General features: G+C 64.5%; 54 protein-coding genes and 1 pseudogene (1 of these 55 running past the window's edge). 24 read left to right on the top strand and 31 right to left on the bottom strand.

Annotated elements, in window-relative coordinates; translation table 11 throughout:
- Nucleotides 1–135: 135 nt before the first annotated feature.
- Complete coding sequence (locus tag GTP90_RS06015) at nucleotides 136–1,521, bottom strand: TIGR03013 family XrtA/PEP-CTERM system glycosyltransferase (RefSeq protein ID WP_161082645.1); 1,386 nt, start codon at nucleotides 1,519–1,521, stop codon at nucleotides 136–138.
- 184 nt (nucleotides 1,522–1,705) lie between these two features.
- Between GTP90_RS06015 and nadB the strand changes: the two genes are divergently transcribed.
- Nucleotides 1,706–3,322, top strand: coding sequence for an L-aspartate oxidase (gene nadB, locus GTP90_RS06020; protein WP_161082646.1), 1,617 nt, complete (start codon nucleotides 1,706–1,708; stop codon nucleotides 3,320–3,322).
- Nucleotides 3,319–3,855: a GNAT family N-acetyltransferase gene (locus GTP90_RS06025; protein WP_161082647.1), complete on the top strand. Its 537-nt coding sequence runs from the start codon at nucleotides 3,319–3,321 to the stop codon at nucleotides 3,853–3,855. Before nadB ends, GTP90_RS06025 begins: the two co-directional genes overlap by 4 nt.
- A gap of 24 nt (nucleotides 3,856–3,879) precedes the next feature.
- Here GTP90_RS06025 and GTP90_RS36815 read toward each other — a convergent pair whose 3' ends face one another.
- The 4 genes from GTP90_RS36815 to GTP90_RS06045 form a co-directional block, all read right to left on the bottom strand.
- Nucleotides 3,880–4,659, bottom strand: coding sequence for a PEP-CTERM sorting domain-containing protein (locus tag GTP90_RS36815; protein WP_254451750.1), 780 nt, complete (start codon nucleotides 4,657–4,659; stop codon nucleotides 3,880–3,882).
- Nucleotides 4,660–4,773: 114 nt separating this feature from the next.
- Nucleotides 4,774–5,640, bottom strand: a complete 867-nt coding sequence (nadC, locus tag GTP90_RS06035) for a carboxylating nicotinate-nucleotide diphosphorylase (protein WP_161082648.1) — start codon at nucleotides 5,638–5,640, stop codon at nucleotides 4,774–4,776.
- The gene (gene nadA / locus GTP90_RS06040) at nucleotides 5,637–6,776 is read right to left on the bottom strand and encodes a quinolinate synthase NadA (protein WP_161082649.1); all 1,140 of its coding nucleotides are present in this window, start codon (nucleotides 6,774–6,776) and stop codon (nucleotides 5,637–5,639) included. Before nadA ends, nadC begins: the two co-directional genes overlap by 4 nt.
- A 95-nt stretch (nucleotides 6,777–6,871) precedes the next feature.
- A complete protein-coding gene (locus tag GTP90_RS06045; RefSeq protein ID WP_161082650.1) occupies nucleotides 6,872–8,473 on the bottom strand; it encodes an ABC-F family ATPase in 1,602 nt (533 codons plus the stop codon).
- Nucleotides 8,474–8,655: 182 nt separating this feature from the next.
- Here GTP90_RS06045 and GTP90_RS06050 point away from each other — a divergent pair, with 182 nt between their 5' ends.
- Nucleotides 8,656–9,222, top strand: coding sequence for a PEPxxWA-CTERM sorting domain-containing protein (locus tag GTP90_RS06050; RefSeq protein WP_161082751.1), 567 nt, complete (start codon nucleotides 8,656–8,658; stop codon nucleotides 9,220–9,222).
- On the opposite strand, the gene ldcA is transcribed toward GTP90_RS06050, so the two are convergent.
- From ldcA to queE, 5 genes are all read right to left on the bottom strand, one after another.
- Entirely contained in the window at nucleotides 9,201–10,127 is a 927-nt protein-coding gene (gene ldcA, locus GTP90_RS06055) for a muramoyltetrapeptide carboxypeptidase (RefSeq protein WP_161082651.1), read from the bottom strand. The genes GTP90_RS06050 and ldcA overlap by 22 nt on opposite strands.
- A gap of 10 nt (nucleotides 10,128–10,137) precedes the next feature.
- A complete protein-coding gene (locus GTP90_RS06060; RefSeq protein ID WP_161082652.1) occupies nucleotides 10,138–11,082 on the bottom strand; it encodes an alpha/beta fold hydrolase in 945 nt (314 codons plus the stop codon).
- Nucleotides 11,083–11,157: 75 nt separating this feature from the next.
- The gene (tadA, locus tag GTP90_RS06065) at nucleotides 11,158–11,640 is read right to left on the bottom strand and encodes a tRNA adenosine(34) deaminase TadA (RefSeq protein ID WP_117015084.1); all 483 of its coding nucleotides are present in this window, start codon (nucleotides 11,638–11,640) and stop codon (nucleotides 11,158–11,160) included.
- The gene (queD, locus tag GTP90_RS06070; RefSeq protein WP_117015083.1) at nucleotides 11,633–12,079 is read right to left on the bottom strand and encodes a 6-carboxytetrahydropterin synthase QueD; all 447 of its coding nucleotides are present in this window, start codon (nucleotides 12,077–12,079) and stop codon (nucleotides 11,633–11,635) included. The genes tadA and queD overlap by 8 nt, the downstream gene beginning before the upstream one ends.
- A gap of 2 nt (nucleotides 12,080–12,081) precedes the next feature.
- Complete coding sequence (gene queE, locus GTP90_RS06075) at nucleotides 12,082–12,717, bottom strand: 7-carboxy-7-deazaguanine synthase (RefSeq protein WP_161082653.1); 636 nt, start codon at nucleotides 12,715–12,717, stop codon at nucleotides 12,082–12,084.
- Between the two features lie 143 nt (nucleotides 12,718–12,860).
- Here queE and GTP90_RS06080 point away from each other — a divergent pair, with 143 nt between their 5' ends.
- Complete coding sequence (locus tag GTP90_RS06080; protein WP_161082654.1) at nucleotides 12,861–13,694, top strand: sensor histidine kinase; 834 nt, start codon at nucleotides 12,861–12,863, stop codon at nucleotides 13,692–13,694.
- Nucleotides 13,695–13,706: 12 nt separating this feature from the next.
- Complete coding sequence (locus tag GTP90_RS06085; protein ID WP_254451751.1) at nucleotides 13,707–14,693, top strand: sensor domain-containing diguanylate cyclase; 987 nt, start codon at nucleotides 13,707–13,709, stop codon at nucleotides 14,691–14,693.
- Between the two features lie 15 nt (nucleotides 14,694–14,708).
- On the opposite strand, the gene GTP90_RS06090 is transcribed toward GTP90_RS06085, so the two are convergent.
- From GTP90_RS06090 to GTP90_RS06100, 3 genes are read right to left on the bottom strand one after another with little or no spacing between them, the layout of a single operon-like run.
- Entirely contained in the window at nucleotides 14,709–14,957 is a 249-nt protein-coding gene (locus tag GTP90_RS06090; protein ID WP_161082655.1) for a hypothetical protein, read from the bottom strand.
- Nucleotides 14,958–14,959: 2 nt separating this feature from the next.
- Nucleotides 14,960–15,742: a DNA/RNA non-specific endonuclease gene (locus GTP90_RS06095; protein ID WP_161082656.1), complete on the bottom strand. Its 783-nt coding sequence runs from the start codon at nucleotides 15,740–15,742 to the stop codon at nucleotides 14,960–14,962.
- Between the two features lie 33 nt (nucleotides 15,743–15,775).
- Entirely contained in the window at nucleotides 15,776–16,738 is a 963-nt protein-coding gene (locus GTP90_RS06100; RefSeq protein ID WP_161082657.1) for a helix-turn-helix transcriptional regulator, read from the bottom strand.
- An 85-nt stretch (nucleotides 16,739–16,823) separates the two neighbouring features.
- Here GTP90_RS06100 and GTP90_RS06105 point away from each other — a divergent pair, with 85 nt between their 5' ends.
- On the top strand, nucleotides 16,824–17,459 hold the full coding sequence (locus GTP90_RS06105) for a LysE family translocator (protein WP_161082658.1): 636 nt from the start codon (nucleotides 16,824–16,826) through the stop codon (nucleotides 17,457–17,459).
- 148 nt (nucleotides 17,460–17,607) lie between these two features.
- Here the strand turns inward: GTP90_RS06105 and GTP90_RS06110 are convergent, their stop codons facing one another.
- Nucleotides 17,608–17,835 carry a hypothetical protein gene (locus GTP90_RS06110; RefSeq protein WP_161082659.1) on the bottom strand — a complete coding sequence of 76 codons (228 nt, stop codon included), beginning with the start codon at nucleotides 17,833–17,835 and terminating at the stop codon, nucleotides 17,608–17,610.
- Between the two features lie 381 nt (nucleotides 17,836–18,216).
- On the opposite strand from GTP90_RS06110, the pseudogene GTP90_RS06115 reads away from it, so the two are divergent.
- Nucleotides 18,217–19,272: pseudogene (locus GTP90_RS06115) on the top strand (methyl-accepting chemotaxis protein); the annotation flags it as partial.
- On the opposite strand, the gene GTP90_RS06120 reads toward GTP90_RS06115, so the two are convergent.
- On the bottom strand, nucleotides 19,269–19,919 hold the full coding sequence (locus GTP90_RS06120; protein WP_161082660.1) for an HAD family hydrolase: 651 nt from the start codon (nucleotides 19,917–19,919) through the stop codon (nucleotides 19,269–19,271). The pseudogene GTP90_RS06115 and the gene GTP90_RS06120 overlap by 4 nt on opposite strands.
- 124 nt (nucleotides 19,920–20,043) lie before the next feature.
- Between GTP90_RS06120 and GTP90_RS06125 the strand changes: the two genes are divergently transcribed.
- Nucleotides 20,044–22,776, top strand: coding sequence for a PAS domain S-box protein (locus GTP90_RS06125; protein ID WP_254451752.1), 2,733 nt, complete (start codon nucleotides 20,044–20,046; stop codon nucleotides 22,774–22,776).
- Here GTP90_RS06125 and GTP90_RS06130 read toward each other — a convergent pair.
- Entirely contained in the window at nucleotides 22,773–23,414 is a 642-nt protein-coding gene (locus GTP90_RS06130) for an FABP family protein (protein WP_161082661.1), read from the bottom strand. The two genes, GTP90_RS06125 and GTP90_RS06130, sit on opposite strands and share 4 nt — an antisense overlap.
- A 28-nt stretch (nucleotides 23,415–23,442) precedes the next feature.
- Nucleotides 23,443–23,862 carry an ATP-binding protein gene (locus GTP90_RS06135; RefSeq protein WP_161082662.1) on the bottom strand — a complete coding sequence of 140 codons (420 nt, stop codon included), beginning with the start codon at nucleotides 23,860–23,862 and terminating at the stop codon, nucleotides 23,443–23,445.
- A gap of 40 nt (nucleotides 23,863–23,902) precedes the next feature.
- Here GTP90_RS06135 and GTP90_RS06140 point away from each other — a divergent pair, with 40 nt between their 5' ends.
- Nucleotides 23,903–24,355 carry a FecR family protein gene (locus tag GTP90_RS06140; RefSeq protein WP_161082663.1) on the top strand — a complete coding sequence of 151 codons (453 nt, stop codon included), beginning with the start codon at nucleotides 23,903–23,905 and terminating at the stop codon, nucleotides 24,353–24,355.
- Nucleotides 24,356–24,358: 3 nt separating this feature from the next.
- Nucleotides 24,359–24,946 carry an OmpA family protein gene (locus GTP90_RS06145; protein ID WP_161082664.1) on the top strand — a complete coding sequence of 196 codons (588 nt, stop codon included), beginning with the start codon at nucleotides 24,359–24,361 and terminating at the stop codon, nucleotides 24,944–24,946.
- A gap of 11 nt (nucleotides 24,947–24,957) precedes the next feature.
- Here GTP90_RS06145 and GTP90_RS06150 read toward each other — a convergent pair whose 3' ends face one another.
- Genes GTP90_RS06150 through GTP90_RS06160 form a run of 3 tightly spaced genes read right to left on the bottom strand, consistent with a single transcriptional unit; the run spans nucleotide 24,958 to nucleotide 28,420 of the window.
- The gene (locus tag GTP90_RS06150; protein ID WP_254451753.1) at nucleotides 24,958–27,048 is read right to left on the bottom strand and encodes a CHASE2 domain-containing protein; all 2,091 of its coding nucleotides are present in this window, start codon (nucleotides 27,046–27,048) and stop codon (nucleotides 24,958–24,960) included.
- Between the two features lie 20 nt (nucleotides 27,049–27,068).
- Complete coding sequence (locus GTP90_RS06155) at nucleotides 27,069–28,037, bottom strand: MBL fold metallo-hydrolase (RefSeq protein WP_161082666.1); 969 nt, start codon at nucleotides 28,035–28,037, stop codon at nucleotides 27,069–27,071.
- Nucleotides 28,034–28,420 carry an STAS domain-containing protein gene (locus GTP90_RS06160; protein ID WP_254451754.1) on the bottom strand — a complete coding sequence of 129 codons (387 nt, stop codon included), beginning with the start codon at nucleotides 28,418–28,420 and terminating at the stop codon, nucleotides 28,034–28,036. The genes GTP90_RS06155 and GTP90_RS06160 overlap by 4 nt, the downstream gene beginning before the upstream one ends.
- 109 nt (nucleotides 28,421–28,529) lie before the next feature.
- Between GTP90_RS06160 and GTP90_RS06165 the strand changes: the two genes are divergently transcribed.
- Nucleotides 28,530–29,828: an NCS2 family permease gene (locus tag GTP90_RS06165; RefSeq protein WP_161082667.1), complete on the top strand. Its 1,299-nt coding sequence runs from the start codon at nucleotides 28,530–28,532 to the stop codon at nucleotides 29,826–29,828.
- Here GTP90_RS06165 and GTP90_RS06170 read toward each other — a convergent pair.
- Nucleotides 29,818–30,102 carry an ACT domain-containing protein gene (locus tag GTP90_RS06170; protein WP_161082668.1) on the bottom strand — a complete coding sequence of 95 codons (285 nt, stop codon included), beginning with the start codon at nucleotides 30,100–30,102 and terminating at the stop codon, nucleotides 29,818–29,820. The genes GTP90_RS06165 and GTP90_RS06170 overlap by 11 nt on opposite strands.
- 126 nt (nucleotides 30,103–30,228) lie before the next feature.
- Here GTP90_RS06170 and GTP90_RS06175 point away from each other — a divergent pair, with 126 nt between their 5' ends.
- The 3 genes from GTP90_RS06175 to GTP90_RS06185 all read left to right on the top strand — a co-directional run bounded on the left by GTP90_RS06175 (nucleotide 30,229) and on the right by GTP90_RS06185 (nucleotide 32,738).
- Nucleotides 30,229–30,687 (top strand): Lrp/AsnC family transcriptional regulator, encoded by a 459-nt coding sequence (locus GTP90_RS06175; protein WP_117015064.1) that lies wholly within the window; start codon nucleotides 30,229–30,231, stop codon nucleotides 30,685–30,687.
- Between the two features lie 84 nt (nucleotides 30,688–30,771).
- Nucleotides 30,772–31,584, top strand: coding sequence for a beta/gamma crystallin-related protein (locus GTP90_RS37380; protein ID WP_161082669.1), 813 nt, complete (start codon nucleotides 30,772–30,774; stop codon nucleotides 31,582–31,584).
- A 98-nt stretch (nucleotides 31,585–31,682) separates the two neighbouring features.
- A complete protein-coding gene (locus GTP90_RS06185; protein WP_161082670.1) occupies nucleotides 31,683–32,738 on the top strand; it encodes a GGDEF domain-containing protein in 1,056 nt (351 codons plus the stop codon).
- Nucleotides 32,739–32,845: 107 nt separating this feature from the next.
- Here GTP90_RS06185 and GTP90_RS06190 read toward each other — a convergent pair whose 3' ends face one another.
- The 4 genes from GTP90_RS06190 to GTP90_RS06205 form a co-directional block, all read right to left on the bottom strand.
- Complete coding sequence (locus tag GTP90_RS06190) at nucleotides 32,846–33,706, bottom strand: outer envelope protein (protein ID WP_161082671.1); 861 nt, start codon at nucleotides 33,704–33,706, stop codon at nucleotides 32,846–32,848.
- 88 nt (nucleotides 33,707–33,794) lie between these two features.
- Nucleotides 33,795–35,096, bottom strand: a complete 1,302-nt coding sequence (locus GTP90_RS06195; RefSeq protein ID WP_161082672.1) for an NCS2 family permease — start codon at nucleotides 35,094–35,096, stop codon at nucleotides 33,795–33,797.
- A gap of 212 nt (nucleotides 35,097–35,308) precedes the next feature.
- On the bottom strand, nucleotides 35,309–36,934 hold the full coding sequence (locus GTP90_RS06200) for an HAL/PAL/TAL family ammonia-lyase (RefSeq protein WP_161082673.1): 1,626 nt from the start codon (nucleotides 36,932–36,934) through the stop codon (nucleotides 35,309–35,311).
- 12 nt (nucleotides 36,935–36,946) lie between these two features.
- Nucleotides 36,947–38,185, bottom strand: coding sequence for a urate hydroxylase PuuD (locus GTP90_RS06205; RefSeq protein WP_161082674.1), 1,239 nt, complete (start codon nucleotides 38,183–38,185; stop codon nucleotides 36,947–36,949).
- A gap of 223 nt (nucleotides 38,186–38,408) precedes the next feature.
- Between GTP90_RS06205 and GTP90_RS06210 the strand changes: the two genes are divergently transcribed.
- From GTP90_RS06210 to GTP90_RS06240, 7 genes are all read left to right on the top strand, one after another.
- Complete coding sequence (locus tag GTP90_RS06210) at nucleotides 38,409–39,347, top strand: LysR family transcriptional regulator (protein WP_161082675.1); 939 nt, start codon at nucleotides 38,409–38,411, stop codon at nucleotides 39,345–39,347.
- A 144-nt stretch (nucleotides 39,348–39,491) separates the two neighbouring features.
- Entirely contained in the window at nucleotides 39,492–41,246 is a 1,755-nt protein-coding gene (locus tag GTP90_RS06215; protein ID WP_161082676.1) for an allantoate amidohydrolase, read from the top strand.
- A 13-nt stretch (nucleotides 41,247–41,259) separates the two neighbouring features.
- Nucleotides 41,260–42,750 carry a xanthine dehydrogenase small subunit gene (xdhA, locus tag GTP90_RS06220; RefSeq protein ID WP_161082677.1) on the top strand — a complete coding sequence of 497 codons (1,491 nt, stop codon included), beginning with the start codon at nucleotides 41,260–41,262 and terminating at the stop codon, nucleotides 42,748–42,750.
- On the top strand, nucleotides 42,747–45,104 hold the full coding sequence (xdhB, locus tag GTP90_RS06225; protein WP_161082678.1) for a xanthine dehydrogenase molybdopterin binding subunit: 2,358 nt from the start codon (nucleotides 42,747–42,749) through the stop codon (nucleotides 45,102–45,104). The genes xdhA and xdhB overlap by 4 nt, the downstream gene beginning before the upstream one ends.
- A gap of 2 nt (nucleotides 45,105–45,106) precedes the next feature.
- Nucleotides 45,107–46,207: a xanthine dehydrogenase accessory protein XdhC gene (gene xdhC, locus GTP90_RS06230; protein WP_161082679.1), complete on the top strand. Its 1,101-nt coding sequence runs from the start codon at nucleotides 45,107–45,109 to the stop codon at nucleotides 46,205–46,207.
- 241 nt (nucleotides 46,208–46,448) lie between these two features.
- Entirely contained in the window at nucleotides 46,449–47,771 is a 1,323-nt protein-coding gene (gene guaD / locus GTP90_RS06235; RefSeq protein ID WP_161082680.1) for a guanine deaminase, read from the top strand.
- A gap of 74 nt (nucleotides 47,772–47,845) precedes the next feature.
- Nucleotides 47,846–48,586: a substrate-binding periplasmic protein gene (locus GTP90_RS06240; RefSeq protein ID WP_254451755.1), complete on the top strand. Its 741-nt coding sequence runs from the start codon at nucleotides 47,846–47,848 to the stop codon at nucleotides 48,584–48,586.
- Here GTP90_RS06240 and GTP90_RS06245 read toward each other — a convergent pair.
- Entirely contained in the window at nucleotides 48,583–49,533 is a 951-nt protein-coding gene (locus GTP90_RS06245; RefSeq protein ID WP_161082681.1) for an SDR family NAD(P)-dependent oxidoreductase, read from the bottom strand. The two genes, GTP90_RS06240 and GTP90_RS06245, sit on opposite strands and share 4 nt — an antisense overlap.
- Before the next feature lie 95 nt (nucleotides 49,534–49,628).
- Here GTP90_RS06245 and GTP90_RS06250 point away from each other — a divergent pair, with 95 nt between their 5' ends.
- From GTP90_RS06250 to GTP90_RS37385, 3 genes are all read left to right on the top strand, one after another.
- Nucleotides 49,629–50,528: a LysR family transcriptional regulator gene (locus GTP90_RS06250; protein WP_161082682.1), complete on the top strand. Its 900-nt coding sequence runs from the start codon at nucleotides 49,629–49,631 to the stop codon at nucleotides 50,526–50,528.
- A 60-nt stretch (nucleotides 50,529–50,588) separates the two neighbouring features.
- Nucleotides 50,589–50,798 carry a type II toxin-antitoxin system HicB family antitoxin gene (locus tag GTP90_RS06255; protein WP_161082683.1) on the top strand — a complete coding sequence of 70 codons (210 nt, stop codon included), beginning with the start codon at nucleotides 50,589–50,591 and terminating at the stop codon, nucleotides 50,796–50,798.
- Nucleotides 50,799–50,896: 98 nt separating this feature from the next.
- Nucleotides 50,897–51,010 (top strand): hypothetical protein, encoded by a 114-nt coding sequence (locus tag GTP90_RS37385; protein ID WP_308937297.1) that lies wholly within the window; start codon nucleotides 50,897–50,899, stop codon nucleotides 51,008–51,010.
- Here GTP90_RS37385 and GTP90_RS06265 read toward each other — a convergent pair.
- The 5 genes in view from GTP90_RS06265 to hyi are tightly spaced (at most 26 nt apart) and all read right to left on the bottom strand, a layout consistent with a single transcriptional unit that may run on beyond the window.
- Nucleotides 50,964–51,869, bottom strand: coding sequence for an urea transporter (locus tag GTP90_RS06265; protein WP_161082685.1), 906 nt, complete (start codon nucleotides 51,867–51,869; stop codon nucleotides 50,964–50,966). The genes GTP90_RS37385 and GTP90_RS06265 overlap by 47 nt on opposite strands.
- Nucleotides 51,866–53,305 carry a pyruvate kinase gene (pyk, locus tag GTP90_RS06270; protein ID WP_161082686.1) on the bottom strand — a complete coding sequence of 480 codons (1,440 nt, stop codon included), beginning with the start codon at nucleotides 53,303–53,305 and terminating at the stop codon, nucleotides 51,866–51,868. The genes GTP90_RS06265 and pyk overlap by 4 nt, the downstream gene beginning before the upstream one ends.
- Before the next feature lie 14 nt (nucleotides 53,306–53,319).
- The gene (locus GTP90_RS06275) at nucleotides 53,320–54,588 is read right to left on the bottom strand and encodes a glycerate kinase type-2 family protein (protein ID WP_161082687.1); all 1,269 of its coding nucleotides are present in this window, start codon (nucleotides 54,586–54,588) and stop codon (nucleotides 53,320–53,322) included.
- The gene (glxR, locus tag GTP90_RS06280) at nucleotides 54,588–55,475 is read right to left on the bottom strand and encodes a 2-hydroxy-3-oxopropionate reductase (RefSeq protein ID WP_254451756.1); all 888 of its coding nucleotides are present in this window, start codon (nucleotides 55,473–55,475) and stop codon (nucleotides 54,588–54,590) included. The genes GTP90_RS06275 and glxR overlap by 1 nt, the downstream gene beginning before the upstream one ends.
- Nucleotides 55,476–55,501: 26 nt before the next feature.
- Nucleotides 55,502–55,901: the 3' portion of a hydroxypyruvate isomerase gene (gene hyi, locus GTP90_RS06285; RefSeq protein WP_161082688.1), read on the bottom strand. It continues 380 nt past the right edge of the window; the window shows 400 of its 780 coding nt (coding positions 381–780); the start codon falls outside the window, past its right edge; its stop codon occupies nucleotides 55,502–55,504.

Consider the following 55,901-nt stretch of genomic DNA (forward strand, 5'->3'; position numbering starts at 1 on the left):
TCGCAAGGCATGCCGCGCCAAACGCCCCCGCATGCCCGCGCGCGCGCCAGCCGCCGCGCAGCAGCAGCGCCGCCAATGCCGCGAACGCCAGCGCTGCCAGCCCGTAGCTGTAACCGGCCACCAGCGTCCACGACATCAGCGCCCGCCTTTTCCAAACAACACCACTTGCACCGTGTCGATCAGGATCAGCAAATCGAGGAACAGGCTGTTGTTCTTCACGTAGTACAGATCGTATTGCAGCTTGCGCTGCGCATCGTCCACCGAGGCGCCGTAGCTGTAGCGCACCTGCGCCAGTCCGGTGATGCCGGGCTTGATGCTGTGCCGCACGTTGTAGTAGGCGATCTGGCCGCACAGCTGGTCGACAAAATACGCGCGCTCCGGGCGCGGACCGACAAAACTCATCTCGCCCTTGAACACATTGAGCATCTGCGGCAACTCGTCGATGCGCAGCTTGCGTATCCAGTGGCCGACGGCGGTCACGCGCGGGTCGTCCAGCGCCGCCCATTTCGGCTTGCCGTCCTGCTCGGCGTCCAGCCGCATGCTGCGGAACTTCAATACCTTGAAGCGGCGGTTGTCGCGCCCGACCCGCTCCTGCTGGTAGAACACCGGGCCGCCGTCCTCGATGCGGATCGCCAGCGCCGTCAGCAGCATCACCGGCAGCGCCGCCACGCAGATCGCGCCGCTGGCCACCAGGTCGAAGGCCCGCTTGACGGCCGCCCGCAGCAGGCTCTGGTCGAATCCACCGCCGAAGATCAAATAACTGGGCTGCAGCGAATCGACGCGGATCTGGCAGGCCTCCCGCTCGAAAAAGGTGGCGGCGTCGGTGACCTGCACGCCGCCCAGCGCGCATTCAAGCAACTGCCGCACCGGAAACGCGCCGTTGCGCCGGTCGCCGACCGACACGACAATCTCATCGATCGCATAGCGCCGCGCCAGCGACAGCAGGGACAAGTCCGCCGGCAGCAGCATCGTGGCCGGCACGCAGGATACCTCGCCGGACACCGGCACAAAACCCACCACCTTGAACGCATGAAAACCGACACTGCTGGCGCCAAGCTCCAGGCACTCGCGCGCCGTGGCGCCGTCGCCGATGACGATCAGCCGCTGCTCCATCATGCTCGACTGGGCCGACGTGAACACCACCAGCCGCGCCAGCAGCACCGCCGCCCCGCCCAGCACGAACACCACGCTGCCCACCCGCCCGAACGGCAGGCCGGGGAGCATGCTCGACAACAAATTCATCAGGCAAAAGCCCAGCACGAACGACGGCAGGATGCGCAGCAAGGTGTTCTTGATGTCCTCGCGCGACTGATTATGCTGGTACATGCCGAGCGTGCCCATGCTCAGCACCATCACCAGCGCGAACGCCAGCGCCGGCAGGTACAGCTGGTCGGCGCCGCCATGCCGGCCCTTGAGCCACAAGGGCGCGCTGGCCACGGCCGCCGTCAACAGCACAAGCAGCTCCAGCAGCAACAGCATGAAGCCCATCTTCGACACATAATGGTGGAATATCCTGATCACGATCCGCTCCCCGGCACCAAACGGCGGTGTAGTTCCGATCATCGCCAACACCCGGCAGCTGCGTCTTGAGCGGCCACAATCGGCTGCTCGGTTCAGGCCCGAAATCGCGGAAAATCAGACGGATATGACGCGTTCATGACAAATGGTCTATAGTCATGGTTCCTTACCGCATTCAAACGTAATCATGAAATTTGATGTTGCAATTGTCGGCAGCGGACTGGCCGGCCTGTCGGTCGCCCTCCACCTGGCCGAAACGCGCACAGTCGCGATCATTTCCAAGCGAGCCCTGAAGGACGGCGCCAGCAACTGGGCCCAGGGCGGCATCGCCGCCGTGCTCGATTCGGGCGACAGCCACACCCAGCACATCGACGACACGCTGGTCGCCGGCGGCGGCCTGTGCGACGAGGGCGCCACGCGCTACATCGTCGAGCACGGCCGCGAGGCGATCGAATGGCTGATCGAACAAGGCGTGCCCTTCACCCGCGACGACACAGCCGAACTGGGCTTCCACCTGACCCGCGAAGGCGGCCACAGCCAGCGCCGCATCATCCACGCGGCCGACGCCACCGGCCACGCCGTGCAGGTGACGCTGGAGGAAAAAGTCCGCGCCCACCCGAACATCAGCCTGTTCGAGCACCACTGCGCGATCGACCTGATCACCTCCGACAAGCTGCATCCTGTCAAAAAAGGCAACGCCCAGCCCAAGTGCTACGGCCTCTACGTGCAGGACGAGAAGACCGGCCAGGTGCTGACCTTCGCCGCCGAGCACACCGTGATGGCCACCGGCGGCGCCGGCAAGGTCTACCTGTACACCACCAATCCCGACACCGCCAGCGGCGACGGCATCGCCATGGCCTGGCGCGCCGGCTGCCGCGTGTCGAACATGGAATTCATCCAGTTCCACCCGACCTGCCTGTACCACCCGTACGCCAAGTCCTTCCTGATCACCGAGGCGATCCGCGGCGAAGGCGGCCTGCTCAAGCTGCCTCCGGAAGCAGGCGCCGCCGCCGGCACCCGCTTCATGCTGGCCCACGACGAGCGCGCCGAACTGGCGCCGCGCGACGTGGTGGCGCGCGCCATCGACTTCGAGATCAAGAAACGCGGCCTCGACTACGTGCACCTGGACATCAGCCACAAGCCGGCCGAGTTCCTGATCGAACACTTCCCCACCATCTACGCGCGCTGCCTGGAACTGGGCATCGACATCACCAAGCAGCCCATCCCGATCGTGCCGGCCGCGCACTACACCTGCGGCGGCGTGGTCACCGACCTGCAAGGCCGCACCGACCTGCCCGGCCTGTACGCCGTGGGCGAGACCGCTTGCACCGGCCTGCACGGCGCCAACCGCCTGGCCAGCAACTCGCTGCTTGAATGCGTGGTGATCGGCCGCGCCTGCGCCACCGACATCGCCGCCAAGGCCCCCGGCGAAGTGCCCTACCTGCCGGACTGGGACGAAAGCCGTGTCACCGACGCAGACGAGGAAGTGGTCATTGCCCACAACTGGGACGAGCTGCGCCGCTTCATGTGGAACTACGTCGGCATCGTGCGCACCACCAAGCGGCTGGAGCGCGCCCAGCACCGCATCGCGCTGCTGAAGGAAGAGATCGACGAGTACTACCAGAACTTCCGCATCACGCACGACCTGCTGGAGCTGCGCAACCTGGTCGACGTGGCCAACCTGATCGTCAACAGCGCCTTGCAGCGCCACGAAAGCCGCGGCCTGCACTTCAGCCGCGACTATCCGGAGACGCTGCCGAAAGCCCTGCCAAGCATCCTGACGCCGTCCCGCCGCAAACAATGATCACCGTGCGCGCAGCCCAGCCAGCCGACATCCCCGCGATGGAGGCGCTGATCGCGCGCTCGGGGATCGAGTTGAGCGATGGCTTCTACACCAAGGAGCAAGCCGAGGCCGTCACGCGCCACGTGTTCGGCGTGGACAGCCAACTGGTCGCAGACCAGACCTATTTTCTGATTGAAAAGCATGGGGAGTTGGTGGCCTGCGGCGGCTGGAGCAAGCGCAGCACGCTGTTCGGCGCCGACCGCGCCAAGCAAGGCGCCGATCCGCTGCTCGATCCGGCCGCGGAAGCGGCGCGGATCCGCGCCTTTTTCGTCGATCCGTCGGCGGCCCGGCAGGGCCTGGGCCGCTTGCTGCTGACCCACTGCAGCGACGCCGCGTCAGCCGGCGGTTTCCATACGCTGGAACTGGCCGCCACCATGCCAGGCGTGCCCCTGTACCTGGCATGCGGCTTTACGCTGGTCGAACGATTCGAAATTACACTGCCCGGCGACATCAAGGTGCCGCTGGCAAAGATGCGCAAGAGCATAGCCCCCTAGCACCGCCCAGCAGCACCAGGCAGCTTAAGCCGATTTCTTACGGCGAACCATGTAGCCCAGCAGGCCCAGCCCGGCCAGCATCATGCCATAGGTGGTAGGTTCAGGCACAGGTGGGGAGACCGAACCGAAGCCGTCCAGGTAGGCGTAGCCGGTGTGTGCGGTCGGCTGGCAGTCGGCCGCCAGCAGCGACAGCGTGAAGCTGTGGCCAGACAAGGATTGGTCGATGCTCAATTGTTCCACCTGCCAGTTAGGCGTGTAGAACAGGTCGCCATGGCTGGCGAAACGGCTGTCCACGCCGCCACCGGTGTAACCCGCGTTGTAGCTGCGATTGATCAGCAATTTGCCGGTGGTGTCGTCAGTCAAAGTCAACATCATCAGCGCCGATTCGTCTTCAACGTGGCCGCCATTCTCCAACACTGCTTTCCAGGCGAAATAGATGTTCGCCTCGGTGTAGTTGCTGACCTTCTGGCTGATGACCGTCGCCAGGCCGCCGGAGATCGTATCTTCCGCGCGATAGGCATATTTGCCGCTGTACACGGTCGTCCCGATCAGCGAGCCCAGGTTGGGATCGACGTAGCTGCCATCGATCACGGCGCCACGGGAGCCGCTGTCCTGGTTCAGGCTGCCGCCTGGCAGGAATTGGGAAGGCAGTATGCTGGCGTTGTTGGTGTAGGAACGGTCACCGCCGCCGGTCGTCCAGCCGGCGGTCGTGCCAGCCTCGAAGTTACCGTTGACGAAACCATCCGCATGCGCCAAGCCAGCCAGGCCCAGCGCCACAACACCCGCCAAAAATTGCAATTTCATCGAATTCGCTCCTGTCGTTAGTGGTTAAAAAAATAACAGGAGCGATTATATTATATTTAAGTCATTCTTAATTAATAATATTAATGAAATTAGATGAATTTTTCAGTGATGACCTTAGCCGACGATGCGCAGGGAGTAGTCCGTTGCGCGCACGTCCTTGGTCAGGCTGCCGATGGAGATGCGGTCCACGCCGGTTTCCGCGATGGCCCGCACGGTCTCGAAGTTGATGCCGCCGGACGCTTCCAGCAAGGCGCGGCCGGCGTTGAGCCGCACCGCCTCGCGCATCATGTCGAGGCTGAAGTTATCCAGCAGGATGGACGCGGCGTCGGCCGCCAGGGCCTCCTCCAGCTCGGCGATGCTCTCCACCTCGACCTGGATCGTCACGCCCTTGTCCAGGCGCTTGGCCGCCAGCACCGCGGCGGTGACGCCGCCGGCCGCCGCGATATGGTTTTCCTTGATCAGGATGCCGTCGTATAGCGCCAGGCGCTGGTTCTGCCCGCCGCCCACGCGCACCGCGTACTTCTGCGCCAGGCGCAGGCCAGGCATGGTCTTGCGCGTATCGAGGATGGCCGCGCGGGTGCCGGCGATCACATCGACATACTTGCGGGTCGCGGTCGCAACGCCCGACAGCAGCTGCAGGAAATTGAGCGCCGCGCGTTCCGCCGTCAGCAGCGCACGCGCCGGGCCCTGGATGGTGCAGACCAGGCTGTCGGCCTTCATCAGATCGCCCTCGGCATACTGCCAGTCGATCTCGATGCCGGCCTGCATGCAGTTCATGATGCCTTCGAACCACGGCGCGCCGCACAGCACCGCGTCCTCGCGCACGATCACGCGCGCGGTGGCGCGGCCGCCATCGGGCACCAGCAGGCCGGTCAGGTCGCCGCTGCCCACGTCTTCCAGCAGGGCCGCCAGCAGGTTGCCTTCAAAGGCCGACTTCAGCGCGTCGTCGAAAGGCGCAAAGGTGTTGACTAAGGTACTCATGCCGGACCGATTCCCGAAAACAGTTTAGCTTCTTTTGCCAGGTCAGCGCCGGGCTGCACCTTGGCCTTCTTGGCTGCCGCGAAATCCAGCATGCGGTTGATGGAAGTCACCGCCTGCTTGCCGATTTCCGAATCCACATGGATCTCGTTGGCGCCATCCATTTTTTCCAGCACGTCGGCCAGGTTCTGCAGGCCGTTCATCGCCATCCACGGGCAATGCGCGCAGCTCTTGCAGCTGGCGCTGTTGCCGGCGGTCGGCGCCTCGATGAAACGCTTGCCCGGCGCGGCGGCGCGCATCTTGTGCAGGATGCCGTTGTCGGTGGCGACGATGAAGGTATCGGCGTCCGACTCGACTGCGGCGTTGATGATCTGCGTGGTCGAGCCGACCACGTCCGCCAGCGCCACCACATTGGCCGGCGATTCGGGATGCACCAGCACCTTGGCGTTCGGATACTCGGCCTTCAGCAGATCGAGTTCGATGCCCTTGAACTCGTCATGCACCAGGCAGGAGCCCTGCCACAGCAGCATGTCGGCGCCGGTCTGCTGCTGGATGTAGGAGCCCAGGTGCTTGTCCGGCGCCCATAGGATTTTCTTGCCCTGCTCGTGCAGGTGCTTGACGATGTCCAGGCCGATCGACGAGGTCACCATCCAGTCGGCGCGCGCCTTGACGGCGGCGCTGGTGTTGGCGTACACCACCACCGTGCGGTCCGGATGGGCGTCGCAGAAGGCGGTGAACTCATCGGCCGGGCACCCCAGGTCCAGCGAGCAGGTCGCGTCCAGGTCCGGCATCAAAATGCGCTTCTCGGGGCTGAGGATCTTGGCGGTCTCGCCCATGAAGCGCACGCCGGCCACCACCAGCGTCTTGGCCGGATGGTCGCGGCCGAAGCGCGCCATCTCCAGCGAATCGGAGACGCAGCCGCCGGTTTCCTCGGCCAGGTCCTGCAGGTCGGCGTCGACATAATAGTGGGAAACGAGCACGGCTTCCTTTTCCTTCAGCAGGCGCTTGATGCGCTCCTTGAGGGCGGTGCGTTGCTCGGGGGATGGCGTCGCTGGCGTGCGCGCCCAGGCGTGGGCGGTGCAGCTGGCTCCGTCTTGATGGTGCTCGTACTCGACGGATTTGATCTCTATGGTTTCCATGGTGTTCAGTGAACGTAAAACGGGAGGCAATAACTATCGCACATTGCAAAGAATCCCGCTTGCGGCGGGATTCTTTATCGGACTCGGACCGACGCTTAGTCGATGCCTTGGCTGCTCAGGTAGTCTTCGTAGTTGCCGCGGAAATCGACCACTTCGTTTTCCTTGATCTCGATGATGCGGTTCGCCAGCGACGACACGAATTCGCGGTCGTGGGAAACGAAGATCAGCGTGCCGGCGTATTTTTCCAGCGCGATGTTGAGCGACTCGATCGATTCCATGTCCATGTGGTTGGTCGGTTCATCGAGCAGCAGCACGTTGTGGCGGCCCAGCATCAGCTTACCGTACATCATGCGGCCCTTCTCGCCGCCGGACAGCACCTTGACCGACTTCTTCACCTCGTCGCCGCCGAACAGCAGGCGGCCCAGGATCGAGCGCACGGCCTGGTCGTCGTCGCCTTCCTTGGTCCAGTGGCCCATCCAGTCGGTCAAGGTCTCGCCCGCCGCGAATTCCTCGGTAGGATCCTGCGGCATGTAGCCGACGTTGGCGTTCTCGGCCCACTTGACCGTGCCGTGGTCGGCGTGCAGGCCGGCGATGTCGTCGCCGCCGATGCAGCGCAGCAGCGTGGTCTTGCCCGCGCCGTTGGCGCCGATGATGGCGATGCGCTCGCCCGCCTCAACCATGATGCTGAAGTTATTGAACAGCTGGCGGTCGTACTTCTTCGAGATCGAATCCACCTCGACCGCCAGGCGGTGCAGCTTCTTCTCGCCGTCGAAACGCACGAACGGATAGGCGCGCGACGATGGCTTGATGTCGTCGACCTTGATCTTTTCGATCTGCTTGGCGCGCGAGGTCGCCTGGCGGGCCTTGGACTTGTTGGCGGCGAAGCGGCGCACGAAGTCCTGCAGCTCGGCGACCTTTTCCTTGGCCTTGGCGTTGTTGGCCAGCTGCTGGTTGCGGGCCTGGGTCGACGCGAACATGTACTCGTCGTAGTTGCCCGGATAGATCTTCAGCGTGCCGTAGTCCATGTCGGCCACGTGGGTGCAGACCTGGTTCAGGAAGTGGCGATCGTGGGAAATGATGATCATGGTGGAGTTGCGCTCGTTGAGCACATCTTCCAGCCAGCGGATGGTGTTGATGTCCAGGTTGTTGGTCGGTTCGTCGAGCAACAGGATGTCCGGATTCGAGAACAGCGCCTGCGCCAGCAGCACGCGCAGCTTCCAGCCTGGCGACACATTGCTCATCGGACCCTGGTGCAAGTCGATGCTGACGCCCGCGCCCAGCAGCAGCTCGCCGGCGCGCGACTCGGCCGTGTAGCCGTCATATTCGGAGACCTTGCCTTCCAGCTCGGCGGCCTTCATGTAGTCGTCGTCGGTGGCTTCGGGATTGGCGTAGATCGCATCGCGTTCCTGCATCGCCGCCCACATTTCGGTGTGGCCCATCATCACCACGTCCAGTACGCGCATCTCTTCGTAGGCGAACTGGTCCTGGCGCAGCTTACCCAGGCGTTCGTTGGTATCCAGCATCACGTTGCCGCCCGACGGTTCCAGGTCGCCGCCCAGGATTTTCATGAAGGTGGACTTGCCGCAACCATTGGCGCCGATCAGGCCATAGCGGTTGCCATCGCCGAATTTGACGGAAATGTTTTCGAACAACGGCTTGGCGCCGAATTGCATGGTGATGTTAGCTGTACTTAGCACGGATAAGGCCCTTAAAGCATGGATTTGATTAACCGGGCATTTTACCACTAGCTGGGCATGCCGGGCGAATCGAGGGGGCGTGGATGATTTGCCACATCAACATTTCCCATTGGACAATCCCCCTTGAATGAGAGTACTATGACAACTCTCTTGCAATAAAAATACTTAATGGGGTGCCATCAATGAAGAAATTAGCAATCGCCGCAGTCCTGGCCGCCAGCGCCTTTTCGGCACAAGCCGCCACCGAGCTGGTCGTCAACGGAAACTTCGAAACCGGCACCTTCGCCGGCTGGACCAAGTCCGGAAATCCTTCGCTGTCGGACGTCATTTCCAATACCGTGACCTCCAACCATACCTACGTATGGCGCAGCGGCGCGACCGGTTCGCCGGCGTACATCAGCCAGGCCTTGGCAACCTCGGCCGGCTCGACCTATACGCTGAGCTTTGATGTGTACAATAGCGCCACCAGCAACGCCACTTTTGAAGCGGATTTCAACGGTGTGAGCGTGTACGGTTTCTCGAATGAAGTGCACAACTGGAGCCACGTCACGCTGACCGGCCTGACGGCGACCGCCGCCACAACCGAACTCAAATTCGGCGCGCGCAACGATCCGAGCTTCATTCGCCTGGACAACGTCAGTGTCACCGTCACGGCCGTACCTGAACCGGAAACCTACGCCATGCTGCTGGCCGGCCTGGGCCTGGTGGGGGTCGCCGCCCGCCGCCGTCAGCGTCCCAACGTCGGATAATCGCTGATCGTCAGATCGAAGCCGCGTTCGCTCGATACCAGATGCGCCATGCCGCCGTAAGGCAGCGTGGCGCGTTCTTTGATGTGGCCAAATGGCAGGCCGGTCAGGACGGGCATCGGCAAGCGCTCGCGCAGGTAGGCCAGCATGGTCTCGAAATCGTAGCCGTTGTCGAAGGCGCTGAGCTTGTAGCCCGAGAAATCGCCCAGCACCAGCGCCCGCTGGCCGTCCAGCGCGCCGGCGTACAGCAGTTGCAACACCATGCGCTCGACCCGGTACGGATGCTCGCTGATATCCTCCAGGAACAAGATGCCGTTCGGCTCGGACGCGAAATATGGCGTGCCCAGCAGGCTGACCATCATCGCCAGGTTGCCACCCCACAGCTTGCCGCCGACATCGACCAGCGGATTATCCGAGCCCCCCTCCGCCACCGCGCCGCGCACCGTATGCACCGGACCGCGCAGGCAATCCCAGAACTGCCGCAGCGTGTAATCGACCGGCGTCTCGCGGATAAAATCGTCGCACATCATCGGGCCGCCAAAGCTGATGCGGCCGGTCCGCTTCATCAACGCCATCTGGAACGCCGTGAAATCGCTATAGCCGACAAATAGCTTGCCGCTGTCCGCCATCGCCTGAAAATCGATCGACGGCAACAGGCGGCTCATGCCGTAGGAGCCGCGCAGTGCGATCACCACCTGCACGTCGGGGTCGGCGGCGGCGGCGTTCAGCTGCGCCAGACGGCCGGCATCGGTGCCGGCGAAGCGCTGGAACTTTTTATCGTCGTCGTAATAGTTGTGGACCAGATGGCCTTGCTGACGCAGGCGCTCGATGCCGTTTTGAAGTGCTGCATGGTCGGGCGCGTAACCGCCCGTGGCGGCAATCGCGATGCCGAAAGTCGATGTGCTCAAAATACCCCTGTCATTGGTGGGTGCCGCTGCCCGCCCGGTGCGGCGTCAGCGGAGGATGGTCCGGCAATATATTACCGCGCAGGTGATGCTCAAGCAAGGCAAGCAGGCGCTCGATCAACTGCGGCGGCAGGTCGTGCCCCATGCCCTCGATCACGTGCAGCCTGGCGTTGGCGATCGAGGCCGCGGTGTCGGCGCCGCAGGCCAGCGGCACCAGCGGATCGGCCGCGCCATGGATCACCATCGCGGGGCAGCGTATCTTGCGCAGCAACGGCGTGCGGTCGCCCGACGCCACCACGGCCACCATCTGCCGCGCCATGCCGGCCGGACAGGTGCTGCGGTCCAGCGCCCGCTCGATGCCGTCGCGCAGTTGGCGCTCCGGCGTCGGGAACGAGGGACTGCCGATGATGCGATACACCTGCACCATGCGGTCGACCACGTCGCGCCGGTTGTGCGGCGAGGCGGGCGTGCGCATCAGCGCGTTGCGCGCGGCCGGCGTCGGGCCGGGCAGGCCGCGCCGGCCGCTGCTGGACATGATGGACGTCAGGCTCAGCGTGCGCCCGGGATGGCGGGCGGCGAAGATCTGCGCAATCATCCCGCCCATCGACGCGCCGACCAGGTGCGCGCCGGCGACGCCCAGCGCGTCGAGCAGGCCGAGCGCGTCGTCGGCCATGTCGTTGAGCGTGTAGGCGGGCGCCTGCTTCCAGCCCACCAGCGATTTCAGGTAGGCCAGCATCAGATTGGGTTGCTTGAGGTGGTCGAACTTGCTGGACAGGCCGCTGTCGCGGTTATCGAAGCGGATTACGTAATAGCCCTGCTCCACCAGGCCGTCGACCAGGTCCTGCGGCCAGGAGATCAGCTGCATGCCCAGGCCCATGATCAGCAATACCGCCGGGTCCAGCGGATTGCCACTGGCCTCGTAAGCGATCGTGATGCCGTTTGCTTGTGCGGTAGCCAAGGCGGTCTCTCCCAGGACGGTACGGATAACAGTAGTTTGAGCATACCATTTTTACCGCACCGGAGAAAACCGCCGCTATTCCGGCGTGCCGCGCCTGGCCGCGGCGGCCGCCGCGCGCCGGGCGGCAAAGAAGGATTTCAACATCGCGCCGCACTCGTCGGCCATCACACCGCCGGCGATGGCGGTGTGATGGTTGAGCTGTTCCTGCTCGAACAGGTTCACCACCGAGCCGCAGGCGCCGGTCTTGGGGTCGGTGGCGCCGTACACCACCTTGGCCAGGCGCGCATGCATCATCGCGCCCGAGCACATCACGCACGGCTCCAGCGTCACGTACAGTTCGCAGCCCGGCAGCCGGTAATTGCCCAGCGCCTCGGCCGCCGCCCGCAGCGCGACGATTTCCGCGTGCGCGGTCGGGTCATGCCGGCCGATCGGCTGGTTGTAGCCGCGCGCGATCACCACGCCGTCCTTGACCACCACCGCGCCGACCGGCACCTCGCCCAGATCCCACGCGTGCTGGGCCTGTTCGAGCGCCTGCCGCATAAAATCGTCGTCAGGCATCGGTGATTTCTGCCCAGCAGTTAGGGGTTTCGTGCAGGACCAGCTTGTGCAGGTGCAGGCCGGTGCCGTAGCGGTCCTTGTAGGCCGCCTTCAGGATTTCGAAGGCCACGTGGGCCAGGTTTTCCACGGTCGGAATGCGGTCGATCACCACCGTCTTGTGGCCCGGCAGCGTGGCGAGGAAATCGCGCACCGCCGCATCCTTCTCGTAGACGATGAAAGAATGGTCCCAGACATCGACCAGGTGTTCCTTGGCCAGTGCCTTGATATCGGAAAAGTCCATGATCATGCCGTTGTCGGAATTCCCCTCGGCCGTGATGATGTTGCCGGTCAGCGTGATTTCCAGCGTGTAGCGGTGACCATGCAGGTTGCGGCACTGGCTCTTGTGGTCGGGGATGCGGTGGCCGGCGTCGAATTCCAGCTTGCGGGTAATGGTCAGCATGATTAGGGTATCTGTAAAAGTTTATGGGTTTGCAAGCTCAGTTTCCATTTCGGATTGCGCTTGCAGGTGTCGATCGCCAGTTTGGTATTGAACTCGGCCAGCGGGCCATCCATCGCCTGCACAAAGAAATGCTCGAAGTCCAATTGCTCGTAGGCCGACAGGTCCTGGCCGGTCTGGGGGATCACCACCTTGATCTCGCTGCCCTTGGTCACCACCAGCTTGGAACCCATCTTCGGGCTGACGCAGATCCAGTCCACGCCTTCCGGCACCGGCAGCGTGCCGTTGGTCTCGATCGCGATCGTAAAACCGGCCGCATGCATCGCATCGATCAGCGCCGAGTCCAGCTGCAACAACGGCTCGCCGCCGGTGAACACCACGTATTTGCTGGCGGTATAAGTGTCCGGCCACAGCGCGTTGATGGTCGCGGCCAGCGCTTCCGGCGTGGTGAACTTGCCGCCGCCCTCGCCGTCGGTGCCGACAAAGTCGGTATCGCAGAACTGGCAGACGGCGCTGGCGCGATCGCTCTCACGTCCGGTCCACAAATTGCAGCCGGAAAAACGGCAGAACACGGCGGGACGCCCGGCGTGGGCGCCCTCGCCTTGCAGCGTGTAAAAAATCTCTTTGATGCTGTAAGTCACGGCAGTTCCTGATAGGACAACCCTCAATTATATCCCACGCCACACTTTCCGGTCTATGCCGGCGGAAATTGACATTGCGCAATACTACTGCACGGCAACGACGTAATGTTGATCTGGTGGACGCTACCAGGGGAAAATAAATCATGCGCTACGCACAACCGTTCTTGGAAATTGATGTCATCGCCGTCGGCGCGGTACTGCTCGCCGGCATAGCACTGTTAATGTTGTGGCGGCAACGCCGGCTCCGGGCGGCGCTCTCGGCCATGGATGCCGCACTGGCCCGCGAGCGCAGCCGCAGCGAACTGGCCGACCAGGCGCTGGCCGACACCCGTGCGCAAGTGTGCCGCCTCAACACCAGCCAGCAATCGCTGCGCGATGCCGAACGCCGCCGCATCGCCCGCGACTTGCACGACGACATGGGACAGCACCTGCTGGCCATGACCTTCGACGTCGCCAAGCTTGCGCAGCAGCACGAAGCGCTGGCCCAGCCGCTGGCCCAGGTGGAGGCGCGCCTGCAAACAGCCACCCGCTCCCTGCGCACCATTGTGCGCGATTTACGCCCGGAGCAGCTGGAAAGTGGTTTGCAAGGCGCCGTCCAGCAACAGGTCGAACAGTTTTCGCGCCTGAGCGGCATACCCTGCCGGCTGGAAGCGGAAGGCGAGGCCTTCAGCGCGCCGACCGACGAGCGCCTGGACGCGGCGGTCTACCGCATCCTGCAGGAATCGCTGAGCAATATCGCCCGGCACGCGCAGGCGTCCGAGGTCTGCATCGGCCTGTGCCGCGTGTCCGGCAGCCTGAGCCTCACCGTGCGCGACAACGGCATCGGCCTGCCCGATCCGCCCGCCCGGCGCGGCTGCGGCCTGCGCGGCATCGCCCAGCGCGTGGCCGAAGCCGGCGGCCGCTTCGACATCTCCAGCCAACCCGGCCACGGCACCGCGCTGACCATGTCTTTCCCGATTCAACCAACGTTCGCATAACGGGGACCAACAATGTCCACTCAAAAAATCCAGCACCTGATGGAATTCTCGCAAGCCGACATGCAACACGGCTTCGCGCTGAAACTGATGGAGTTGCTGGTCATACCGACTTTCGTCATCGATGTCCACGGCAAGGTCATCATCTGGAACCGCGCCTGCGAGCGGCTGACCGGCGTCGACGCCTGGGAAGTGCTGGGCACCACCGACCACTGGAAGAGCTTTTACCACGAGCAGCGCCCGACACTGGCCGACCTGGTCATGCACGGCCGCGACGCCGACGCCCAGGCCTTGTACAACCAGCACGTGCGCCGCAACGACAACGACAGCGGCCTGCGGGCCGAAAACTGGTGCGACATGCCGCGCGTGGGCCGGCGCCGCTACCTGGCGGCCGACGCCAGCCCCATCTTCGACGCAGAAGGCAAGCTGGTCGCGGTGGCCGAAACCCTGCGCGACGTCACCGACGAAAAACGCGCCCAGGTGGCGCTGGAGCAATTGGCCACCCGCGACGGCCTGACCGGCCTGGCCAACCGCCGCTGCTTCGACGACACCCTGCTGGCCGAGTGGCAGCGCGCGCTGCGCCAGGAGCAGCCGCTGTCGCTGTTGATGGTCGACGTCGACAATTTCAAGCAGTACAACGACGCCTACGGCCACCTGGGCGGCGACGAATGCCTGCAAAGGATAGCGTGCGCGGTGTCGAGCGAGATGCGCGCCAACGACCTGGTGGCGCGCTACGGCGGCGAGGAGTTTGCCGTGATCCTGCCCAACCAGTCGCTGAAAGGCGCGGCCATCGTGGCCGAGCGCATCCGCTGCCGGGTGGAACAGCTGCACCTGCCCAACCTGGGCAGCACCCGGCATGTGGTGACGGTGAGCATAGGCGCGGCCACCGCGCTGGCGGCGCCGGGCAGCGACCCGAGCCAGCTGGTGGCGACGGCCGACTCGGCTTTGTATCGCGCCAAGCACATGGGCCGCAACCGGATCAGCCTGCCGGACCAGTCTTAGCGGCCACAGGGGCGGTCAGTCGAACGGGTTGGCCACCGTCTGCGTGGCTGGCGGCGGCAGCTTGGCCGGCAGCTTTTGCGCCTCCAGCCGCGCCACCACATCGCCCAGCAATCGATGCAGCGCGCGGGCGTCGGCCAGGCCGGCCTGGTCGGCGGTCAGGTCGACATCGCCGCTGAGGGTGATGCGGTCCAGCCGGTTTTCTATCGACAGCTGGCCAATGTTCAACACGTCCGACTCGTTGGCATAGGGGACAAATTTACTCATGATTAGCTCCGGGATTTACGTGGCTTGACCTTAGGCAGACGCAACATCGTCTCCTTTTGCTCGGCCGACAAGGACGGCAGCAGATTGATGCCGACCCGCGCCTCCAGCTGCGCCACGCTCAGTGTTTCATATTCCGCGTCGGCGCGGTTTTCGATAAAGAAGGCGGCGCCGGCGCGCTGGCGCGGGCTATACACCAGCTTGTACAAATGGGTGGGCACCAGCACGTTGCCGGCCTTTTGCAGATTATCGCCGATGAAAGCCGGGCCGGTGATCACGTACAGGTCGCCCTCCTTCTGCGCCAGCTTGCGCACGGCGCCCTCGATGCCGGCCCAGACGTGGCGGTTGTTGTCCGCGTCCTGCGGCACCATGTTCGCCAGCGTAAAGCTCTCGTGCTGGGTTTCGCGGTCCGGCATGTCGCCGTTCGGCGCCATGTGGCCGCGGTCGTAGCCGCTGCGGGCGTAGTCGGACAGCTCGGCGCGCACGCCGGCCGGCAACTGCGGCTCCGTGTGGAAGGAATTCTCGCGCGACAAGGCCTTGGCCGCCTCGATATTATCGGCGGTCAAATGCTCGGCCGACCACAGCGGCGTGCGGGTGATCCCGGAATGCATGACGCCGAACACGCCGAAGCACAACTCGGTGGTGGCGGCGTTCATCTTGGCGTTGCGGATTTCCGGCAGGCGGCCATCGACATAATGCGCGGGGCAATTGCCGGCCCAGGCCAGGCCGGCGCCCAGCAAGCCGCAAGCAAGCGCTGCCGCTGCGACAGTTCTTTGAATCAGAAACATAATTCCTTCGAGAAAATTTGGCGTGGCGGCATTCTAGCGGAGCCCGGCCGCCCGCAACAAGCGCCCGGCAACCGTGCGCAACTCCTCGCGCAGCGCGTCCGGCTCGACCACCGTGAAGGCGAACGGCGCGGCGGCCAGCTGGCGCGCCAGCCAGCCCAGGTCGTCGGACTGGTTACGCAGCAGCACGCCGTCGGCGGTCTGCTCAAACAGGCCGATGGTGTCGACGAAGGCGCGGCGCGCGGTGGCCAGGTCGGTCTCCAGCAGGATCGTGGCGGCAAACCTGCGCGGCAGCGCGGCCACCGACAGGCGCAAATGCTCAAGCGCATCAAAACCGGCCGGCAACTGGAAACCGCCCCGCGCCGGCGCCACCTGCAGCACGCGGTCGAGGCGGAAGGTGCGGATATCGGCACGCAGATAGCAGTAGCCGACCGCATACCAGTAGCCGCCGTAGTACGCCAGCCCGTAGGTATCGACGTCGCGCTCGCTTTCGACGCCGCCGGAACGGTAGCGCAGGTGCACGCGCCGGCGCGACTTGGCGGCCAGGCTGAGCGCCGTCAGCGCCGCATTGTCCTGCGGCCCGGCCCCCTGCTGGGCAACGGACCGCAGATCCAGCCGCACCGTCCCATCGATGGCGTCCACGCGCTGGCGCAAGCCGTCCGGCATGATGCGCCCCAGCTTGGCCTGCGCGCTGGCCACCGCCGGGGCCGCCTCCGCCAGCCCCAGCCCGCGCGCCGCCAGCAGGCCCAGCGACAACGCCAGCGCCTCGTCGTCGGTGAACATCATCGGCGGCAATTTAAAGCCGGGCATCAGCGCGTAGCCGCCGTAGCGGCCGCGTTCGGCCATGATCGGGATGCCGATCTGTTCCAGCATGACGATGTAGCGGCGCAAGGTGCGGCCGTCGACGTCGAGCCGGCGCGCCATCTCGGCGCCGCTCATACGGCCATGGGTTTGCAGCAGCTCCAGGACTGCCAGCACGCGGGTGGTGGGATGGTACATGCCGCAAAGATAGCAGGTTTATAGGGCCAAATCCGTCCTGATTGATCGCTAAGCTGGACAAAACACACCAACCAGGGAGTAACACATGAGTCAAACCGCCAATCTGTGGCTGTATTTTGTCGTCGTCTTCGGAGTGATCGCCCTGCCCGGCCTGGACATGGCCTTCGTCATGGGCAGTTCCATGCTGGGCGGGCGCCGCTCGGGGATGGCGGCGGTCGGCGGCATCATCACCGGCGGCTTCTGCCACCTGTGCATGGGCGCGCTGGGCGTGGCGGTGGTGCTGCAATGCTGGCCGCCGCTGTTCAGGATCATGCTGCTGGCGGGCGCGGTCTACATCGCCTGGATGGGCTACAGCCTGCTGCGCAGCGACAGCATCTTCCACCCGACGCCGGGGGCCGAGGCGATGGCCGACGCCGTCATCTTCCGCCGCGCGCTGACCACCAGCCTGCTCAACCCCAAGGCCTACATCTTCATGCTGGCGATCTTTCCGCAATTCCTCAAGCCGGGCCAGGGGCCGCTGTGGGTGCAGTCCGGCGTGCTGGGCGGCATCACCGCGCTGACGCAGTTGGGCGTCTACGGCGCGCTGGCCTATGCCGCCAGCGGCGCCAGCGGATGGTTTGCCGCGCACCCGGCCGCCGCCACGGTCGCCGCCCGCGTCATGGGTGCGCTGCTGATCCTGACGGCCGTGCTGAGCGCCAGCCGGGCCTGGATCCAGCCGTAAAAACAAAAAGGGCCGGAACCGCGACGGTTCCAGCCCTTCCAAACATCCGCCCTACCAGAGGCTGAGTTTTATTTCAATTGCGACAACACTGCTTATTATTTTACATCGTTTAGCAACCGGCAGGTGAAAAATATGGTGATGGCCACCATCACGACGGCTTGTTGCGGCGGGCGCTGCGGGTGGTGTTGGCGCGCCGGTGCCCGGTGCCGCCACGGGGCGCCTTGGCTTCCTTGGTCTCCCCGGCCTCGGACCGTTGCTTGTTGACGATGCGGGCAGCGACCTCTTCCTCCCGGCCCGGATAGCGGCCTTCCTTCTCGAATTTGTGCTCCAGTTCCTTGTATTCGCGCTCGCGCTTGGGACTCGCTCCTTTAGACATGATCATCTCCTTACTCTGTTTGCTGGGACCATGCTACCCAAAGCGCAACACTGCCGTCGCACGCCAGCGAAATATTGCTAAAAGTTATAGATTCGCACGACCGTTCGCTGCTACACTTTCTGTTCCCCGGAGCAAATACCGGTACTCAAAATCACAATAAAACGAGACATGAAAATAGCCGACATCAAGATAGGTCAGCGCCTGACCATTGCCTTCTCATTAACAACAATGATGCTTGCCGTGGTGGTCGCGGTGGGCTCGGCCGGCCTGCGCGCGACCAGCGTCGAGCACGCCTCCGGCAACGCGCAGCAGATCGCCTCCTTCTACAGCACGCTGATGATCGCGCTGGGCGTGGCCGGCGGCGCACTGAGCCTGTTCACCGCGTGGTTCATCACGCGCGGCATCGTCGGCCCCATCCGCCATGCGGTGCGGGTGGCGCGCACCGTGGCAGGAGGCGACCTCAGCTCCCACATCGAGATACGCTCCCGCGACGAGATCGGCCAGCTGTCGGCCGCGCTGAAGGACATGAACGCCAGCCTGATCAGCATCGTCACCGAGGTGCGCGGCGGCACCGAGGCCATCGGCACCGCGTCGTCGGAAATCGCCGCCGGCAATATGGACCTGTCCGAGCGCACCGAGCGCCAGGCCGGTTCGCTGGAAGAGACCGCATCGTCGATGGAGGAGCTCACCTCCACCGTCAAGCAGAACGCCGCCAACGCGCTGCAGGCCAACCAGCTGGCGGTGTCGGCCTCCGACGTCGCCGGCCAGGGCGGCGCGGTGGTGGCGCAAGTGGTCGACACCATGGCCTCGATCAACGCCTCGGCGCGCAAGATCGTCGACATCATCGCCGTCATTGACGGCATCGCCTTCCAGACCAACATCCTGGCCCTGAACGCCGCCGTGGAAGCGGCCCGCGCCGGCGAACAGGGACGCGGCTTCGCCGTGGTGGCCAACGAGGTGCGCAACCTGGCGCAACGCTCGGCAGCGGCGGCCCGCGAAATCAAGGGCTTGATCGGCGACTCGGTCGGCCAGGTCGACGCCGGCGCCAAGCTGGTCGACCAGGCCGGCGTGACGATGACGGAGATCGTCGCCAGCGTGCGCCGCGTCACCGACATCATGAGCGACATCGCCGCCGCCAGCCAGGAGCAGCTGTCCGGGATTGAGCACATCAACGGCGCCATCGCCGAAATGGACCAGACCACGCAGCAGAACGCGGCATTGGTGGAACAGGCATCGGCGGCTGCCGCCACGCTGCGCGACCAGGCGATGCATCTGCAAGGCGCGGTCGGCGTGTTCAAGCTGGTGGGCGATGCGGGTGGGCGCCGGAGCGCCAGCGTCAAGCCGATCCAGTCCGCGCGGCGCGGCGCCCAGGGTCCAGGCGAACAATACGCCGCGCTGGAAGCACCATCGGCGCGGCGCGCGTCGTCGGCCCGCTAAGGCGCGATCAGCTGCTCGATCTCGGCCAGCAGCTGCGGCATGGTGTCGACCACGCGCCAGGCGCCGGGAAAGTCATGGCCGCGCGTGAGCTCATTGCGCAGCACGATGCAGCGGATGCCGGCCGCCGTCGCGGCTTGCAGGCCGCGCGGCGAGTCTTCCACCACCAGGCATTCGTCGGCGCGCACGCCCAGCCGCTCAAGGCCCAGCAGGTAGGGATCGGGCGCCGGCTTGCTGCGCGCGTAGGTTTCGAAGGTCAGCACGAACTCGAAATGCGGCAGCAAATCCAGGCGGTCGTGGATGATCTCGAAGTGGTCGCGATTGGAACTGGTCACCACGCCCATGCGCAGGCGGGGCGACAGGCTGGCCAGCACCTCGCCGACGCCGTCGATGGCGGGGATGGTTGCGGAAGCCAGCGTGGCCGCATACTGGCGATTGCGCTCGTCGCGCCAGGCGTCAATCTCGGCGACGCCGAGCTGGGGTTCGAGCAGATGCCACGCGCCGCAGTTGTCGGCCAGGTACCAGTCGAAGAAGTGCCGTTCGCTCAACTCCAGCCCCAGCGGCCGGAACAGGTCCCGGTTCGCCTCGTAAAACAGGCGTTCGGTGTCCACCAGCACGCCGTCGTTGTCCCACAAAATCGCCCGCAGCATAGTCCCTGTTCCGTGTAAAGCGCCGGCTGGCGCGGTGTCGCATCGTTGCAGCGGGCATTGTACCCGCTGGCCATGCAGGTCCGGGTATGTAATACTCCCTTCAACATACTTAAAACAGAGCAACATGGCCGTTTTAGCACTGCTGCCGCGCAGCCTCAAGTCCCGCATGACCGCCGTCGTGGTAATGCTGGTGCTGATCGCGACCGTGATCGTCACCTGGGTCGCGCTGGTGCTGGCGGAGCGCGACATGAAGGGCGTGATCGGCAACCAGCAGTTCGCCCTGCTCTCCTCGGCCGCCGCCCAGGTGGACGCCCAGATCAGCGCGAAAAAAGCCCTGCTGGCCAGCCTGGCCGACGCCGTGCCACCGGACGCCGGCCAGGACCCGCAAGGCATGAGCGCCTTCGTGGCCCGGCATCCGGCGGTGCGCAAGCAGTTCCTCAACCTGCACATCTTCAACCAGAACGGCGTGCTGATACACACCGAAGGCGAAGGCGCGGCCGTGCTGGCGCTGGACGAGCGGCCGCGCGCCTTCCTGCGCAAGGTGCTGGCCGATGGCCGCGCGGTGGTGTCGCCGCCGTTCAAGAGCATCTTGTCCGGGCGCCCCGCCATCATGATCATCCAGCCGGTGCTGGACGCACAAGGCAAGGCGGTGATGCTGCTGGGCGGTACCATCGACCTGATCGACTCCGACTTCCTGGCGCAGATCGCGGCCCAGAAGCCGGGCAAGACCGGCTACGTGTTCATCATGACCACGCAGGGCATCCTGCTGCACCATCCGAATCCCCGGCGGCTGCTGGAGCACATCAACGCGCGCCCCGGCTACAACCGCGCCACCGAAATGGCGCTGCAAGGATTCGAAGGCTGGACCGAGGCCGCCAACAAGGACGGCAGCGAAGGCATCTACTCGTACAAGCACCTGTCGACCACCAACTGGATCATCGGCGCCCGCTTCCCGGTCGACGAGGCGTTCGCGCCGATGATCGAGATGCGCCGCCACGCCATGCTGGCGGCGGGCGCCTTCGCCGCACTGGCCGGCCTGATGGCCTGGCTGGCGATCCAGACCCTGCTCAAGCCGCTGGAACGGCTGCGCCACAACATCAACGACATCCGCAACGGTGAGGCCAGCATCGGCGTGCTGCAGCGCCGGCGCGCCGACGAAATCGGCGAATTGAGCGGCGCCTTCCACGAGCTGATGGCCGAACGCGAACGGACGCAGGAGGCCATCCGCGAAAGCGAATCCCTGATCAGCAATATCCTCGAACAGGCGCCGGACGCCTTCGTCAGCTGCCAGAGCAACGGCACCATCACCAAATGGAACGCCGCCGCCGAGCGCACCTTCGGCTGGAGCCGCGAGGAAGCCATCGGCCGCGACATCGCCGACCTGATTATCCCGCCGGACCAGCGCGCGGCGCACAACGCCGGCATGGCGCATGTCGCCAACGGCCGCATCGGACCGATGGCCAACTCGCGCGTGCGCACCACTGCGCTGCACCGCGACGGCCACGAGGTGCCGGTCGAACTGTCGATCAACGCCTTGCGGCACGGCGGCGCATACTATGCGACCGCCTTCCTGCATGACATCACCGAACGCGTGCTATACGAACGGAAGATCGCCGACAGCGAGAAGCGCCTGCGCATGATCGCCGACGGCATCCCCGCCCTGGTGGCGTATATCGACCAGGACAACCGCTACCACTTCACCAACGAGTACTTCCGCACCATGCTGGGCCTCGATCCGCAGGCGATGATAGGCCGGACCATGGAGGAAGTACTGGGCAAGGAGTTCGCCGGCTCCCTCGCTCAGTACTATGAAGCGGCGCTGCGCGGCGAGCGCGTGCACTACGAGCGCGAGGGCCGCAAGGACGGCCAGCCGCAGCAAGTGATGGGCGACCTGATACCGGACATCGCCGCCGACGGCAGCGTCGCCGGCATCTACATGATGGCGGTCGACATCACCGAGCGCAAAAGCGCGGAGCTGCGCCAGGCCGCCAGCGAGAAGCGCCTCAAGCTGTTGACCGACAACCTGCCGGTGCTGATCACCTACCTGGACGACAAGCGCCGCTTCCAGTTCGTCAACGCCACCTTCTTCCAGTGGTTCGGCGTGGCGCCGGACAAGCTGATAGGCCGCCACCTGGTCGAAGGCATGGGCCGCGACCACTACGAACAGGCCGAGGCCCACCTGGAAAAGGCCTACCGCGGCGAGAACGCCACCTACGAACTGAAGGCGCAAATCGACGGCAGCCTGCACACGCTGGAGACCACGCTGGTCCCGGAGATCGGCGCCGACGGCACCGTGGTGGGCATCTACACGCTCACCCACGACACCACGCGCATGAAGGAAATCGAGGAGCGCCTGACGCAGCTGGCCCGCATCGATACGCTGACCGGCATCGCCAACCGCCTGATGTTCGAAGAGATCCTGCAACTGGCGCTGGTGCGGGCCAAGCGCAATCGCCGCTCGCTGGCGCTGGCCTACCTGGACGTCGACAACTTCAAGATCATCAACGACACCATGGGCCACGGCGCCGGCGATGTCGTGCTGAAGGAGTTCGCCTCGCGGCTGGTGGGCAATGTGCGCGCCTCGGACACCGTTGCGCGGCTGGCGGGAGACGAGTTCGTGATCGTGCTGGAACAGGTGAACGGCCACGGCGAGGCCGAGCGGCTGGCGGCCAAGATCATCGATGCGATGCGCCGGCCGTTCCACATCGCCGGCAAGACGATGCGCATCACCACCAGCATCGGCATCGCACTACAGAAGCACGACGCCGAAACGCCGGCCGAACTGGTGGCCCGCGCCGACAGCGCGCTGTACGCGGCCAAACGCAATGGCCGCGACGGATACGCGCTGTCCGATTAGGCGGGGACGCCGCTCGCCATGGGATTGGCCACCGGCTCGGCGACCTTGAACAGCAGGTTGCGGTCGACGTGGTGGAACGGCTCGTCCTGGCCGCGTATCATCATCACCGTGTCCTCCTCATAGCCCCAGCTGCCATCGTCGTTGATGGTGACCTTGATGCGGTACTCGACGGTCTTGAAGCCGTATTCCAGGAAGGGATTGGAACGGATGCCGTAGGTATCGGACTCCAGCCGCGCCACCAGTTCGAACTCCTTCGCGTCCGGCGCCACCACGGCGGACGCCATGGCGATCTGCCCGCGCGGAATGCCCAGCGTCTGGATCACGGTGCTGGTGGCCGGCTCCCACAGCCAGTAGCCGACCTGCTCGTGGTAGGTCTTGGCCTGGCCAGGCTTGTTGATGATGATGAGGTAGCGCAGGCCGTAGAACAGCTGCGGGCCATTGGTGACGGGATCGATCGGATAAAGCTCGATGCGCTCGACGTAGGCCTGCTTGCGTGGACCGTCCGCCTTCGGCTTGATATCGAGGCCACGCTCGCCCTTCCAGATGCCCGCCATCGGCGCCAGCGGGCCGAGGTTGTTCAGGGTGTTGACGTCGATGGTGGACGGTTCGGTGTAGATATCGCTGGAAAACTCGCTCATGCATGATCCTGTTGGTTGAAGATAGCCTCTATTGTAAGGCGATCTCGATACGATTGCGTCCCCCGGAATACTGATAGGCCACCGCGCTGCCCAACTGGCGTATCAGCAGCAAGCCGACACCGCCCACGGCCCGCGCCGCGATGGGCAGCGCCGGATCGGGCGGCGGCGGGCCCTGGGTGAACGGATTGAAGGCCGGCGCCTCGTCCTCGTACACCAACCGCGCGCCGTCGACGCCCACCCACACCGAATGCGCGCTGTCGCCGCCATGGCCGTGCAGGATGCTGTTGCGCAGCAGCTCCTCCAATATCAGCTCCGCGCGCGCCACCACACCCGGCCCGAGGCCGGCCTGCTTCAACGCCATCGCGGCAAACGACATCGCGCCGGAGACCGCATCCAGCCGCGCCGGAAACCGCAACAGCTGCGCAATACCGGTTTCTTTTCTGTCCATTCGAGCATATTATCGGAATGCTTATCCCAGGAGAAGAAACATGCGTAACTTAAAAGCCGCCATTGCCACGGCGGCCGCCCTACTCGCTGTGGGCGGCTCCTGCGCCGCCGAACAGCCGGCCGGCATGATCAAGACCGCCAAGGGCATCGCCGCCATAGAGCGCGCCGGCAAACAGACCCCGGCCGCCCCCGGCGCCGCGCTGATGGCCAGCGACCGCGTGGTCACAGGCGCCGATGGCAGCGTGGGCATCACGCTGCGCGACGAGACCCTGCTGGCGGTGGGCCCGAACAGCAATGTGTGGCTTGAAAAATACGCTTTCGATCCGACCTCGCACGACGGCGTGCTCAATGCCACCGTCAAGCGCGGCACGCTTGGCGTCATCTCCGGCAAGCTGTCCAAGCAATCTCCGGGCGCGGTGCAGTTCCGCACGCCCACCTCCATCCTGGGCGTGCGCGGCACCGAATTCGTCATCGACGTCAAGGACGGAGAGTAAAGCATGGCCATGCTGATCTGGATCGCCTGCCTGTTGGCCGCCGTCTCGCAGCAACGCACACCGACCGAACAAATCACCCTGCTGCCCAGCCAGGACGGCAAGGCCAGCGCGGTCATCATCACCACCGCCGGTGTCGACACGGTGCTCGACCATCCCTACCAGACCGCCGCCATCGATAGCAAGGGCGCCACCGTCAGCGCCGGCAACGGCGCCGATATCGGCAGCCGCTATGCCTCCACGCTGGCCGCCATGCCACAGCGGGCCGCCGTGTTCACGCTGTACTTCGTCACCGATACCGATGCGCTGGTCCCGGAATCGGCGGCGCGGCTGGCGGACATCAAGGCGCAACTGGCGTCCCGGCCCGCTCCCGAGATCATCGTCATCGGCCATACCGACACCGTCGCCAAGCAGGCGTACAACGACGAGCTGTCGCTGCGGCGCGCCGCCACCGTCAAGCAAATGCTGGTGGAAGTGGGCATCGAAGCGGACCGCATCGCCGTGCAGGGACGCGGCGAGCGCGAACTGCTGGTGCCCACCACCGACGGCGTCGACGAGCCGCGCAACCGCCGCGTCGAAATCCGCGTGCGCTGATCAGCCGCCGATCAAGGCGCGCCGTCCCAGCGCAACACCAGCAAGGTCAGGTCGTCCGAGGGTTCGGCCTGACCCACATGCAGCCGCACGTCGTCTCGCACGGCACGCACCACCGCCGCCGGCGTGGTTGCGGACAGCCCGGCCAGCAAGCGGTCCAGCCGCGCATTGCCGTACAGGTCCCCTGCTTCGTTCATCGCCTCGTTGATGCCGTCGGTGGTCAGGCACAGGCACTCGCCGGCTTGCAGCTGGTAGTGCCGCACCGGATATTCGAAGTCCTCCAGCACGCACAGCGGCGGGCCGTCCGCCGCATGCAGATGTTCGACGCGGCCATCCACGGTCAGGCGGCGCGGCGCGTCGTGACCGGCATTGCACAGGAAGACCTGGCCGTTGGAGGCATCCAGTATGCCGGCCACGCTGGTCACGAACAGCATCTCAGGATTCTCGCGTGTCAGCTCGCGATTGGCGCCGTTCATGATGGCCGCCATTTCCGACGGGCCGCGCAGCGCCACGCTTTTGGACAGCGCCTTCGCCACCACCATGAACAGGCTCGCGGGCAAACCCTTGCCCGACACGTCGCCGACCATGAAGAACACGCGGTCCTGGTCCAGCATGAAGAAGTCGTACAGATCGCCCCCCACTTCACGCGCCGGCTCAAGCAAGGCATCCAGCGAGAAGCGCCGTTCGCCGGGGAAGGCCAGCGCGGCTTGCGGCAGCGTCGCCATCTGGATGCGGCGCGCCGCTCCCAATTCACCGGCGACCTTGGCGGCGGACACCCGGGCCATCTGCAAGGCGCGCTCGCTGTGCTTCCGATCACGCACCGCCGCCGTCAGCATGCTGGCCAACATGCTCAGCCCCACTACGCCGATCGCGCACACCACGCCCGCCGCATCGAACAGCAGGCCCGCGCGCGCAAACACCAGCGCACCGCCGCCGAACAAGCCCAGCGCCAGCGCGCCGCACAAGGGCACCGACACCAGCAAGCGCAGTCTGGGCAGGAACCAGACCAGCAGCAGGCTGCAGGCGCCGAACAGCGACGCCTCGGCCCAGCGCATCCATGCCGGCCGGCGCAGGAAGGCGCCGTCGAAGAAGCTCTCGATCATCTGCGCGTGCGTATCCACACCGGGCATGAAGTCGCCGCGCGCGTTGGTCTTGTAATCGGTCAAACCCAGCCCCGTCATGGCGACGATGACGATCTTGTCCTGCAGCGCGCCGGGAGCGAGCCGGCCGCGCATCACGTCCAGCGCCGAGGCGTAGCGATCCATCGCCGGGGCCGAAAAATTCACCCACACCGCGCCATCAGGCGTCGTCGGCACGCGCAGGTCGCCGACCGACACGCTGTGAACGCCGTCCTCGCCGGCCTCGATCTCCAGCGCCGAACTGCCGGTCGCAACACGCAGCAGCTCCATCGAAAACGCCGGCACCAGCGTGTCGCCGATGGCGCCGACCAATGGCGCGCGGCGCACGAGGCCCCGCTCCAGCTCCACCGACAACAGGCCCTGCCCCTTGGAGGCCGCCTGCAGCAAGGGCAAACTGGACATCGCCTGCGGGAAGCGCATCACCTTTAGCGACGCCGCCGGCAGGTTCACATGCACCGGCCACACGCGCAAGGCGTCGCTGGTGCCGGCCTCCGGATGCGCAAAACCCGCCGCACCCAGCACGATGGGCGCGCGACGCATCGCGGCGGCCAGCACATCGTCATACGCGGGCAGCGCCGCCAGGCTGTCGCGCAGCGGGCCGGGAGACAGCCGCGCCGCCAGCGCTTCGGGCGAGGTGGTGTCCGGCTCCGGCATCAGGATATCGAGTCCGATGGCCAGCGGCCGCTGCGCGTTGATGTGTTCTATCAGTTCGGTCAAGCGCGTGCGCGGCCATGGCCATTGCCCGAACTCCTTGAGCGAAGCCTCGTCAATTGCGATGATTTGCACCGGCCCGGATACGCGCTGGCGCGGCAGGTAAATCTGATAAGCGTTGAACAAGGCAAGCCGCAGCTGCGGCAGCAAGCCGTCACCACCCGCCGCCAGCGCCGCCGCCAACAGGCACGCCAGCACCAGCGCCAGCGGCCTGCCCTGGCCGGCGCGGATGCCGCCCAGGGCCCTGGTTCTCAAGCGGAGCAGCATGGCCGCGCTTACAGTTCGATTTCCATGCCGTCGTAGGCGGAGACGATGTCCAGCGGCGCTTCGCCGGTGATCTCGGCGTAGCGCCGCGTCTCGGCCAGCACGCGGGCGATCTGCGCGTCGTCGTAAATCGGTTCGTGATGGAACAGGCAAAGCTGGTGGACCCCGGCCAGCTGGCACAACTCGACGCCGACCACGTTGCTGGAGTGGCCCCAATCGGCCTTCACCGAAATCGAATCGGCCAGCGAATACATGGCGTCGAAAATCACCAGGTCGGCGTCGCGGAAGAACTCCACGAAGGCCAGGCGCTCGGCGGCGTTATCCAGCTTGTGCTCGGAGTCGGTGCTGTAAACCATGGCCTTGCCGCCCTGCTCCAGCCGATAGCCGTACGAGTCGCCCGCATGCAGCTGCAGCTTGGCCGTTACCGTCACGTCATGCAGACGCAATGGAACCCCAGGCTGCATCCGCACGAACTCGATGGTCGCGCCCAGCTGGTGGAAGCCGACCGGGAAGCTGATCGGCTCCTGCTGGCGGCGGAACGCCGTCTCCAGCTCCTCGTGGCAGCCGTAGATGATGATGCGGTTGCACGGTATGTAAGCCGGCGTGAAGAACGGGAAGCCCATGATGTGATCCCAATGGAGATGGGACATGAACACATGGTAGGTCTGCGGCTTGCCCGGACCGTAGCGCGCCAGCTTGGCGCCCGCCAGGGCACGCACACCCGAACCCAGATCAAGAATGATATGTTCATGCACGGCGTCCGGGTCCCACACCTCCACCTCGACGCAACTGGAATTGCCGCCGTAAGTGCCGCGCACATCGAAACCCAGGTCGTTGTCGATATACGACGCCACCTTCTCCGGCGTATCGAGGTTGCGGCCGATGGCGCCTTCCAGCGCCGCCACCAGCTTGGAGCGGATCTGCTTGTGGTTCAGCGCCACCGGCAGCGAGCCGCGCGCGCCCCAGATGCGCGCCTTCATGAGCCGCCGCCGACCACCGCCAGCGCAGCGCCGCGGTCGGGGAAGATCTCGAACAGCATGTCGAAGCGGCTGATGGTGAACACCTCCAGCACCAGCGGCTGCAGCGACGCCAGCACCATGCGCCCGCCCTGTGCCTTCACCTGCTTGACCGCCACCATCAGCGCGCGCAGGCCGATGCTGCTGATGTAACTGACACCGCTGAAATCAAGCACCAGCGCGGCGCCATCCTTGGTACAGTCGCTCAGGTGCGGATCCAGTGCGAGTTTGAAGGCATCGGCATGCGTATGATCGATGCGGCCGGCGGGGCTGAGCACAAGCGTGCTGCCGGCTTGCTGCGGCTGAAGTTCCATAATGATGACGCCCTGTACGGATGAAGATGGCATTTTGTCTTGAGATTTTCCATTTTTACATCTTTCAGTGCAATAAGCAATTCCGAGGAGAATCCCCTGTACGTGATATTCTTCGGCCTCGACGCAATCAGGGAGAACGCACATGTCGCCGGTCGACAAATTTTTCAAGCTCACCGAGCATGGCAGCAACGTCAGGACCGAAGTGGTCGCGGGTATCACCACCTTCCTGACGATGGCCTACATCATCTTCGTCAACCCTGCCATCCTGGGCGACGCCGGCGTGCCCAAGGACGCGGTGTTCGTCGCCACCTGCCTGGCGGCGGCGCTGGGCACCATCATCATGGGCCTGTACGCCAACTACCCGATCGGCATGGCGCCGGGCATGGGCCTGAACGCCTACTTCGCCTACGCCGTGGTGCTGGGCATGGGCGTGCCATGGCAGTCGGCGCTGGGCGCGGTGTTCATCTCCGGCTGCCTGTTCATCCTGGTGAGCGTGTTCAAGGTGCGGGAGCTGATCGTCAATGGCATCCCGCATTCGCTGCGGGTGGCCATCACGGTGGGCCTCGGCCTGTTCCTGGCGCTGATCGCCATGAAGAGCGCCGGCCTGGTGGTCGCCAGTCCCGAGACGCTGGTGCGCGTGGGCGACATGCACAAGCCGCAAACCATCATGGCCGTTTTCGGCTTCCTGCTGATCGTCACACTGGACCGCCTGCGCGTGCCGGGCGCGCTGTTGATCGGCATCGTGGTGGTGACGGTGATGAGCTTTTTCTTCGGCGGGAACACCTTCCACGGCTTCATGTCGCTGCCGCCATCGCTGGAACCGACATTGTTCAAGTTCGACCTGAAGGGCGCCACCTCGCTGGGATTGTTCAACGTGGTGCTGGTGTTCTTCCTGGTTGAACTGTTCGACGCCACCGGCACGCTGATGGGCGTGGCGAGCCGCGGCGGCCTGCTGGTCGACGGCAAAATGAAGCGCCTGAACAAGGCGCTGCTGGCCGACAGCTGCGCCATCGTGGCCGGCTCCATGCTGGGCACCTCCAGCACCACGGCCTACCTGGAAAGCGCGGCCGGCGTGCAAGCGGGTGGACGCACCGGCCTGACGGCGCTGGTGGTTGCGGCACTGTTCCTGGCCGCGCTGTTCTTCGCGCCGATCGCCGGCGTGGTGCCGGCCTACGCCACCGCGCCGGCGCTGCTGTTCGTCGCCTGCCTGATGCTGCGCGACCTGGTCGACGTGGACTGGAGCGACACCACCGAGAGCGTGCCGGCCGCGATCACCGCGCTGGTGATCCCGTTCACCTACTCCATCGCCCACGGCATCGCCTTCGGCTTCATCACCTACGCCGGCTTGAAGCTGCTAACCGGCCAGGCGCGCCAGGTCAAGCCGGTGGTCTGGGTGATCGCCGCGCTGTTCCTGTTCAAGTACGCCTACGTCAGCGGCTGACCGCCGCCCGCTGCGGAGATGCCACCAGCGTCGGCATCTCCCGCACCGCCAGGATGCCGACCACGTTATTGAGCCGCATGCGGCATAGCGTCAACGGGTCTTCATCCTCCGCCGCCAACCGTATCTGCACGTCCACACCCTGCGGGTGCGTGGTCGTGCGCAGGCTGCGCAATTCCAATCCCAGACGGCGCACAATCGCCAGCACGGCCTCCAGCGTGGCGATGGCGTCGTCCGGCTCGATGCAAAAACGGTAGCTTTTTTGTGTGGTATTCATGCAACCAGAATATCCGGGAAGCCGCAAAATAGGCTTCCTTGTTTTGCTTCACTCCGCGCAAATTAAAGAAGATTATCCCGCCTGATATAAAATCCGAGGAATAATCATCTTTCACGGAAAAACCACATGGAAATCGACGAACTCGACCGCAGCATTTTGCGCGAACTGCGCCGCGACGGCCGCCTGAGCAACACCAAGCTGGCGGAAAAGGTCGGCCTGTCCACCACGCCGTGCTGGAACCGCGTGCGGGCGCTGGAGGAAGGCGGCATGATCGAGGGCTACACCGCCCTGCTCAGCCAGAAGGCGCTGGGCTACCCGGACACGGTGATCATCGAAGTCACGCTGGACCGGCACGACGACGACATCTTCGAGAAATTCGGCCAGGCGCTGGCCGACCTGCCGGAAGTGATGGAAGCCTACCTGCTGACCGGCGAGTACGATTACCTGATCAAGGTGGCGGTGGCCGGAACGGCCGGCTACGAGGAATTCCTGCGCCGCAAGCTGTACAAGCTCCCCGGCCTGCGCCACAGCCGATCCACCTTCGTCCTGCGCTGCCTGAAACGGGCACATTCGGTCGAGCCCTGAGCCGCCTTGTGTTGTCAACCGCACAGATAGGGCGCACGAATCGGCGCATTGTGCGGGAACTAAAACAACGACAAGAGGATGACCATGAACAAGCCTATTCACATCGTCGTGGCCGCCGCCACCCTGGCGCTGGCATCGCAAGCCATGGCGCAAATCACATTTTACGAGCATGACGGCCTGCGCGGGCGCGCCTTCACCGCCACCCGGTCCGTCAACGACTTCTCGCGCACCGGCTTCAACGACCGCGCCTCGTCGGTGGTGGTCGACCGCGGCCAGTGGGAAGTCTGCGACGACGCCTACTTCCGCGGGCATTGCATGGTGCTGCGCCGCGGCAGTTATGAATCGCTGAGCGGCATGGGCATGAACGACCGCATCTCGTCGGTGCGCCCGGTGGGCCATCGCGCCCGCTACGACAACGAAGCGCCGCCGCCGCTGCCGCAGCCGACCTATGAATACCGCCGCCGGCCCAGCGAACGCGTGGTCGACGTGCCAATCACCTCGGTGCGCGCCGTGGTCGGCACGCCGGAGCAGCGCTGCTGGGTCGAACGCCAACAGGTGAGCGAACCGGCCAGCAACGGCAACAACGTCGGCGGCGTCATCGCCGGCGCGCTCATCGGCGGCATCCTGGGCCATCAGGTGGGTGGCGGCACCGGACGCGACGTGGCCACAGCCGGCGGTGCGGTCGCTGGCGCAGCCATCGGCAACAACATGGCCAACAACCGCAATCAGCAAACCTACGCACGCGACGTGCGACGCTGCGAAAACGTCAGCAACCCGAAGCCTGAATACTGGGACGTGACGTACAACTATCGCGGGCTGGAGCACCGTGCGCAGTTGAGCGCACCTCCGGGGTCGACCATCGCGGTCAACGCCAGGACCGGCGAACCACGCATGTAAGTCTTAAATAATTGCCCACATCCCAGAAATTTACTGGGATGTGGGCAAGCGAACACGTATACTTGAGGCCCCTCCCGATGGGCAGGCCTCGAGACCGCATGCGTACACTACTTCCCTATTCCTACTACGGCGCCGATACCGACGAGCAGCAGCAGTTCTATTCCGAGTTGCGTCCGGTCGCCATCATCTCCCAAAGCGTGGGGCTGCTGAGCTGGATCACGGCCGCCGTCATCCTGGCCTCCAGCGGGCAGACGCTGCACGCCAGCCTGCTGTTCGGCGTGCCGGGCATGTTGCTCAGCTTGGGGATCTCGCTGCGCGCGCGGTCGGTCCGGGCGCTGGTTGTCTCCGGCATCGTCGGCACCACCGCCACCGCGTTCGCCTTTCGCCTGCTGGTGGCGTACTGCCCCGACCCGACGTTCTGGGTGCTGCCGGTCGGCACCGTGTTGACGCTGTCGGCGGCGCCCATCTTCGGCGGCATGCTGAACTACATCGGCGCGGCCACTACCGTGTGGCTGATACTCACGGTAGGCAATTTCCCCGCGCATCCGGGAGAGCTGACGTTCAATTTGTCACTGCTGGTCATGGGCAGCAGCTTCGCGATGGCGATCTACCTGCACGCCTACTTCCTCAAGCTACGGATACGCAGCCACCGCGCGCGGCGTGAGCTGGCCGAGATGGCCTACAAGGACCTGCTCACCGGCCTGAACAATCGGCGCAAATTCACGCTCGAGGCGCGCCGCGCGCAATCGCACGCTTCGGATGCGCCGTTATTTTTCCTGATGATAGACATCGACGACTTCAAGAAAATCAACGACACGCTGGGCCACGACGCAGGCGACGAGGTACTGGTCCGCACGGCGGAGGTCATCGCCAGGCTGGGAACTGGCCACCTGTGCGGCCGGCTGGGAGGCGAAGAATTTGGCGTCCTGTATCACGGCGAAGCTGCGCAAGCGCTGGATTTTGCCGTCGCACTGCTGGACGGCGTCCGCAGGGCGACGCACCCGCCACGCACGGTAAGCATCGGCATCGCGGAATTCGACAGGAACGCCGACCTGTCAGTCAGCTACAAGCGCGCCGACGAAGCGCTCTACCTCGCCAAGCGACACGGCAAGAACCGCTACGTGCTATCGAACACCACCAAAGCCGCCGCATAAAATTGGGGTCAAGTCTGACATTCGGACACGAGCCCATCTGTTGGGCCGGTGTCCGAAGCCTCTAATGCTGGGGCCGTGTCCGAATGTCAGACTTGACCCCAAATTGCTTAGAAGTGATATTCGGCGCGTATCATCGGCGTCTTGGCGATGTTGCCCTGGCCGCCGGTGGTGGCCGAGGTGTTGCCGAACTTGTTGCGCCAGTATTGGTATTCAATGCCGATGCGTAAGGTGTTCTTGGCATGGCCCATCGCGGCGCCGGCGTCAAACATCAGCTGCATGTCGATATTGGTCTCGGCGCCGGTGTCGTTGCCCACCTCGTCCTTGCCCTTGGCCGCGATGAAGTTGGCAAAACCTTCGAAGGCCCACAGCGAGCCCACCGGGATCCCCCATTCCGACGACAGCATCGCATGCGTCTTGTAGGTATAGCGTCCAGTCACGGTGGAGATCGGCGGGAAGGCGCCGCTCGGCGCGTTGCTCTCGTTGAGCAGGAACAGGCTGGTGTTGAAGTGCCCGGCCGGCACGTCCCACATAAAAGTCGGCCCCAGCACGAACATGCGCTTGCGCGAGTTGTAACCCACGTCGTTCTTGGTGTTGACGTCGAACCCGCCGGTGATGCCCAGCCCGCGCACCGGACCAAACTTGTATTCGCGCCCCGTCACCTTGCTCAGGTCCACCGTATTGCGGTACAGGATATAGGCTTCATTGGCGCCCGACTTTTGCGTCAGCGAGGCCGGATCGTTTTTGTCCGACATCAAGAAGTCCGCGTTGAAGAAGTTGGTGCCGTACTTGTAGCCGCTGACGTGGGTCAGCGCAAGAATATTCTTCGAGATGTCGTTCGGGTTGAACGGCTCGCGGTAGTCATTCCCATAACGCCAGCTGACGGAGGTATCGCTCCAGTCGGCGGCGTGGGCGGCGCCCATGCCCATCAAGGCGATGCACAACAGCTGAGGGATTTGTCTCGTTTTCATTTTAGTTTTCCATATTATTTTGGACGCGACCGTCCCCGCCGGCGCCATGCGGCGCGCCGGTGAGGATGCAATCGTGTGGGTTGGATCCTCAGCCTGCGCCGAGGTAGACGAACTTGAAGGTGAACACGCAAGCGATCGCCCAGATCACTGGACGCACTTCGCGCACACGGCCGGTCAACAGCTTCAGCACCGCGTAGGAGATGAAACCGAACGCCACGCCAAGCGCGATCGAATACGTGAACGGCATGGTCAGCGCCGCGATGGCGGCTGGCACGCTTTCGGTGGTGTCGGACCAGTCGATGTCGACCAGTTCGCGCAGCATCAGGCAGGAGACGTACAGCAGCGCAGGCGCCGTGGCGTAGCTTGGCACCACGCCGGCCAGCGGCGAAATGAACAGGCAAGCCAGGAACAACACGCCGACGGCGACGGCGGTCAGTCCGGTGCGGCCGCCCGCTTGCACGCCAGCCGCGCTCTCGATATAGGCCGTGGTGCTGGAAGTCCCCAGCAGCGAACCGGTAAGGATGGCGGTACTGTCGGCCATCAACGCCTTGTTCAGGCGCTCCATCTTGCCGTTGACGAGCAGGCCGGCGCGGTTGGCCACGCCCATCAGCGTGCCGGTGGCGTCAAACAGTTCAACCAGGAAGAACACCAGCACCACGTTCAACAGCCCTACCGAGATCGCGCCCATCAGATCAAGCTTGAACAGCGTAGGCGCCAGCGATGGCGGCATGTCGACCACGCCATTGAACTTGTTCCCGGCGATGAAGAAGCTCATCACGGTCACGGCCAGGATGCCGATCAGGATAGCGCCCTTTACCTTCAGGCGGTCCAGCGCGACGATCACGAAGAAGCCGACGATGGCCAGCAGCGTGGGCGCCGAATGCAGGTCGCCGACACGCACCAGCGTCTCAGGGCTGCTGACGACAATGCCGGCGCTCTTCAGCGAGATCAAGCCGAGGAACAGGCCGATGCCGACGGTGATCGCGGTACGTATCGAATGTGGAATGCCGTTGACGATCATCTCGCGCAGTTTGAATATGCTGACGAACAGGAACAGGCAACCGGAGATGAACACCGCGCCCAACGCCATTTCCCAAGGCATGCCCATGCCCTTGACGACCACGTACGCGAAATACGCGTTCAAGCCCATGCCCGGCGCCATGGCGATCGGGTAGTTCGCGTACAGGCCCATGATCAAACAGCCCAATGCGGCCGCGATACAGGTGGCGACGAAGACCGCGCCCTTCGGCATGCCGGCGTCGCCAAGGATCGAAGGGTTGACGAAGATGATGTAAGCCATCGTCAGGAAGGTGGTCAGACCCGCGACCAATTCGGTGCGCACATCGGTCCCATTTTCTTTCAGCTTGAAGTACTTCTCTAGAATTAACATAACGTCTCCGTGTTCTATTTTTAACTGCTTCTTGTGTCATCCGCCGATTAAACATGGGAACAATCGGCTTAGACCTTATCTCAGGGGCCACTGTGTGTAATTGGTTTGGTGGCATACCTGCTATCTGCTATGGCCTATAACAGTCGGGACGCGCCGTATTTTTTACGGCGTAGCCCCTTGCTTACCCTCCTATGCTTTACGTGCCGCCGGGTTTATACGAATTCACCAATCTTCGCGATCACCGCCTCGCGCACCGAGCCGCTCACAATGAAGGAGCGCGCCACTTCAAGGTCGTTGTGCAACCAGCGGTCGCCGTCGAGGCACGCCGGGATCTGGCCGCGCACCGAGTCATAGGCCGCCTGCGTGCCTTTGCCGAGCACAAAACCGGGCAGCAGGTCTTCTGTCATCGTCAGCGCCTGCGAGGCCAATAACATTTCTACGCCCACAATGTATTGTGTGTTCGATACCACAGTGGCGGCCTTGCGCGCGCACCAGGTGGAGTTGGAGACGTGGTCCTCGCTGTTGCCCTTGGCCGGAATCGAGTCCACGCTGCCCGGCATGCACAGCGTGCGGTTCTCCATCACCAATGAACTGAGCGAGCATTGCATCACCGGATAGCCGGTGTTCACGCCACGCACGCCGGACATCAGGTTGCGCGGCAGGCCCCATGACAGCGTCGGATCGATCAGGCGCGCCACGCGACGCTCAACGATGCTGCCCAGGTCCGCGACGGCCATCGACAGCAGGTCCATCGCCTGCGCCAGGTACTGGCCGTGGAAGTTACCGCCCGAGATAATCTCGAAGCCCCCGCCGTCCTTGCCGAAGATGAGCGGGTTGTCGGTCGCCGAATTCACTTCCTTATCGAGGATGGTGTCGATGTAGTCGAGCGCATCGAACACCGGGCCATAGACCTGCGGAGCGCAGCGCAGCGAGTACACGTCCTGGATGCGGGCGGTGTACGGGATATCGGTGCGGCGCAGCTCTTCCGGGAACTGCACGGCGCGCGCCTCGTGCGTGGTGCGGGTGGAGCCGTCCAGCAGATCGCGGATGATGGCGGCGGTCTTGATCTGGCCAGCGTGCGGGCGCGCTTCGTGGATGCGCGGATCGAAGGCCGACATCTCGGCGCGCATCGCCTCCAGCGTCAGTCCCAGCGACAGGCAGGCGTCCGACAGCATGTTGCGCGCATCGGCGGCCGCCAGCAATGCCACCGCCAGCGACACGGTGCAGCCGTTGATCAGCGCCGAGGCATCCTTGGCCTTCAACTCAAACACGACCGGGCCGACGTTGGACGCGCGGATCGCGTCCGGCGCCGACATGCGCTGGCCCTTGTACATCACCTCCGCCTCCTCGAAGCCGGCGATGGCCGCAGCCAGGTAGGCCAACGGCGCCAGGTCGCCCGAGGCGCCGACGGAGCCTTTCTGCGGCATGATCGGATGGATGCCGGCATTGACGAAGGCCAGCAGGCGGTCGACCACCTCCGCGCGCGGCGCGGAGTAGTTACTGGCGAAGGCATTGGCCCGCAACAGCATGGTGGCGCGGCTGACCTCTTCGGAGAACGGCTCGCCCATGCCGCAAGCGTGGGCCTTGATCAGCTGCGTCTGGAACAGCACGATGTCCTGCACCTTGACGCGGGTGTCCTTCAGCATGCCGACGCCGGTGTTAAAGCTGTACATCATCGGCGCCTCGTCGTGCATCCAGGTCGACTCGATGTAGTCGCGGCTCTCCTTCAATGCGGCGCGCGAAGAGGCGGCCAGGTTCACTTCAATGGTGTGGTCGCGGGCGATGGCGACGACTTGCGCGGCGGTCAGGTTGAAGCCGTTGATGGTAGTGGTAGTCATAATCGTTATCTCTCAGTTGGCGCCGGCGGCGAACCACGCGCCGATTTCGGAGCGTTCTTCAGGCGTGATGTTGGTCATATTCCCGATCGGCATAGCCTTCAGCACGACGGCCTGCTGGTTGATCTTGGCCGCGTTCTGGTGAATCAGCTCCGGCGTGTGCAGCATGATGCCGGCGGGTGCGGTGGCGAAGCCGGGCTGCGTGGGCTGGGCCGCATGACAGCTCACGCAGCGCTGGTTGACGATGGCCTGCACACGGTTGAAATCAGGCGCGGCAACGCCGGCATGCGCCGCATCGGCCACCTCGCCCGCAGCCGCAGGCAAAGGCGCCGCAGCGGGACGCGGAGCAATCACCACCGCCACAGCAGCGAGGATCGCCACGCCAGCCGCAGGGAACTGCCACGCGGTCTTGCCATGATGGCGCAGGTTAAAGAAGTGGCGAATCAGCACACCAGCCGCGATGATCGCGCCGAGCAGCGCCCAGCTATAGGCGTGGCTGTAGGTCATCGCATAGTGGTTGCTGATCATGATGAGCAGCACCGGCAGCGTGAAGTAGTTGTTATGGACGGAGCGCTGCTTGGCCTTCTTGCCGTGGATAGGGTCGGGAGACCTCCCCTGCTCCATCGCCTCCACCAGCTTGCGCTGGCCCGGAATGATCAGCATCAGCACATTCCCGACCATCATGGTGCCGATCATGGCGCCGACGTGGATGTAGGCGGCGCGGCCGCTCAGGAACTTGGTCAGCACATAGGCCATGGCGACGATGAACACGAACATGATCACGCCCAGCAGGCCATCCTTCTTGCCCAGCGGCGAACGGCACAAGGCATCGTAGAACAACCAGCCCACCAGCAGCGAGCCGAGGCCCACGCCGATAACCTGCAACTGCGTCAGGTCCGCGACCGACTTATCGATCATCATCGCCGAAGCGTTGAAGTAGTAGACGATGAACAGCAGCGAGAAGCCCGAGATCCAGGTCGCGTAGGCTTCCCATTTGAACCAGTGCAGGTCCGACGGCAGCTCGGCCGGCGACACCAGGTACTTCTGCGGGTTGTAGAAACCGCCGCCATGCACGGCCCACAATTCGCCGGAGACGCCCTTCTTCGCCAGGTCGGATCCGGGCTTGGGCGGGCGTATGCTGTTGTCCAGCCAGACGAAGTAGAAGGACGCGCCGATCCACGCTATCCCCGTGATGAGATGCAGCCAGCGCACCAATAGATTGAGCCAGTCCACGCCGTAAGCGAGCAATTCCATGTTGTCTCCATGTTTGGATTTAGCTCGTCTGCCACCGCGGGCGCTCCAGACGAATGGGATGATTTCCCTTTTTGGCCGCGAACTGTTGAAAGCTCCGCTGCGACCGATTGAAAACCACGCGCAGGACACGCATGGTGTGGGACGAACGATAAAACTAATTCTGGCTTTTCGTATGGCAGTAGCCGTATATTAAAAATAGGCTCACCGTTATAGATCGATCACCATGGCACAACTTCCCGACCACCTAGACCTGCACCTGATACGCATCCTGTACATGCTCCTCTGCGAGAAGAACGTCTCGCGCGTGGCGATGAAACTGGATCAAACGCAGCCCTCCATCTCGGCCTCGCTACAGAAACTGCGCGAGCTTACGGGAGATCCGCTGCTGGTGCGCGGCGGCCGTGGCATGGTGCCCACGCAGCACGGCGAGAGCCTGCGGGAGCCGGCAAAACGCATCCTCGACGAGGTGGGACAGCTGTTCCTGCACAAGACACCCTTCGCCTCGAAGGAGGAAAGCCGTACCTTCCGCATCGGCGCGCCGGACTACCTCGATATTCAATTCCTGCCGAACGTTGTGGCGCGTTTGCGACGCGAGTCGCCCAAGAGCCGCGTCATCATCCACAGTCTGGGCGCGGAAGTGGACGCAATCCGCATGCTGTCCGATGGCGATCTCGATCTGCTGATCGGTAACTGGGAGCAGCCGCCGGAGCACCTGTACCTGTCGCGGCTCTTCGAAGACCCGATCATCTGCGCCATGCGCGCGGACGCGCCCTACGCCAAGCGCACCGGCGCCAACGACATGACACTGGACGATTATCTGAGCCTGCCCCACGTGGCGCCCTCGCCCACGCTGCCGGGCTTCCACGGCGTGATCGACAGCTTCCTGGCGCAGCAAGGCTACCAGCGCAACGTGGTCGTGGAGTCGGCGTATTTCAGCCTGATCCCCCACATGCTGACGCAGACCGACATGGTGCTCACCACGGGGCGGCAGTACCTGCGCTTCTATGAGCGCAACCTGCCGATCAAGACCTTCACCGTGCCGGTGCGCTTCCCGACGATGCGCTTCTACCAGCTATGGCATGAGCGCGTGCACCAGGCACCGGAACACAAATGGCTGCGCGACCAGGTCACGCAGGCCGCGCAAGCCCTCACCGCCAAATAATCCCACCGTGGGCGTGGCACGCCCACAACACTCCCCATAAGCCCGGGCTGAATGCGGTTATGGCTCCGGGCGTATATAACAGTCTCCCTCGCCATATATCATTCCTCTTATACCAAGAGGAGACGGGCGACTGCCTGCACAAAAATGACAATCACACTAGATCACCTGAACCGCTGCGGAGCCGAAGAGTTCACGCAGCTGCTGCATGGCCTCTACGAACACTCGCCATGGATACCGGAGCGCGCCGCCGCGCAGCGCCCGTTCGCGACCATCGCCGCGCTCAAACAATCGCTGCAAGGCGTGGTGCGCCGCGCCACCGAGGAACAGCAACTGGGCCTGGTGCGCGCCCACCCTGAGCTGGCCGGCAAGGCGGCACTCGCCGGCGAACTGACCGCCGAATCGACCGGCGAACAGGCGCAGGCCGGCCTGACCCACTGCTCCGCCGACGAACTGGCGACACTGCACAAACTGAACGCCGACTACAACGCCAAATTCGGCTTCCCCTTCATCCTGGCCGTCAAAGGCCCGACCGGCAACGGCCTGTCGCGCCAGGAGATCATCGCCGCCTTCAGCCGCCGCCTGCGCTCGCAGCGCGACGACGAACTGGCCGAATGCCTGCGCCAGATCGGCCGCATCGCGGAGATGCGCCTCAACCAGCTGCTGCAAGTGGAACTGCAATTTGGCGCCACCATCATGGAGTGGTCGGAAGTGATCGGCGCATGGAGCGACGACGCCGACAACCTCACCTGCGCCTACATGACCGACGCCCACCGCAAGACCGCAGCCCAGCTGGCGGTGTGGATGAAGGAAGCCGGCATGGAAGTGGCCATCGACCCGGTCGGCAACGTCGTCGGCCGCTACAAGTCGAACAAGCCGGGCGCCAAGGCGTTGCTGACCGGCTCCCACTACGACACCGTCCGCAACGGCGGCAAGTACGACGGCCGCGAAGGCATCCTGCTGCCCATCGCCGTGGTCAAGCACCTGAATGAACGCGGTGAGCGCCTGCCCTTCGACCTGGAGATCATCGGCTTCTCGGAAGAGGAAGGCGTGCGCTATCAAAGCACCTTCCTCGGCTCGAACGCCGTCATCGGCCAGTTCGACATGGCGCTGCTGGACAAGACCGACGCCCAGGGCATCACCATGCGCGAAGCGCTAACCGCCGCCGGCCACGATGCCAGCAAGATCGCCTCGGTCGCCCGCAAGCCCGAGGACGTGCTGGCCTTCGTCGAAGTCCACATCGAACAAGGCCCGGTATTGCTGGGCAAAGGCCTGCCGACTGGTGTGGTCACCTCCATCGCGGGCAGTTGCCGCTACCAGGTCGAGCTCACCGGCCTGGCCAGCCATGCGGGCACCACGCCGATGATCATGCGCAAAGACGCCGCCGCTGCCGCCGCCGAAATCGTGCTGTACGTGGAGGACCGCTGCGGGCGCGAACGCTCGCTGGTCGGCACCGTCGGCCAGCTGCAGGTGCCGGACGGCTCGGTCAACGTGATCCCCGGCGCCTGCAAGCTGTCGCTGGACATCCGCGCCGCCGACGATGCCACGCGCGACGCCGCCGTCACCGATATATTGAATCAGGCCGAAGCGGTCTGCGCACGCCGCCAGATCGGCCTCAAAGTCACCAAGATCATGCAGGCACCTGCCGCACCATGCGCGCCATGGCTGGTGAAGCAGTTCGCCGCCGCCACCGAGCGCGCTGGCATCGAAGTATTCGAGCTGCCGTCCGGCGCAGGCCATGACGCCATGGCGCTGGCCCGCATGACCGATGTCGCCATGCTGTTCACCCGCTGCGGCAACGGCGGCATCAGCCACAACCCGCTGGAAACCATGACCGCGGACGACGCCGAAGTATCGGCTCAGATCTTCCTGGACTTCCTGCGCCAGTTCCAAACCAAGTAATCGCGGAGCAATCATGTCTGAACCTATTCGATTCTTCTATCGCGGCGAAGTCCGCTCCGTCAACGCCGGCGCCCCAACCCGCACCCTGCTCCAGCACCTGCGCGAAGACCTGCACTGCACCGGCACCAAGGAAGGCTGCGCCGAGGGCGATTGCGGCGCCTGCACCGTGGTGGTGGCGGAGCTGCAGCCGGACGGCGAAGTGGCCATGAAGTCGGTCAACTCCTGCATCCAGTTCGTGCCGACGCTGGACGGAAAGGCGGTCTTCACCATCGAAGACCTGAAACAGGCCGACGGCAAAATGCATCCGGTGCAGGAAGCGCTGGTCGAATGCCACGGCTCGCAGTGCGGTTTCTGCACGCCGGGCTTCGCCATGTCGCTGTGGAGCCTCTACCTGAAGCAGGACGGCCAGACCACGCCGCCATGCCGCAAGACGGTGGACGAAACCCTGTCCGGGAACCTGTGCCGCTGCACCGGCTACCGCCCCATCATCGACGCGGCGCGCCGCATGGGCGAGCTGCCGCACGTGAGCTTCGACCGCGAGGCGCTGAAAGCCACGCTGCAATCCATCCAGCGAACCGAAATGTACAGCTACACTCACGACGGTCAAACCTTCCACGCGCCGCGCACGCTGGCCGAACTGGCCGCGCTGCGGGCCGCCAAGCCCGCCGCCACCATCGTCGCCGGCTCCACCGACGTCGGCCTGTGGGTGACCAAGCAAATGCGCAACCTGGGCGACATGATCTACGTGCGTCAGGTACAGGAGCTGTACCGCATGGAGGACGAAGACAGCATGCTGTACATCGGCGCCGCCATCTCCCTCAACGACGCCTACGAGGCGGTCTGCAAGCATTACAAGGAAGAGCTGCACGAAATGTGGCAGCGCTTCGCCTCGCAACCAATCCGCAACACCGGCACGCTGGGCGGCAGCGTCGCCAACGGTTCGCCGATCGGCGACTCGGCGCCGTGGATGATTGCGCTGGGCGCGGAAATCGTCATCCGCAGCGATAAGGGCCAGCGCTCCATGCTGCTGGAGAAGTTCTACCTCGATTACACGAAGAAGGACTGGCAGCCGGGCGAATTCGTTGAAGCCGTGCGCATACCGCTGCCGCGCAAGGACGTCCACTTCCGCACCTACAAACTGGCCAAGCGCTACGACCAGGACATCTCCGCCGTCTGCGCGGCCTTCGCCTTCACGCTGAAGGACGGCGTGGTCAGCGACGCCCACGTCGCCTACGGCGGCATGGCCGCGACCTCGCGCCGCGCGCCGTTGGCCGAAGCAGCCGTCAACGGCAAGCGCTGGGACGAGAGCACGCTGAAGCTGGCGATGGCCGAACTGGCGAAGGATTACACCCCGCTGAGCGACATGCGCGCGACCGCCAGCTACCGCATGAAGACCGCACAGAACCTGCTGCGCCGCTATTGGCTGGAGACCAATCCAGACTCCGCCCAGCCGCTCCAATCGATCAACGCATTCCACTACGCAGAGGGAGCCGTCACAGCATGAACAGCAAATCGGAACCATTCCTGACGCAGGCCGTCCCCATGGCGTGGGCGGAAGTCGGCAAGCCGCATCCGCACGAGTCGGCGGTGCTGCACGTGCTGGGCGAGGCCACCTACACCGACGATATCCCAGAAGCCGCCGGCACGCTGCATGCGGCGCTGGGCATCTCGTCCAAGGCGCACGCCAACATCGTGTCGATGAACTTCGATGCCGTCAAAGCCATGCCCGGTGTGGTGGCCGTGTTCACCCACAAGGACATCCCCGGCACCAACGACTGCGGCCCTATCATCCACGACGATCCGATCCTCTCGGAAGGCCTGGTCGAATACGTCGGCCAGCCGATCTTCATCGTGGTGGCGGACTCGCACGACAACGCCCGGCGCGCCGTCAAGAAGGCCGTCATCGAATACGAAGAACTGCCCGCCATCCTGACGCCGCAAGCCGCACGCGAGGCCCAGTCCTTCGTCGTGCCGCCCATGCACCTGGCGCGCGGGGATGCTCAGGCCGCGTTCGAACGCTCCAAGCACAAGCTGAAAGGCTCGCTGCACGTCGGCGGCCAGGAGCAGTTCTACCTGGAAGGCCAGATTTCCTACGCCATTCCAAAAGAAGGCAAGGGAATGCTGATCCACTGCTCCACCCAACATCCGACCGAAATGCAGCACGTGGTCGCGCATGCCCTGCACCGCCATTCGCACGACATCGTGGCCGAGTGCCGTCGCATGGGTGGTGGCTTCGGCGGCAAGGAATCGCAGTCCGCACTGTGGGCCGCCTGCGCCGCCATCTCGGCCGCGCACCTGCGCCGCCCCGTCAAGCTGCGCGCCGACCGTGACGATGACATGATGGTCACCGGTAAGCGCCACTGCTTCTACTACGAGTACGAAATGGGTTACGGCGACGACGGCCGCATCGTCGCCGCCAAGGTGGAGATGGTGACGCGCGCCGGCTTCTCGGCGGATCTGTCGGCGCCGGTCGCCACGCGCGCCGTCTGCCACTTCGACAACGCCTACTATCTCGGCGACGTCGATATCCGCGCCATGGCCGGCAAGACCAACACACAGTCCAACACCGCGTTCCGTGGCTTCGGCGGCCCGCAAGGCGCCATCGCCATCGAGTACATCGTCGATGAAATCGCCCGCAATCTCGGCATGGACTCGCTGGACGTCCGCAAGATCAACTTCTACGGCCGCAATGACGAGGAAGGCCGCAACGTCACCCAGTACAACCAGAAAGTGGTCGACAACGTCATACACGAACTGGTTGCGCAGTTGGAGGATGAAAGTGGCTACCGCCAGCGTCGCGAGGAGATCAACGCCTTCAACGCGCAGAGCAAGGTGCTCAAGCGCGGACTGGCGCTGACGCCGGTCAAGTTCGGCATCGCCTTCAACGTCACTCACTTCAACCAGGCCGGCGCGCTGGTGCACGTGTACACGGACGGCTCGGTGCTGGTCAACCACGGCGGCACCGAAATGGGCCAGGGCATCAACACCAAGGTGTGCCAGGTGGTGGCGCATGAACTGGGCATCGACCTCGCCATGGTGCGCGCCAGCGCCACCGACACCAGCAAGGTCGCCAACACTTCCGCCACCGCCGCATCCACCGGCGCGGACCTGAACGGCAAGGCGGCGCAGGACGCGGCCAACACCATCCGCGCGCGCCTGGCCGAATTCGCCGCCAAACGCCACGACGGCGATCCCGCCACGGTACGCTTTGAGGGCAACTTCGTCCACGTCGGCGAGATCGCGATTCCGTTCGCGGAGCTGGTGCAGAAGGCCTACATGGCGCGCATCCAGCTTTGGTCCGACGGCTTCTATGCCACGCCTGGCCTGCACTGGGATCCTAAGACCATGAGCGGCAATCCGTTCTCGTACTATGCCTACGGCGCCTCGGTGTCGGAGGTGGTGGTCGATACGCTGACCGGCGAATGGAAGCTGCTGAAGGCTGACGCGCTGTACGATGCCGGCAATTCGCTGAACCCTGCCATCGACGTCGGCCAGGTCGAAGGCGCGTTCATACAGGGCATGGGCTGGCTGACCACCGAGGAACTGTGGTGGAACGCAGCCGGCAAACTGATGACGCATGCGCCCTCCACCTACAAGATCCCCGGCGTGTCAGACTGCCCGGAGAACTTCAACGTCCGCCTGTTCAGGAACCGCAACGTCGCGGACAGCATCCATCGCTCCAAAGCGGTCGGCGAGCCGCCGCTGCTGCTGCCGTTCTCGGTGTTCCTGGCGATCCGCGACGCCTGCTCCAGCGTCGGCGATCATCGCTACAACCCGCCGCTGCGCGCACCGGCAACCAGCGAGGCTATCCTCGATGCGATCAGCGCCGTGCAGGCGGCTGCGGAAGCGGCGAATTAATCATGTCCATGCCACTCAATCTTAATGCGTTGACGGCGGCGGCCAGCAAGGCGGTGCCACGTGTACTGGTCACCGTCGCGCAGGTAGCCGGCTCCGCGCCGCGCGAACCGGGCGCCAAGATGCTGATCACCCAGTATCACGCCTTCGATACCATCGGCGGCGGCCACCTCGAAATGGTCGCCACCGACATCGCCCGCGAGATGCTGTCCATGCCGGCCGGCGAGCTGCGTGCCGAGCGCCGGCTGGAGCGCTTCCCGCTCGGCCCCAGCCTGGGCCAGTGCTGCGGAGGCGTAGTCCATCTGGCGTTCGAGCGCATCATGCCGGAAGCCGGCGAGCATTTCGGCTCGCTGGCGCGCCGCTGGCGCGAAGGCCAGGACAGCTGGCGCCTGGTGCCGCTGGACAGCGTGGAACCAGCCAGCAGCTACGACGCGGCGGGCGCGCACCTGAGCGGCCCCGGTCCCGCAGCCTTGGCCCGGCCCGGCCCCGGCATCGACTGCAAGGTGCGCATCGACGATCACGGCAAGCGCTGGTTGATCGACTCCTGCCTGCCCTATCGTCAGCGTTTGTACCTGTTCGGCGCCGGCCACGTGGGCGCGGCCATCGTGCGCGCGCTGGCGGAGCTGCCATGCCAGGTGGTGTGGATCGATGAGCGCGAAGACATGTTCCCCTCCGTCCTGCCGGCCAACGTCCGCATCGAAGCGACCGACACGCCGGAAGCGGTGGTGGAGGAAGCACCGCCCGGCGCCTCCTTCCTGGTACTGACGCACAGCCACGTATTGGACCAGCAGCTGTCCGAACACATACTGCGCCGCACTGACTTCACCTGGTTTGGCTTGATCGGCTCCAAGACCAAACGCGTCTCCTTCGAACGCCGCCTGCAGGAGCGCGGCATTCCGCCGGCGCGTATGACCGACATGACCTGCCCGATCGGCCTACCCGGCATCCACGACAAGGCGCCGGCGGTGATCGCCGTCTCGGTCGCGGCGCAGCTGATGCAGGTCTGGGAAGCCGCCGTGCTCTCCGCTCCGGCGGAAAACGGTGCTAAAATAAGCGCATCCGCACCTGCCGTCTTACCGGAATCGCAAACCGCATGTATCAATTGATGTCCTTCCAACTGCCTGCAAGCCGGGCGTTCTCACTCTCCGGCAGCGCCGGGGCGGGAGCGCGCTATCGTCATCTAGAGCGCGCACCTCACTAATCTAGCCACCGCGCTAGCAGTAACCCCAAACGCATAGACCGGTGTGGCGCCAAGCGCCCGCCTTCATCGCCGACGACCATGTCAGTCGCGCCGCATCGCCGCGCGCGTCAACTGGCGTCCGCACCACGGAACAAGGAATCAATATCATGGCAAGCATCATCACTCCGAGCGGCACTTTCCAGGCTTACCGCGCCAGCCTCCTGCACTTCAGCGACGACCCAGCCTTCGCCACCAACGCCTGCTCATGGCACGAGGACGGCCTGTTGATCGTCAACGACGACAAGGTCCACCTGGCCGGCGATTTCAGCCAGCTGATCGCCTTTCTGCCGCAAGGGACGCCACTGCACGACTACCGCGGCAAGATCATCATGCCGGGCTTTATCGACACGCACGTCCACTATCCGCAAACCGACATGATCGCCTCGCCGGCACCCGGCCTGCTGCCATGGCTGGAAAAGTACACCTTCCCCACCGAGCGGAAATTCGCCGATCCCGAACACGCGGCCAACGTCGCCAGCTTCTTCCTCGACGAACTGACGCGCTGCGGCACCACCACGGCCATGGTCTACTGCACCGTGCATCCGCAATCGGTGGACGCGTTCTTCACCGAGAGCGAAAAGCGCAACCTGCGCATGGTCGCCGGCAAAGTGCTGATGGACCGTAACTGCCCGGACTTCCTGCAAGACACCGCCGAAAGCGGCGCGCGCGAGAGCGAAGCGCTGATCAAGAAGTGGCACAAGCGCGGCCGTCAGCTGTACGCGATCACTCCGCGCTTCGCACCCACCTCCACCGAAGCCCAGCTGGAACTGGCCGGCGCGCTGGCCAAGGCCTACCCGGACACCTTCCTGCAAACCCACGTGGCCGAGAACACCGACGAAGTGGCGTGGGTTAAATCGCTGTTCCCGCGCGCGCGCAGCTACATGGACGTCTACGACCATTTCGGCATGATGCGTCCACGCTCGATGTACGCGCACTGCATCTGGCTGGACGACACCGACCGCGCCCGGATGGGCGAGACACAATCGGCCATCTCCATCTGCCCTACTTCCAACCTGTTCCTGGGCAGCGGCCTGTTCGACTTCGAACGTGCCGACGCCAGGCGAGTGCCGCTCTCGCTGGCCACCGACGTTGGCGGCGGCACCTCGTTCTCGATGCTGCAGACGATGAACGAAGCCTACAAAGTCGCGCGCATGGGCGGCACCTACCTGCAGGCGATGCGCATGTTCTACCTGGCCACGCTGGGCGGCGCCCGCGCCATGCAGCTGGAAGGCACAATCGGCAACTTCGTATCGGGCGCGGAGGCGGACTTCATCGTCCTTGATCCAAAGGCCACGCCGTTGCTGGCCCGCCGCACGGAGCGCACGGATTCGGTCGAAGAACTGTTGTTCGCCATCGCCATGCTGGGCGACGACCGCGCGATCTCCGCGACCTACGCCGCTGGCAAAGCCGTCCACCAACGCAGCGACTAAGCAATCCCGCGCCGGCCGCGCTCCAAATTCGGTTACGATACGTGAAGCGCAGTCGGCGCTGATTTGCTCACCGAATGATGAAACGAAGATCTCTACTAGGCATGGCCCTGGCGCTCAGTTGCGGCGCCGGACTGGCGCAGACCGGGCCAGCCAGGCGGCTGCATGTCGTCACCACGCACCTGCCACCGCTGGTGTTCGAAAACGACAACACGCGTCCCGGCGCCCTGCGTGAGCTGCTCAGTGAGTTGTGCAAGCGCACGCAGATGGAACTCAAGCTCGAGTTCGTGCCCTGGAAACGTGCGCTGTTCCTCGCGACGTCGATGCCGGCGACGGCGATTTTTCCCGTCACGCGCCTGCCGGAACGCGAATCCCGCTTCCGCTGGCTGGCGCCCTTGTACGAAGAGCACTACATGTTCCTGGCGCGGCGCGGCGGAACGTTCGACCTCCAGCACCTGGACGACATGAAGGCCCGCCGGATCGCGCTGCTGCGAGGGGCCGCGCAGACGGCGATACTTCAGGAACTGGGGTACCGGAACATCGTCGAAGGGAATTCGATCGAAGAGATCCACCGCTATCTGCTGGAGGGCATGGCCGATGCGGCCTTCGGCGAGCGGAATATCATCCAGAGTTCGCTGAAGAGCCGCTCCGCCCAGCGGGCCTTCCAGGTCAGCGCGCCGGTCCGCACCACCACCGCATGGCTGGCCGGCTCGCTGGACTTCGACGAGGCCACGGTCCAGGAGTTCTTGCGCGCGAAGGCGGCCATGGACGCCGACGGAACCACACACCGCATCCTGGCCACGTACAAGCTGGCTTAAATACTGCCCAAGCCCGACAAGGTGCGCTGCACGGCGACATCGAGCGGCGTGCGCGGTTCAGCGCCGAGCATCTGCACCAGACGCTTGTTCGACATCTGGACCGGCTGCTGCCACAGGTAGCGCATCTCGCGCAGTTCGCGGAATACCGTGACGAACGGCGACGCCAGCGCCAGCAGCCACCATGGGAAAGCGCTTGCCTTGAGCTCCGGCTTGCGCGCGGCTCGGGCGATCGCCGCCACCATCTGAGTGCCGTCGGCATCCCAATGGCCTTCCATCTGGAACCGGGCGAAGGTCCCCAGTTGATCCTCCTTCTCGACCAGCTGCACCATCGTTTCGGCGACATCCGGCAGGTAGGCCCACTGGTGGCCAATGCCTGCGCTACCGGGATAGCTGATGCCTGTCACCGGTTTGCCCGGCTTGACCAGCCCTTGTGCGAACCAGCTGTTGCCGACCTTGGGGCCGAAAAAGTCGCCGGCGCGCACGATCAACGTCCGGACACCGTCGGCGGCCGCGGCCTGCAAGCGCGCCTCCATCTCGACGCGGATAGCGCCTTTGCGGGTAACTGGCATTTGTGGCGATTCCTCGTCAATGACAGGGAACGCATCGGGGCCGTAGTTGTACACGGTACCGGGCAGCAGGATGCGTGCGCCGCTGGCGCGGGCTGCGGCGATGCTGTTGTCTATCATCGGTAGCACCAGCGCGCCCCAATTGCGGTAGCCGGGTGGGTTCACGGCATGAACGATCAGTTGGACGCCGTGTGCGGCGTTGACCACTTCGTCGCGGTTCATCGCGTCGCCAGCCAGCCATTGGATGCTGTCGTTGGATTTGGCGGCACGTTCGGGGGCGCGGTGCAGCGCCTTGACACTCCATCCGCGAGCCATCAGAAGCCGCGCCACTTCGCTGCCGATTCCCCCCGTTGCTCCCAGTACCAGTGCAGTCTTTTTCATGTTTATCTCCGTTTGGTGAGTTGATGGGGTCAGTGTCGCGCAAACCGGACTAAAAGAAAATTACCGAAAGGCGCATAGCCGCTATACAATTTCGTATGACCATGAACGAACCAAACTGGGACCTGTACCGCTCCTTCCTCTCCGTGCTGACGGAAGGATCGCTATCGGGCGCCGCCCGCGCGCTAGGCCTGACCCAGCCGACGGTCGGCCGCCATATCGACGCGTTGGAGCAATCGCTCTCGCTTTCGCTGTTCACGCGCTCACAATCGGGCTTCATTCCAACCGATGCCGCATACGCGCTGCAGTCATATGCCGAGACGCTGGCGGCCACCTCCTCGGCGCTGCTACGCGCGGCTTCGGGCCTGGGACACGGAGAGATCAAGGGAACGGTCAGGGTCACGGCCAGTGAAACCGTCAGCGTGGAGGTGCTGCCGCCGATCCTGGCGCGGCTCACGCGCACGCATCCAGGCATCACCATCGAGCTGGCGACCTCCAACCGCATCGAAAACCTGCTGCGGCGCGACGCCGACATCGCCGTCCGCATGACGCGGCCGGAGCAGGATGTGCTGGTGGCGCGCCGCATCGGCAATATCGATCTGGGCTTCCACGCCCGGCGGGATTACCTGAAGCGCAGGGGAACGCCGCAGACTTGGGACGACATGGCCGGTCACGCCCTCATCGGCATCGACCGCGAGACGGCCTTCACCCGTAGCCTGCAGCATCTGCTGGGTAAGCTGCAAAACGGCTCCTACGCGCTGCGCAGCGACAGCGACCTGGTTCACCTGGCCTCGATCCGCGCCGGACTGGGGATAGGTATCTGCCAAGTAGGCCTGGCGAAGCGCGACGCGCGGTTGGTGCGCGTACTGCCCGATCTGCTGACAATACCGCTGGACACCTGGCTGGCGATGCACGAAAACCTGCGCAGCAACCCCGCCTGCGCCACCACCTTCGCCGCCCTCGCCGAAGGCTTGGACGACTACGTCAACGGCGGTTAGATCGATCACAACGCCGGTCGTTTTTCTCATGCTAGACTAGGCGTTCCGATGGAGGACAATATGAACCTCACTATTGAATGCGAACAGGAATCCGACGGCCGCTGGCTGGCGGAGATTCCTCAACTGCCCGGCGTGATGGCCTATGCAGAAAGCGCAGCCCGAGCCATATCCAAGGTTCAAGCTCTTGCCTTGCGCGTAATTGCAGAGCGGCTTGAGCATGAAGAGATCAAGCCGCTTAATATTAAGATATCGGTTCCAGCAATGGCATGAGCCAGTGGCCCGCTACCAAGGCAAAGCTGTTTTTTTCCGCGTTGTTATTAAAGGTGGGCTGGACACTTAAACGACAGTCCGGGTCTCACAGAGTTCTCATGCGCGCCGGCTGGCCAGACTTTGTCTTTGCGTTCCACGACAGTGAAGAGCTGGGGGCCCGCATTCTCAGCCGAATAGCCAAGCATACCGGCCTGACGCCGCATGATCTCTAAGACGAGTAGCCAAGAGCACTATCCAGATTGTCAGGATGAACGGCAGCGTGAAGTAATGGATGCCAGCGGCGCCGAAGCCGATAGATAGCGTAATGCTGACGCCAGCGACGGAAAGACGCGAAGGCCAGCGGAATCCGCGGGCGCCGAGGGCCAGCATCGCCAGTGTGCTGTTGGTGCCCGCTCCGGTCGACTGGGATTCGATGCCGGCGCCTGGCCACAACTGATTCGCCAACGTAATCGCCAGCCAGGAAAACAGCGCGCCTGATAATCCCCACATCGCCTGATGCCAATGGCGTCGCGCCAGCGCGGCCCATAGCAGCATGCCGAGTGGCGCACCGCCGATGAAGGCCACCTGCCCCACCGAGCAGAAAAGATAGCTGACGAATGTCGTACCACAACCGCCCGGCGCCGGCATCGATTCCTGCAGACCGACACTTTGGGCAGCCGCACCGGCCAGCCACATCGTCAGCACAAACGGAAGCGTCAGCGGCGGAATGCGGGTGCGTTCGGCGGCGTGGGTCAACACCGCCGTCAACGCACCAGCGCCGGCGACCATGAGCAGCAACGGGCCGTCCAGCTGGTAGACGGCGCACAGGCCCGCGCCAGCAAGCGCGCCATTAAAACCGTATAAACCGTTATGCCGGCGATCCTCCGGGAGCTTGAACGCCCATGCCACAAGCGACGCGCAGGCGACGCCCAACACGCATCCGAGTGCCAGCGGCGGGCCGCTCAGGAACAGACAAAGCAGCAGCACCGCGCCAAAGACCGGCGAATCCTGGAAGTAGATCTGTCCCACCGCCGTCAACTGGCGTTGCAGCACCAGCGGCACCGCAACGCGGGACGCCGACGACAGAATCACGCCGCCGCCGGCTCGTCGCTCGGCCAGATCTGGGCGATGCGCAGCAGGTTGGTGCTCCCCGGCTGCCCGAACGGTACACCCGCAGTGATCGCGATCTGGTCGCCCGGCTGGCCGAAGCCTTCCCGTAACGCCGCCTGGCACGCCGCGGCCACCATGCGGTCCACATTACGCACGTCCGCGCTCACGGTCGAATGCACACCCCAGGCCAGCGCCAGGCGGCGCGCCGTCGACAGGTTCGGCGTGATGCTGAGGATCGGCGCCATCGGCCGCTCGCGCGCCGCGCGCAAGCTGGTGTGGCCGGAGCTGGTATACGTCACCGTCGCCACCGCACCGACGATCTGCGTCACATCCCGCAACGCCGAGCAGATCGCGTCGCCGCTGTTCGGCATCGGCGCCTGGTTCTGGGCATCGATCATCTGGCGGTACAAAGGGTCCTTCTCCACTTCGCAGATGATGCGGTCCATGATGGACACCGCCTCGGTCGGATACGCACCGCTGGCCGATTCCGCCGACAGCATCACCGCGTCGGCGCCGTCGTAGATCGCGCTGGCCACGTCGGAGGCTTCCGCCCGAGTCGGCACCGGCGCCGAGATCATCGACTCCAGCATCTGCGTGGCGATGACGATAGGCTTGCCTTGCAGGCGGCAAGCGCGCAGGATGCGCTTCTGCACGCCCGGAACCCGCTCCGGCGGCACCTCCACACCCAGGTCGCCGCGCGCCACCATGATGGCATCCGATACCGCGATGATGGCGTCCAACGCATCCAGCGCCGCCGGCTTCTCCAGCTTTGCCAGCAGCGCCGCGCGCGTGCCGACGATGGCGCGGGCTTGCACCAGATCCTCCGGCCGCTGCACAAACGACAGCGCGATCCAGTCCGCGCCCATCTCCAGCGCAAAGTCCAGGTCACGCAGATCCTTTTCCGTCAGCGCCGGAATGGGCAGCACCACGTCCGGCACGTTGACGCCCTTGCGGTCCGACAGCACGCCGCCGTTGACCACGCGAGTACGGATCACACGGCCTTCGTTGGCGACCACCGCGAGCCGCAACTTGCCGTCGTCCAGCAGCAAGGACTGGCCGGCGTCGATCACTTCGAACAGCTCAGGGTGCGGCAGGCATACGCGCTGCGCATTGCCGGGCGACGTGTCGCGGTCCAGCGCGAACTCCTGCCCCGCCACCAGCGTCACCTTGCCTTCGGCGAACTGGCCGACACGCAGCTTGGGCCCCTGCAAATCGGCCAGGATGGCGATCGGCCGGCCGGCGCCGCGCTCGATCTCGCGCACGATGTTGCAGCGCGCCTGGTGGTCCTGATGCGTGCCGTGACTGAAGTTAAAGCGGAATACATCGGCGCCCGCTTCGAACAATGCCTGTATGGCTTCCTTGCTGCTGCTGGCCGGGCCGAGCGTGGCCACGATTTTGGCCTGACGTTGACGTCGCATTGGGTGTTCCTCTTTTACAGGATTAATACGGCGCGGAAGTCGTTGACGTTGGTGCGGGTCGGACCGCTGACCACTAGATCGTTCAACGCGCTGAAATAGCCGTAGCCGTCGTTGTTTTCCAAGAGCGTCTTGGCCCGCAGCTTCTGCGTCAGGCCACGCTCCAGCGAATCCGGGCCGTACAGCGCGCCGGCGTTGTCCTCCGAGCCGTCGATGCCGTCGGTGTCGCAGGCCACGGCGTGGATGCCGGGATGGCCGTCCAGCGCCACCGCAAGGCTGAGCAGGAATTCCGCATTCCGACCGCCGCGCCCCGAACCGCGCACCGTCACCGTGGTCTCGCCGCCGGAAATGATGACGCAAGGCCGTTGGAACGGCTGGCCGCGCGTCGCAACCTGCCGCGCCATCGCCGCGTGGACGATGGCGACATCGCGCGATTCACCCTCGATGCCGTCGGACAGGATGTAAGGCGTGATGCCCACCGCATGGGCATGCGCAGCCGCCGCCTCCAGCGCGTCCTGCGCGATGGCGATGACGTGGTGGCTGTTGCGTGCGAAGCGCGGATCGCCGGGCTTCGGCGTCTCGCCCGCACCGGATTCGAGATGTTCGCGGATGCTGTCCGGGATGGAAATGTCGTACTTGCACAGCACCGCCAGCGCATCGGCGCAGGTGGTCGGGTCGGGCAGCGTTGGGCCGCTCGCGATTATGCCGGGATCGTCGCCTGGCACGTCCGAGATCAGCAAGGTCACCACGCGCGCCGGCGCACAAGCCAGCGCCAGCCTGCCGCCCTTGATAGCCGACAGGTGCTTGCGTACGCAGTTCATCTCGGAGATGGCGGCACCGCTCTTCAACAAGGCCTTGTTCAGTGCCTGCTTTTGCTCCAGCGTGATACCGGGCGCCGGCAATGCCAGCAGCGAGGAACCACCGCCGGAGATCAGGCAGAGCACCAGGTCGTTCTCGCTCAGGCCCTGGACCATCTCCATCATGCGGCCTGCGGCGGCGCGGCCCGCCTCGTCGGGCACCGGATGGGCGGCCTCGATCACCTCGATGCGTTCGCAGTCCACGCCATGCCCGTAGCGCGTGACGACCAGCCCGGAAATATCACCCTTCCAGTGACGCTCGACCGCGCGCGCCATCGCGGCGGCGCCCTTGCCCGCGCCGATCACCAGGGTGCAGCCGTTCTTCGGCGGTTCCGGCAGGTAGGCCGGCAGGCACTTCTCCGCACTGACAGCGTCCACCGCGCTGCCGTAAAGATCGAGCAGGAATTGGCGTGGATTCAGGGTACTCATTACGCCTCGGCGATCTGGTGGTTGGACATCAGCTCAATCGCACGGCACAGCGCCGAGTGGTCCATGCCACCCAGGCCATTAGCCGCGCATGCATTCATCAGCTCCTGCGCCATCGCGGTATTCGGCAGCGACACGCCCATCGCCTTGGCGCCTTGCAGCGCCAGGTTCAAGTCCTTCTGATGCAGCTCGATGCGGAAGCCCGGATTGAAGGTGCGCTTGACCATGCGTTCGCCGTGCACTTCCAGGATGCGCGAGTTGGCGAAGCCGCCCATCAGCGCGGAGCGCACCTTGGCCGGGTCGGCGCCGGCCTTGGACGCGAACAGCAGCGCCTCGGCCACGGCCTGGATGTTCAGCGCGACGATGATCTGGTTGGCGACCTTGGTGGTCTGGCCGTCGCCGTTGCCGCCGACCAGCGTGACGTTCTTGCCCATCAGTTCAAACAGCGGCTTGACGATGTCGAACGCAGCCTCCGAGCCGCCGACCATGATCGTCAGCGAGCCAGCCTTGGCGCCGACTTCGCCGCCGGAGACCGGCGCATCCAGGTATTCGCAGCCCAACGCATTGATCTTCCTGGCGAATTTCTTGGTTTCGATGGGCGAGATCGAGCTCATATCGACCACGATGGTGTTCGGACGCAGGCCCTTGGCCACGCCCTCCTCGCCAAACAGCGCCGCTTCGACGTGCGGGGTATCCGGCACCATGATGATGATGATGTCGGCGCGTGCCGCCACTTCGGCGGCCGAGGTGCAGACCGTGGCGCCGGCTTCGATCAGCGGGAATGGCGGGTTCTTGATGTCGTGCAGGTACAGTTTGTGGCCGCCGTTCAGCAAGTGCTGCGCCATCGGTGCGCCCATGATACCCAGACCAATAAATCCAACTCGAGACATGATATTTTCCTTAAAAAGTATGTGATTTAAACGCCATGCGCCGCGCGCCAGCCCAGGCCCGCTTCCGTCGTGGTGCGCGGCTTGTATTCGCAACCGATCCAGCCTTGGTAGCCGGCGGCGTCCAGCTGCTCGAACAGGTAGCGGTAATTGATTTCGCCGGTCCCCGGCTCGTTGCGGCCGGGGTTATCCGCCAGCTGCACATGGCCGATCAGCGGCAGGTGCTTCTTGATGGTGTTGGTCAGCTCACCTTCCATGCGCTGCATGTGATAGATGTCGTACTGGATGAACAGGTTGTCCGATCCTGTGACCGCGATCAGCGATGCCGCCTGCGCCGTATTGGTCAGGAAGAAGCCGGGAATGTCGTAGCTGTTGATCGGTTCAATCAACAGGCGGATGCCCTCATCCTTCAACGCCTCGGCGGCGAAG

Origin of the sequence: Duganella vulcania (genome assembly GCF_009857655.1) — a bacterium.
Taxonomy (GTDB): Bacteria; Pseudomonadota; Gammaproteobacteria; order Burkholderiales; family Burkholderiaceae_D; genus Rugamonas; species Rugamonas vulcania.

Coding starts and splice junctions, on each gene's coding strand:
- nadB (WP_161082646.1), top strand. CDS start 1,706: ATGAAATTTGATGTTGCAATTGTCGGCAGCGGACTGGCCGGCCTGTCG.
- GTP90_RS06025 (WP_161082647.1), top strand. CDS start 3,319: ATGATCACCGTGCGCGCAGCCCAGCCAGCCGACATCCCCGCGATGGAG.
- GTP90_RS36815 (WP_254451750.1), bottom strand. CDS start 4,659: ATGAAATTGCAATTTTTGGCGGGTGTTGTGGCGCTGGGCCTGGCTGGC.
- nadC (WP_161082648.1), bottom strand. CDS start 5,640: ATGAGTACCTTAGTCAACACCTTTGCGCCTTTCGACGACGCGCTGAAG.
- nadA (WP_161082649.1), bottom strand. CDS start 6,776: ATGGAAACCATAGAGATCAAATCCGTCGAGTACGAGCACCATCAAGAC.
- GTP90_RS06050 (WP_161082751.1), top strand. CDS start 8,656: ATGAAGAAATTAGCAATCGCCGCAGTCCTGGCCGCCAGCGCCTTTTCG.
- tadA (WP_117015084.1), bottom strand. CDS start 11,640: ATGCCTGACGACGATTTTATGCGGCAGGCGCTCGAACAGGCCCAGCAC.
- queD (WP_117015083.1), bottom strand. CDS start 12,079: ATGCTGACCATTACCCGCAAGCTGGAATTCGACGCCGGCCACCGCATC.
- GTP90_RS06080 (WP_161082654.1), top strand. CDS start 12,861: ATGCGCTACGCACAACCGTTCTTGGAAATTGATGTCATCGCCGTCGGC.
- GTP90_RS06085 (WP_254451751.1), top strand. CDS start 13,707: ATGTCCACTCAAAAAATCCAGCACCTGATGGAATTCTCGCAAGCCGAC.
- GTP90_RS06090 (WP_161082655.1), bottom strand. CDS start 14,957: ATGAGTAAATTTGTCCCCTATGCCAACGAGTCGGACGTGTTGAACATT.
- GTP90_RS06095 (WP_161082656.1), bottom strand. CDS start 15,742: ATGTTTCTGATTCAAAGAACTGTCGCAGCGGCAGCGCTTGCTTGCGGC.
- GTP90_RS06100 (WP_161082657.1), bottom strand. CDS start 16,738: ATGTACCATCCCACCACCCGCGTGCTGGCAGTCCTGGAGCTGCTGCAA.
- GTP90_RS06105 (WP_161082658.1), top strand. CDS start 16,824: ATGAGTCAAACCGCCAATCTGTGGCTGTATTTTGTCGTCGTCTTCGGA.
- GTP90_RS06110 (WP_161082659.1), bottom strand. CDS start 17,835: ATGTCTAAAGGAGCGAGTCCCAAGCGCGAGCGCGAATACAAGGAACTG.
- GTP90_RS06120 (WP_161082660.1), bottom strand. CDS start 19,919: ATGCTGCGGGCGATTTTGTGGGACAACGACGGCGTGCTGGTGGACACC.
- GTP90_RS06125 (WP_254451752.1), top strand. CDS start 20,044: ATGGCCGTTTTAGCACTGCTGCCGCGCAGCCTCAAGTCCCGCATGACC.
- GTP90_RS06130 (WP_161082661.1), bottom strand. CDS start 23,414: ATGAGCGAGTTTTCCAGCGATATCTACACCGAACCGTCCACCATCGAC.
- GTP90_RS06135 (WP_161082662.1), bottom strand. CDS start 23,862: ATGGACAGAAAAGAAACCGGTATTGCGCAGCTGTTGCGGTTTCCGGCG.
- GTP90_RS06140 (WP_161082663.1), top strand. CDS start 23,903: ATGCGTAACTTAAAAGCCGCCATTGCCACGGCGGCCGCCCTACTCGCT.
- GTP90_RS06145 (WP_161082664.1), top strand. CDS start 24,359: ATGGCCATGCTGATCTGGATCGCCTGCCTGTTGGCCGCCGTCTCGCAG.
- GTP90_RS06155 (WP_161082666.1), bottom strand. CDS start 28,037: ATGAAGGCGCGCATCTGGGGCGCGCGCGGCTCGCTGCCGGTGGCGCTG.
- GTP90_RS06160 (WP_254451754.1), bottom strand. CDS start 28,420: ATGCCATCTTCATCCGTACAGGGCGTCATCATTATGGAACTTCAGCCG.
- GTP90_RS06165 (WP_161082667.1), top strand. CDS start 28,530: ATGTCGCCGGTCGACAAATTTTTCAAGCTCACCGAGCATGGCAGCAAC.
- GTP90_RS06170 (WP_161082668.1), bottom strand. CDS start 30,102: ATGAATACCACACAAAAAAGCTACCGTTTTTGCATCGAGCCGGACGAC.
- GTP90_RS06175 (WP_117015064.1), top strand. CDS start 30,229: ATGGAAATCGACGAACTCGACCGCAGCATTTTGCGCGAACTGCGCCGC.
- GTP90_RS37380 (WP_161082669.1), top strand. CDS start 30,772: ATGAACAAGCCTATTCACATCGTCGTGGCCGCCGCCACCCTGGCGCTG.
- GTP90_RS06185 (WP_161082670.1), top strand. CDS start 31,683: ATGCGTACACTACTTCCCTATTCCTACTACGGCGCCGATACCGACGAG.
- GTP90_RS06190 (WP_161082671.1), bottom strand. CDS start 33,706: ATGAAAACGAGACAAATCCCTCAGCTGTTGTGCATCGCCTTGATGGGC.
- GTP90_RS06195 (WP_161082672.1), bottom strand. CDS start 35,096: ATGTTAATTCTAGAGAAGTACTTCAAGCTGAAAGAAAATGGGACCGAT.
- GTP90_RS06200 (WP_161082673.1), bottom strand. CDS start 36,934: ATGACTACCACTACCATCAACGGCTTCAACCTGACCGCCGCGCAAGTC.
- GTP90_RS06205 (WP_161082674.1), bottom strand. CDS start 38,185: ATGGAATTGCTCGCTTACGGCGTGGACTGGCTCAATCTATTGGTGCGC.
- GTP90_RS06210 (WP_161082675.1), top strand. CDS start 38,409: ATGGCACAACTTCCCGACCACCTAGACCTGCACCTGATACGCATCCTG.
- GTP90_RS06215 (WP_161082676.1), top strand. CDS start 39,492: ATGACAATCACACTAGATCACCTGAACCGCTGCGGAGCCGAAGAGTTC.
- xdhA (WP_161082677.1), top strand. CDS start 41,260: ATGTCTGAACCTATTCGATTCTTCTATCGCGGCGAAGTCCGCTCCGTC.
- xdhB (WP_161082678.1), top strand. CDS start 42,747: ATGAACAGCAAATCGGAACCATTCCTGACGCAGGCCGTCCCCATGGCG.
- xdhC (WP_161082679.1), top strand. CDS start 45,107: ATGTCCATGCCACTCAATCTTAATGCGTTGACGGCGGCGGCCAGCAAG.
- guaD (WP_161082680.1), top strand. CDS start 46,449: ATGGCAAGCATCATCACTCCGAGCGGCACTTTCCAGGCTTACCGCGCC.
- GTP90_RS06240 (WP_254451755.1), top strand. CDS start 47,846: ATGATGAAACGAAGATCTCTACTAGGCATGGCCCTGGCGCTCAGTTGC.
- GTP90_RS06245 (WP_161082681.1), bottom strand. CDS start 49,533: ATGAAAAAGACTGCACTGGTACTGGGAGCAACGGGGGGAATCGGCAGC.
- GTP90_RS06250 (WP_161082682.1), top strand. CDS start 49,629: ATGACCATGAACGAACCAAACTGGGACCTGTACCGCTCCTTCCTCTCC.
- GTP90_RS06255 (WP_161082683.1), top strand. CDS start 50,589: ATGAACCTCACTATTGAATGCGAACAGGAATCCGACGGCCGCTGGCTG.
- GTP90_RS37385 (WP_308937297.1), top strand. CDS start 50,897: ATGCGCGCCGGCTGGCCAGACTTTGTCTTTGCGTTCCACGACAGTGAA.
- pyk (WP_161082686.1), bottom strand. CDS start 53,305: ATGCGACGTCAACGTCAGGCCAAAATCGTGGCCACGCTCGGCCCGGCC.
- GTP90_RS06275 (WP_161082687.1), bottom strand. CDS start 54,588: ATGAGTACCCTGAATCCACGCCAATTCCTGCTCGATCTTTACGGCAGC.
- glxR (WP_254451756.1), bottom strand. CDS start 55,475: ATGTCTCGAGTTGGATTTATTGGTCTGGGTATCATGGGCGCACCGATG.